The 57,671-nt window shown below is 45.6% G+C and carries 38 protein-coding genes and 1 pseudogene (2 of these 39 running past the window's edge); 27 read left to right on the top strand and 12 right to left on the bottom strand.

Annotation, left to right across the window (positions count from 1 at the left end; genetic code table 11):
- From HQN90_RS15475 to dgoD, 12 genes are all read left to right on the top strand, one after another.
- Positions 1–751, top strand: the 3' portion of a protein-coding gene (locus HQN90_RS15475) for an ABC transporter permease (RefSeq protein ID WP_173220175.1). Its footprint begins 206 nt before the window's first position; the window shows 751 of its 957 coding nt (coding positions 207–957); its start codon lies beyond the left edge, outside the window; it ends in the stop codon at positions 749–751.
- A gap of 13 nt (positions 752–764) precedes the next feature.
- A complete protein-coding gene (locus HQN90_RS15470) occupies positions 765–1,658 on the top strand; it encodes a carbohydrate ABC transporter permease (protein ID WP_173220173.1) in 894 nt (297 codons plus the stop codon).
- Between the two features lie 24 nt (positions 1,659–1,682).
- The gene (locus HQN90_RS15465) at positions 1,683–3,695 is read left to right on the top strand and encodes an alpha-L-arabinofuranosidase C-terminal domain-containing protein (protein WP_173220171.1); all 2,013 of its coding nucleotides are present in this window, start codon (positions 1,683–1,685) and stop codon (positions 3,693–3,695) included.
- A gap of 128 nt (positions 3,696–3,823) precedes the next feature.
- On the top strand, positions 3,824–6,079 hold the full coding sequence (locus HQN90_RS15460; protein WP_246362444.1) for a family 43 glycosylhydrolase: 2,256 nt from the start codon (positions 3,824–3,826) through the stop codon (positions 6,077–6,079).
- 331 nt (positions 6,080–6,410) lie between these two features.
- Positions 6,411–9,422, top strand: a complete 3,012-nt coding sequence (locus HQN90_RS15455) for a glycoside hydrolase family 2 TIM barrel-domain containing protein (protein WP_173220167.1) — start codon at positions 6,411–6,413, stop codon at positions 9,420–9,422.
- Between the two features lie 157 nt (positions 9,423–9,579).
- Entirely contained in the window at positions 9,580–11,250 is a 1,671-nt protein-coding gene (locus tag HQN90_RS15450) for a cache domain-containing sensor histidine kinase (protein WP_173220165.1), read from the top strand.
- Positions 11,232–12,419: a response regulator transcription factor gene (locus HQN90_RS15445; RefSeq protein ID WP_173220163.1), complete on the top strand. Its 1,188-nt coding sequence runs from the start codon at positions 11,232–11,234 to the stop codon at positions 12,417–12,419. The genes HQN90_RS15450 and HQN90_RS15445 overlap by 19 nt, the downstream gene beginning before the upstream one ends.
- A gap of 154 nt (positions 12,420–12,573) precedes the next feature.
- On the top strand, positions 12,574–13,911 hold the full coding sequence (locus HQN90_RS15440; protein ID WP_173220161.1) for an ABC transporter substrate-binding protein: 1,338 nt from the start codon (positions 12,574–12,576) through the stop codon (positions 13,909–13,911).
- A 100-nt stretch (positions 13,912–14,011) separates the two neighbouring features.
- Positions 14,012–14,893: a carbohydrate ABC transporter permease gene (locus HQN90_RS15435; protein WP_173220159.1), complete on the top strand. Its 882-nt coding sequence runs from the start codon at positions 14,012–14,014 to the stop codon at positions 14,891–14,893.
- A gap of 20 nt (positions 14,894–14,913) precedes the next feature.
- The gene (locus HQN90_RS15430) at positions 14,914–15,786 is read left to right on the top strand and encodes a carbohydrate ABC transporter permease (protein ID WP_246362442.1); all 873 of its coding nucleotides are present in this window, start codon (positions 14,914–14,916) and stop codon (positions 15,784–15,786) included.
- A 25-nt stretch (positions 15,787–15,811) separates the two neighbouring features.
- Positions 15,812–16,438: a bifunctional 4-hydroxy-2-oxoglutarate aldolase/2-dehydro-3-deoxy-phosphogluconate aldolase gene (locus tag HQN90_RS15425; protein ID WP_173220157.1), complete on the top strand. Its 627-nt coding sequence runs from the start codon at positions 15,812–15,814 to the stop codon at positions 16,436–16,438.
- A 16-nt stretch (positions 16,439–16,454) separates the two neighbouring features.
- Positions 16,455–17,603 (top strand): galactonate dehydratase, encoded by a 1,149-nt coding sequence (dgoD, locus tag HQN90_RS15420; protein WP_173220155.1) that lies wholly within the window; start codon positions 16,455–16,457, stop codon positions 17,601–17,603.
- A gap of 685 nt (positions 17,604–18,288) precedes the next feature.
- Here the strand turns inward: dgoD and map are convergent.
- The 4 genes from map to HQN90_RS15400 all read right to left on the bottom strand — a co-directional run bounded on the left by map (position 18,289) and on the right by HQN90_RS15400 (position 22,795).
- Positions 18,289–19,035, bottom strand: a complete 747-nt coding sequence (gene map / locus HQN90_RS15415; RefSeq protein ID WP_173220153.1) for a type I methionyl aminopeptidase — start codon at positions 19,033–19,035, stop codon at positions 18,289–18,291.
- 7 nt (positions 19,036–19,042) lie between these two features.
- Complete coding sequence (locus tag HQN90_RS15410; RefSeq protein WP_173220151.1) at positions 19,043–19,627, bottom strand: TetR/AcrR family transcriptional regulator; 585 nt, start codon at positions 19,625–19,627, stop codon at positions 19,043–19,045.
- A gap of 803 nt (positions 19,628–20,430) precedes the next feature.
- Positions 20,431–21,813, bottom strand: a complete 1,383-nt coding sequence (locus tag HQN90_RS15405; protein ID WP_173220149.1) for an MFS transporter — start codon at positions 21,811–21,813, stop codon at positions 20,431–20,433.
- Positions 21,814–22,261: 448 nt separating this feature from the next.
- Positions 22,262–22,795, bottom strand: a complete 534-nt coding sequence (locus HQN90_RS15400; RefSeq protein WP_079419877.1) for a YbhB/YbcL family Raf kinase inhibitor-like protein — start codon at positions 22,793–22,795, stop codon at positions 22,262–22,264.
- A gap of 179 nt (positions 22,796–22,974) precedes the next feature.
- On the opposite strand from HQN90_RS15400, the gene HQN90_RS15395 reads away from it, so the two are divergent.
- From HQN90_RS15395 to HQN90_RS15370, 6 genes and pseudogenes are all read left to right on the top strand, one after another.
- Entirely contained in the window at positions 22,975–23,640 is a 666-nt protein-coding gene (locus HQN90_RS15395) for a GntR family transcriptional regulator (RefSeq protein ID WP_173220147.1), read from the top strand.
- A gap of 511 nt (positions 23,641–24,151) precedes the next feature.
- A pseudogene (locus tag HQN90_RS15390) lies at positions 24,152–24,493 on the top strand (hypothetical protein).
- 331 nt (positions 24,494–24,824) lie between these two features.
- Positions 24,825–25,748 (top strand): NAD(P)/FAD-dependent oxidoreductase, encoded by a 924-nt coding sequence (locus HQN90_RS15385; RefSeq protein WP_173220145.1) that lies wholly within the window; start codon positions 24,825–24,827, stop codon positions 25,746–25,748.
- Positions 25,749–25,775: 27 nt separating this feature from the next.
- Complete coding sequence (locus HQN90_RS15380) at positions 25,776–26,015, top strand: glutaredoxin family protein (RefSeq protein ID WP_079421278.1); 240 nt, start codon at positions 25,776–25,778, stop codon at positions 26,013–26,015.
- A 53-nt stretch (positions 26,016–26,068) separates the two neighbouring features.
- A complete protein-coding gene (locus HQN90_RS15375; protein WP_173220142.1) occupies positions 26,069–26,635 on the top strand; it encodes a peroxiredoxin in 567 nt (188 codons plus the stop codon).
- A gap of 139 nt (positions 26,636–26,774) precedes the next feature.
- The gene (locus HQN90_RS15370) at positions 26,775–27,041 is read left to right on the top strand and encodes a hypothetical protein (RefSeq protein ID WP_079421276.1); all 267 of its coding nucleotides are present in this window, start codon (positions 26,775–26,777) and stop codon (positions 27,039–27,041) included.
- Between the two features lie 79 nt (positions 27,042–27,120).
- On the opposite strand, the gene HQN90_RS15365 is transcribed toward HQN90_RS15370, so the two are convergent.
- Positions 27,121–28,200, bottom strand: a complete 1,080-nt coding sequence (locus HQN90_RS15365) for a LacI family DNA-binding transcriptional regulator (RefSeq protein WP_338042329.1) — start codon at positions 28,198–28,200, stop codon at positions 27,121–27,123.
- Between the two features lie 198 nt (positions 28,201–28,398).
- Between HQN90_RS15365 and HQN90_RS15360 the strand changes: the two genes are divergently transcribed.
- Positions 28,399–31,527: a beta-galactosidase gene (locus HQN90_RS15360; protein ID WP_173220138.1), complete on the top strand. Its 3,129-nt coding sequence runs from the start codon at positions 28,399–28,401 to the stop codon at positions 31,525–31,527.
- An 86-nt stretch (positions 31,528–31,613) separates the two neighbouring features.
- On the opposite strand, the gene HQN90_RS15355 is transcribed toward HQN90_RS15360, so the two are convergent.
- The 5 genes from HQN90_RS15355 to HQN90_RS15335 form a co-directional block, all read right to left on the bottom strand.
- On the bottom strand, positions 31,614–31,853 hold the full coding sequence (locus tag HQN90_RS15355; RefSeq protein ID WP_275942585.1) for an AbrB/MazE/SpoVT family DNA-binding domain-containing protein: 240 nt from the start codon (positions 31,851–31,853) through the stop codon (positions 31,614–31,616).
- Positions 31,854–32,051: 198 nt separating this feature from the next.
- A complete protein-coding gene (locus HQN90_RS15350) occupies positions 32,052–32,357 on the bottom strand; it encodes a hypothetical protein (RefSeq protein WP_173220134.1) in 306 nt (101 codons plus the stop codon).
- A 69-nt stretch (positions 32,358–32,426) separates the two neighbouring features.
- Positions 32,427–33,290: a transglutaminase family protein gene (locus HQN90_RS15345; RefSeq protein WP_338042328.1), complete on the bottom strand. Its 864-nt coding sequence runs from the start codon at positions 33,288–33,290 to the stop codon at positions 32,427–32,429.
- On the bottom strand, positions 33,287–34,246 hold the full coding sequence (locus HQN90_RS15340; protein WP_246362438.1) for an alpha-E domain-containing protein: 960 nt from the start codon (positions 34,244–34,246) through the stop codon (positions 33,287–33,289). Before HQN90_RS15340 ends, HQN90_RS15345 begins: the two co-directional genes overlap by 4 nt.
- Before the next feature lie 24 nt (positions 34,247–34,270).
- Positions 34,271–35,728: a circularly permuted type 2 ATP-grasp protein gene (locus tag HQN90_RS15335; protein WP_173220131.1), complete on the bottom strand. Its 1,458-nt coding sequence runs from the start codon at positions 35,726–35,728 to the stop codon at positions 34,271–34,273.
- A gap of 348 nt (positions 35,729–36,076) precedes the next feature.
- On the opposite strand from HQN90_RS15335, the gene HQN90_RS15330 reads away from it, so the two are divergent.
- The 8 genes from HQN90_RS15330 (at position 36,077) to HQN90_RS15295 (ending at position 53,872) form a co-directional block, all read left to right on the top strand.
- Entirely contained in the window at positions 36,077–38,287 is a 2,211-nt protein-coding gene (locus HQN90_RS15330; protein WP_173220128.1) for a methyl-accepting chemotaxis protein, read from the top strand.
- 97 nt (positions 38,288–38,384) lie between these two features.
- Positions 38,385–38,915 (top strand): hemerythrin domain-containing protein, encoded by a 531-nt coding sequence (locus HQN90_RS15325; protein ID WP_173220126.1) that lies wholly within the window; start codon positions 38,385–38,387, stop codon positions 38,913–38,915.
- 239 nt (positions 38,916–39,154) lie between these two features.
- A complete protein-coding gene (locus HQN90_RS15320) occupies positions 39,155–41,503 on the top strand; it encodes an AraC family transcriptional regulator (RefSeq protein WP_173220123.1) in 2,349 nt (782 codons plus the stop codon).
- A gap of 222 nt (positions 41,504–41,725) precedes the next feature.
- The gene (locus HQN90_RS15315) at positions 41,726–42,646 is read left to right on the top strand and encodes an ABC transporter permease (protein WP_338042327.1); all 921 of its coding nucleotides are present in this window, start codon (positions 41,726–41,728) and stop codon (positions 42,644–42,646) included.
- Between the two features lie 19 nt (positions 42,647–42,665).
- Positions 42,666–43,553, top strand: a complete 888-nt coding sequence (locus HQN90_RS15310; protein ID WP_173220117.1) for a carbohydrate ABC transporter permease — start codon at positions 42,666–42,668, stop codon at positions 43,551–43,553.
- Between the two features lie 56 nt (positions 43,554–43,609).
- The gene (locus HQN90_RS15305) at positions 43,610–45,157 is read left to right on the top strand and encodes an ABC transporter substrate-binding protein (protein ID WP_173220114.1); all 1,548 of its coding nucleotides are present in this window, start codon (positions 43,610–43,612) and stop codon (positions 45,155–45,157) included.
- A gap of 398 nt (positions 45,158–45,555) precedes the next feature.
- Positions 45,556–49,578, top strand: a complete 4,023-nt coding sequence (locus HQN90_RS15300) for a discoidin domain-containing protein (protein WP_173220111.1) — start codon at positions 45,556–45,558, stop codon at positions 49,576–49,578.
- 277 nt (positions 49,579–49,855) lie between these two features.
- Positions 49,856–53,872: a discoidin domain-containing protein gene (locus tag HQN90_RS15295; RefSeq protein ID WP_173220108.1), complete on the top strand. Its 4,017-nt coding sequence runs from the start codon at positions 49,856–49,858 to the stop codon at positions 53,870–53,872.
- Between the two features lie 103 nt (positions 53,873–53,975).
- On the opposite strand, the gene trhO is transcribed toward HQN90_RS15295, so the two are convergent.
- Together trhO and HQN90_RS15285 are read right to left on the bottom strand one after the other, a co-directional pair.
- Complete coding sequence (trhO, locus tag HQN90_RS15290) at positions 53,976–54,887, bottom strand: oxygen-dependent tRNA uridine(34) hydroxylase TrhO (protein ID WP_173220105.1); 912 nt, start codon at positions 54,885–54,887, stop codon at positions 53,976–53,978.
- An 81-nt stretch (positions 54,888–54,968) separates the two neighbouring features.
- A protein-coding gene (locus HQN90_RS15285) for a response regulator (protein ID WP_173220101.1) crosses the window boundary here: on the bottom strand, positions 54,969–57,671 show its 3' portion. The gene runs 1,044 nt beyond the window's last position; 2,703 of the gene's 3,747 nt are visible here — the last part of the coding sequence; its start codon lies off the right edge, out of view — the gene reads right to left on this strand; its stop codon occupies positions 54,969–54,971.

The raw sequence follows: 57,671 nt of genomic DNA, 5'->3' as shown, positions 1-57,671 counted from the left end.
CGCGTGGGTTGGTTTGGATCATTTCAAGCGCTTTATAGAATCTTATTATTTCTGGAGACTGCTGTGGAACACGATTTCGATTAACTTGTTCTCTCTATTGTTTGCTTTTCCTATTCCCATTCTACTGGCTTTAATCATTACCGAAATTCGCAACAAAGCCTTCAGCAAGATCGTGCAAAATATTACGTACATCCCTCATTTTATTTCTATCGTTGTTATGGTAGGGATGCTGCAGTTGTTTTTATCTCCGCAAGGAGGTCCCGTTAATTCGATCCTTGCAGCATTTGGCGCAGCGCCGGTACGATTTCTCGATTCAGCGGGCTGGTTTAAGTCCATCTTTATCGGGTCCAACATATGGCAAAATATGGGGTGGCAATCGATTATTTATATTGCGGCCCTTAGCGGTGTCAATCCACAGCTGTATGAAGCGGCCAAAATGGATGGAGCAAGCCGGTTACGGCGCATTTGGCATGTATCGATTCCAGGCATTCTCCCAGTTATCGTCATCTTGCTTATTCTCGATGTAGGACATTTCATGAATGTCGGTTTTGAGAAAATTTTGCTCATGCAAAATAATTTGAATTTGGAATCCAGCGATGTCATTTCTACCTTCGTTTACTCGGCAGGTATTTTAAAAGGGGAGTACAGCTATACAGCTGCGATAGGTCTGTTTAACTCTATCATTAACCTTGCGCTGCTGCTGCTCGTGAATCGCTTTGCTCGTAAAAAGGCCGAGACAAGCTTATGGTAAGGAGGGTCGTGTGATGAAGGAACTAACACGCAAGAAAATGAAGTCGGATGAAAAGCTATTCGATGCCATCGTGGGCGCATTGGCTGTTCTAATTGTTGTAGTCGTGCTGTATCCGCTGCTCTTTATCGTCAGCGCATCCTTCAGTGACCCTGCACTGGTGCTGAATGGGGAAGTGATCTTGCTGCCTAAACAAATTACTTTAGAGGCATACAGGAATGTATTTCATAACAATCAGATATGGAACGGATATGGAAATACAATTGTGTATACGCTGATCGGAACGGCGATCAATCTGATCATGACGACTTTAGCCGCCTATCCGTTATCAAGACCAGATCTGCCTGGGCGGGGAGGCATCATGTTTTTTGTAACGCTTACGATGTTTTTCAGTGGCGGCCTCATTCCATCGTATCTCCTTGTTAAGAATTTAGGCATGGTGAACACCATGTGGGCGTTAGTAATTCCGGGTGCAATTGCCACCTATAACCTAATTGTGATGAGAACCTATTTTCAATCCAATATCCCATGGGAAATTCAGGAGGCCGCCCATATTGACGGGTGCTCCAACTGGAAGCTGCTCACGCATGTCATATTGCCTTTATCCAAACCGATATTGGCCGTCATGGTGTTATTTTACGCTGTAGGTCACTGGAATTCCTACTTCAATGCCTTAATTTATATACGCAATAAGGATTTATATCCATTACAGCTCGTGCTGCGTGAAGTGTTAATGGTTAGCCAAGCAGACGCAGTTGACAGCAATGTGGGACTAGAATCCAAAGTGCTGCTGGCTGAGAGTATCAAATATGTGGTGATTATTATTTCCAGCTTGCCGGTACTGCTGATGTATCCTTTTGTACAAAAGCATTTTGTGAAGGGCGTTATGATTGGTTCATTAAAAGGATAAAGAATGGAAGGAAGCGTTGTGTTCATGCAAGCAAGAGCTAAGATCCAGGTGAATAAGAATCAAGTCGGTAATGACAGAATTAATCCTTATCTATTCGGGCATTTTGTGGAAGATATCCGTGATCATATGGATGCTATGTTGGCCTATCCGCTTACGGATATGGATTTTGAAAGTATGGACGGGACATATAGGGGGCTTTCCGGAAGCTGGCGTCCTTATACGAATGGGAAAAGTACAATATATGGTCTCGAGCCCGCTGCTACTCGTCATTCTGGACATAGTCAGCTGGTACGAATTTATAGCGACGACGAGGCGTACGCAGGCATAAGTCAAGCGATTGCTGTCAAACAGGATCGGGATGGCTATTCTTTGGTTCTGTATGCAAGAGCCTCTGTCGAAATTAAGATCGTTGCAGCAGAGATTGTGGATAGGAAGAGTGGAGAAGTACTTGGTTCCACTCGAATCAATATAGGAAGCCATAACTGGAAGCACTATGAATCTCGTCTTACGGTATTGCGGGATTGCGAGCATGCGGAATTCCGATTATATGTACCATCGGATCATGAGCGCTGGCGGGATCATGTATCCACGGGAATGCTTTGGCTGGATCATATTTCGCTGCTTCCTTCTGACAGTGCAGGCAATGTTCGCAAGGAAGTTATGGATATGACCAGGGACCTGAATGCCGGCATGATGCGGCTTGCAGGGAATTATATCAGTGCCTATCATTGGCAGCAGGCTATTGGCCCTGTATATGAGCGCCCCAGCGTCATCAATGAAGCATGGGGTGGATGGACGAATAAGTATTTTGGCACGGATGAGTTTATTGCGTTTTGCCGTGATTTGAATGTAGAGCCTCTTATTTGTGTAAACGATGGTTCAGGCACACCGGAAGAAGCGGCTGAGTGGGTTGAATATTGTAATGGCGGTTTGGATACGCCTATGGGAAAACTGCGGGCCGCTAATGGGCACGTCGAGCCGTATGGCGTGAAGTACTGGGAGATCGGCAACGAAGTTTGGGGAGCATGGCAGGTCGGGCATTGCAGCGCTGAGCAATTCGCAGAACGCTACATACGATTTGCCCAATCCATGAAGGCACGCGATCCCGAGATTAGGCTGCTCGCTTGCGGAGATGACAAAATGGATTGGAACAAGACTCTGCTGGATCGAGCCGCAGAGCACATTGATTATTTAACTTTGCATTTATATCACGGTTACAATCGATTTGGGATGAATGATCGTACGCCAAAAGAAGAACGTTATAAAGCGATGGTCTCTTATCCGGAATGGACGAGGGAAACCGTAAGGCAATTGAGAGAAATATTCAGTTCTACTAACCGTTATGCCCATCTGAAATTGGCAATCACGGAATACAATACGATGTACTATCCGAATACCATGCGCAAGGGGCTTCCCAATGAACATACCCTTGAAGCAGCAGCTGTCATTGCAGCCAATTTGAATGAGTTTATCCGAAATAGCGACTTGATCGAGATAGGCAGCTTTTCCGACTTAGTCAATGGCTGGCTTGGCGGCTGCATCCGAGTAGGGGATTTCTATGCGGATCAGTTTCGCGGTAAGTCCTCAGGCAGAAGCGAAAACTCTTTAATCGTTTATGGCACTCCATCCTATTATGTCATGAAAATGTATGCAAACAGAGACTTGGGCTATGTTGTTCAGAGTCATACCGAATGCGGCAGCTTTAAAGTGAATAGCCTTATGTCTACAGAGCCAAAACTGGATGACCTGCCGAATTTGGACGTCGTGGCTTGTACCAATGTTAGTGGAGATAAGCTGACGATCTTCATAGTGAATCGAGGCTTCGAAGACACCTTAACGGAAGTGCAGCTGGATGGCTTTGCCGAGTCAGGCAAAGCCCATCTATTGGAAATAACAGCGGATCATTATGAATGCATAAATAGTGCGCAAAACCCGAATTCTGTGGTCTGCGAAGGTCATGAATTATCATTTTCCAAATCTCAAGTGACCTGTCAGCTGAGGGCGTCATCCGTCTACGTATTGGAAATCACTCGCTAACAGGAGTAAAGGATAACTGGATGCTGCAAATTAAGAAGACATGGATATTTATGTTGGCTGCGTGTGTTCTTCTTTCAGTGATTTTGGCGATAAAGCCGCAGCTTTGGGGAAAGAAAGGGGCGGACAGGATGGAGATAGCCTTGCGTCAGACCTACCAGAATCCGTTCGTATTGGACCAGGAATGGGAGGATTATGGCATCGGGGATCCTTACATTCTTCGCTTTGACGGCAAATATTATCTCTACTGCAGCACGAAGGATCGCAGAGTCGGGGTCAAGGCATGGAGCTCTGACGATCTTGTGAATTGGCGCTACGAAGGTTTGGTAACAGAGGAAGCTGTCAGTGAGGGAGCTTACGCGCCGGAGGTCGTCTATTGGAACGGATCGTTCTATATGTACACTTCTCCGGCGGGTAAAGGACATTACGTCCTGCAAAGCGACAAGCCGACAGGACCGTTCCTAAAGAAGACAGACAATCTCGGTTTCACGATCGATGGCTCTGTTTTCATCGACGATGATGAGAAATGGTATTTCACCCATGCCAAATTCGGCGGCATTATGGCAAGCCTGATGTCTGATCCGTATACAATCGAAACGGACAAACAGTTGAACGCCTCGCTTGGACATTGGACAGAAGGTTCGATGATCATCAAGCGAAATGGACGTTATTTCATAACTTACACGGGCAATCACATATTTAGCAAAGGTTATCGTGTCAATTACGGGGTAAATCATGACTCTCCGATAGGAACTTATACAATTCCCGAGAACAACCCGATCCTGATTTCCACTGCGGATGATTTCAACGGTCTTGGCCACAGTGCGACGGTCATGGGTCCTGATCTGGATTCGTATTATATCGTCTACCACAACCTGATCGGACGTTCTGCCGAAGGCCCTCCCGTTCGAAAACTGAACCTGGATCGCCTCGTATTCAATGGTGACAAGATGTCCGTTCTCGGGCCGACGCACGGGACACCGCAGGAAGCGCCCGGGATGCCGGTTTTCTGGGATGCGCCAGGCGCTGCGCCATCCGGTGACAAGTGGGAGAGAACGAGTCAAACTGGGGGCGTCGAGACTCTGTTGGCACGAACGGGCACGGGCAGCCGATATACAGCTGAATACAACTTCAAATTGAATGATGTGCAAAGTGTTGGTTCGATTTCTTCACTGGATGCCATATTCGCATACGAGAATTCGGCTAATTACCGCACAGCCCGTGTGAATGAAGCGACGATGGAACTCTCACTGATCGATCGCGTGAACGGCGTCGAAACGGTTGTTGCGACGAAGCCGCTGCCGAAGGGGACCGATCTGACGAAGCTCCATACGATCCGCATCGAGTCGGGCAGCTCCGATACGATGCTCTATTGGGACGGGCTGCTCAAGGTAGAGCAACCCGCAATGGCCGGGAGGGCTGGCCGCATCGGATATGGTTGGCGGCAAGGGGTGAATCCGGAACTGCACTACACGGCCTTTGCGAATGAAGCGAACGGCAGCAGCGATATGAAAGTGATGAAACCGCTGCCCGGCGCGTTGGAAGCCGTTCATGGCGTTCGTGACGGAAACCCAGGCATTCGATCTGGCATAACGCCTGATGGCAGTGATGCTGTATTCTTGTCGAGCAAGGACGAAGGCCTCTCCTTCCCGATAAATGTTCGTGAGGATGGCAGCTATCTGCTCTCGGTTAACGCAGCCAAAACGTCGGCGGGATCAACGTTGGTGATTGAATCAAACGGCACGACTAAGGAGATTAAGCTTGACGCTTCTTTATTTGCGGGCGATACGGAGTGGACGAAAGTACCGCTGGGTGAGTTCGAGATGAAGAAAGGACCGCAATGGCTGTCACTGCGCCGGGCGAAGGGCGAAATCACGCTTAGGTATGTGGAAGCGAGTCTGACGGTTCCCGTGAAGGCGGAGTCGGTCATCAAGCCGACGGCCGTTGGTATTGTCAATCGATTCGGCGGTGATGCCGGTTGGACGGATTACACCGTAAGCTTCGATGTTACCCAGAAAGAAGCAACGGCGGATGAGGCAGGAGTCCTGCTGCGGACGACGAACGAGTCTGAATTCAAGGATCAGGTGAAAGATGCTTTCATGGGCTACACGCTGGCGTTTCATAACGACAGGGTCATTTTGAGGCGGGTAAGTTACGAAAATTCAGCGGATACGGCATCGGGCTACCTTGCGTTTAAGCCTGGTCAAACCCGCAGAATTACCGTAAAGCTGAAAGGAGCATCAATTGCTGTCTTCTCCGGTGATAACAACGAGCCTATCTTGAAGTGGACGGACCCGAATGCGTTTCTTTATGGCCGCGTAGGCTTGCGAGGCGCGTCGACGGCTTGGACGATCTCAGCGCTGACGGTAACTGACAAGAGTTACTAGTGTGAGCCCGGCACCACCGAAGGATAAGGATTTTGCTTTGGACCGCATGCGAGCGTATTGCTCGGTGCGGTTTATTTTTTATCATATAGAAAAGTGAAAGACCTCGATAGAGTCTCCATCGGAACGATTGGATTGTCACATCTTCAAACAAAAGAACGAATAAATCAAACAAAAGAACGATAATGGGCATTTGAATCAGATAGGCCTGCGTATTTCGAAAAAGAATGCACCATTTTCAAACATATGTCTGTGCGAAAATAGGCGCATTCCATCTAAGATGAGAGAGTAGGTTGTAATCGTTTACTAAACACAGGTGAGGGGTCATACGAAAGTGATAAACATTGAGAAATATTGGGAAAACTTAGATGTTCTGCATATCAATAGAATAGCTCCGCGAGCCTATTATATCCCTTATGCGGATGAGACAAGCGCATGCAATCACAAGAGAGGAAAATCCCCGTATTATCAGACTTTGAACGGACTTTGGAAGTTTCAGTATGTACGCAGCGTGAAAGAAGTGCAGGATGGTTTCTACGATGCCGATGCCGATGTGAACGGCTGGGATGACATGATCGTGCCATCCTGTTGGCAGGTGAACGGGTATGACCAGAATCACTACACGAATGTAAACTATCCATTCCCATGTGATCCGCCTTTTGTACCGAATGAGAATCCGGCAGGATTGTATGTCAGGGACTTTCAAATTTCCGAGCAGTGGGCGGACAAAGAGAAATATATGGTTTTCGAAGGTGTCAACTCCTGTATGTATCTATGGGTGAATGGCGCGTTCGTCGGATACAGTCAAGGCAGCCGAGTCCCTGCAGAGTTCGATATCTCACCATATCTGAAGGCTGGCAAGAATCGGATGGCGGTCATGGTGTTGAAATGGTGTGACGGGACGTACCTGGAGGATCAGGATCTGTGGAGATTTTCCGGAATTTTCAGGGATGTCTACCTGCTTGCGCGCAGCAAGAACCATATCCGGGACGTGTTCAACCGCCAGGAGTTGTCGGAAGATATGCGCCAAGCCACCATTCGCTGTGAGATTACAACAACGGGCGCTTTACCCGTCAGAGTCGAATTAAAAGATGCCGCAGACCAGATCATTCAAGAAGGAAACTCACTCATTGATCGAAGCGGAACCATCGAACTTCAAATAGACGAGCCCAAGCTGTGGAATGCAGAGCAGCCTTATTTGTACCAGCTATATGTTTACGCTGGCGACGAAGTGCTGCTGTTTCAAGTCGGTTTTAGAAAAATAGAGATTAAAGATGGTGTCTTCTTAATCAACGGCATGCCGGTCAAATTAAAAGGAGTCAATCGTCATGACTCGCATCCGGAGCTAGGGCAAACGATTCCGATGAATCATATGATCAAGGATTTAATCTTAATGAAGAACCATAATATTAACACAGTTCGTACGTCCCATTATCCAAACGATCCTCGTTTTTTAAATCTGTGTAACGAGTATGGGTTCTATGTCATCGATGAGGCAGATTTGGAATGTCATGGCGTGTTCCACGCAGGAGATTACCATATGCTGACCAAGAATCCGGCTTGGCAGCGAGCTTTCGTCGATCGGGCGGAGCGAATGGTGGAGAGGGACAAGAACCATCCTTCCATCGTGATGTGGTCAATGGGCAACGAGTCCGGTTATGACGTAAACCATATTGCCATGGCAGCATGGACGAAAGCCAGAGATCGTTCCAGACCGGTTCATTATGAGGGCATCGATCCTCGGCATAAGGGCAGCGCCGATACGGAAGTGATCGATGTGGAAGGACGTATGTATTCTTCCCCTGCTTATATTGATGCTTACGCGAGTGACGAGAACAGTACCAAACCGATGTTTTTATGCGAATACAGTCATGCGATGGGGAATGGTCCAGGTGATCTGAAAGATTACTGGGATGTCATCTATAAGCATCCGAAGCTCATGGGCGGCTGTGTCTGGGAATGGTCGGATCATGGCATCAAGACGCGTACCCAGGACGGCACGCCATTCTTTGCTTATGGCGGCGATTTCGGCGATCAACCCAATGACGGCAACTTCTGCATCGATGGGCTCGTGGACCCCGACCGCAAACCGCATACAGGCCTTTTGGAACTGAAAAAAGTGATTGCGCCAATTCGGGTAGAGGCTGCGGACCTGCGTAATGGAGTCATCACAGTGACGAATCTGTATGACTTTCAGGATCTTACCCATATCGTTATGACTTGGAAAGTGGAGAAGGATGGACGAACCACTGAACAGGGAGAGATGAACGAGGTCAATGCTGCTCCTCATCAGACGCAAACCGTAACAATTCCTTATAAGCTGCCAGAGTCGTCAGCAAGCAGATATTTCCTTACCGTAAGCTTCAAACTGCGCCGGGATACCCAGTGTGCTGCAGTAGGACACGAGATTACGTTCGAACAGTTCGAGCTGCCGGTTGTTGTGGAGAAGCTGCCACGAATCGAGACGAGTGCCACAATTGAGCTGCAGCAGCAAGATCACAGCCTAATTGTAGAAGGATTTGATTTCTGCCATGTTTTTGACCTGCATGACGGTACCTTCACGCGGATAACCAAGCATGGCGTGAATATGATTGAGGCTCCTCCGAAGTTCACGATTTGGCGGGCGCCAACCGATAACGACCGCAAAATCAAACGTTTGTGGCTTGAAGACAATTATGATCGTGCGGTTATGCATGTGTACAAGGCGGAGATCAGCAAGCAATCGCAGGCGGATGTGGAGATTACGGTTGATTTCTCACTAGGCGGTTATATTAAGATTCCTCTTCTTCATGGTACAGCCATCTGGAGAATCGACGGTACAGGAGCAATTGACCTGCGCGTGAACGTGAACGTCAGAGAAGGACTTACGTTCCTTCCCCGCTTTGGCTTGCAGCTCACGATGCCTGGCGGAACGGAAGAGGTGGAATATTTTGGACTGGGGCCGCATGAAAGCTACATCGATAAACGCCACAGCGTAAGAAAAGGCAAATATCTGCTGCGTGTGGATGATATGTTCGAGAATTATATTATGCCGCAAGAGAATGGGGCCAGATACGGCACCGAATGGGCGATTGTGTCCAATGAGCAGGGGATGGGCATGCGCTTTACAAGCAATGGCGAATTCAGCTTTAACGCGTCACATTATAGCCCAGAGGACTTAACGCTTGCTGCGCATGATGTTGAGCTGGTGAAACGGAAGGAAACGATCGTTCATCTCGATTACAAGATGAGTGGTGTCGGATCGAATTCGTGTGGTCCGGAGCTTCTGGAGCGATATCGATTGGACGAGAGAGAATTCCAGTTCGAGCTGCACATCATGCCAATTTTTAAAGAAGACGAATCATAATTCCTATAAAATACGTATGGAAGTGTCCCCAAAGTTGCTGACCTAGGGGACACTTGTTTGTCTATTCTCCTTGTTGGATACCATAAACACGATTTAATGTGATAAAATAGAGGTACTCGATGATTATTCTTACTCCATGTTGAAGAAGGCTGATAGGATGAAATCCAAATATTTTCCGTTGAATAAGAGCGTGAACACCAAACTGCTTGTTTTTTTCTTGATAGTAGCGATCCTGCCATTACTTACGCTCTGTTATTTTTCAACCAATAAGTCGTCCGAGATTGTGAATAAACAGTTTGGCAATTATGGACTTTATGCGGTAGACCAGCTCAAGCTTCATCTGGATGCCAGTTTAAAGCAAATGGATAATATTTCAGGAAATATATTAACGTACCTGATCTCCTCATCGATCGTCATTGATGATCATGAACCGGCTACGTATAGTGAGTATATAGAAGAAAAGGGATTAAAGCGGTATATGTCCTCTTTTGAGAACACCAATATATTAAGTGTGAATGTGGTAACGCCGAATGGAAGATTCATGGGCAACGATGGCATCGTAACGGAGCGGCTGCTGAACTCTGACTTTTGGCAGCAAGCGTCGCTGCAATCAGGTAAGCGCATTCTTATTCATCATCCAGATTATTATTCTTCTGCGCCTGCTGGTGATGTCATCAGTTTAATACTACCTATTAAGGATCATTATGGGTTGCCTGCACGAAGTAAAATGCTGATCGATATGAAAGCGGATTCAATCATGAGTCTACTAAAGGCATTTGAAGACGACACGAAAAGCCATTTGCAAGTCCGCAATTTGGATGGGGGGATCGTGCTGCAAACATCCGCTTCTTATGTCTCGCATGCGAATGACATCGTATGGTCGAAGCCGTTGGAATCGGAGAATTGGGTGGTGGAAGCCAGCATTCCATATCCTGTATTCTTCGAATCTTCCCGTATTATCTTGAAATATTCGTTATTTATTGCTGTGATGAGTCTGGTTCTTGGCCTTGTGATGGCCGGCTTCTTCTCTTTCCAGATTACGAAACCGATCAAGAAGATGGCGCAATCTATGCGCAGGTTCGGACAAGGCGAGCTTTCGATTCAGACACCGATCTATGCTTCGGACGAATTAGGTTATCTGAGCGAGACATTCAATCGGATGACGGGCCAAATTAGGGATTTAATCGATGAGATCAGCACGACGGAGAAGCTCAAAAGCGAAGCCGAATTAAAAGCGCTTCACTATCAGATTAATCCGCATTTATTATTCAATACCTTAAACAGTATTCAGTGGAAGGCTCGGCTTGCCGGTCAGACAGACATTCTCAAAATGCTGGAGCATCTGGTGGCGGTGCTGGAAGGCAGCTTTAACGTGAAGCAAGTGTTGGTGCCCCTGCATACGGAGCTTGAGATCATTCATCATTATTTGCAGATGCAGCGATACCGCTATGGGGATGTGTTTACGTATTCCTTACAGATCGAGCCTGATCTTGAGCAGCGCCTCGTTCCGCGTATGGTGCTGCAGCCATTGTTTGAGAACATCTTTTTCCACGGATTTATAGATGGTCAAGGTCATATCGCATTTACGATTAGTTCCAAGGATAATCACATTCATGCAGAGATTGTCGATGACGGCCTTGGCATTCGAGCGGAACATATGGCATTCCTTTCTACAGGTCAAGTCATTCCAGGGAAAACGGGTGGATTGGGGATGAGAAATGTGGATGAACGGTTTAAGCATCATTTTGGCGAACCCTATGGATTAGTTATCCATTCGGAAAGAAATAAAGGAACAAAGGTGAAGTTAAAATGGCCGAAAACACTGTAAACGAACCTTACATTAAAGTGCTCATTGTCGATGACGAACAATTGGTCCGCAAAGGACTGCGCCTGACAACAGATTGGCCCAAGCATCATATGATCGTCGTTGATGACGCGCCCAATGGAAGTATAGGCTGGGACAAGTTTCTGGAACACCGGCCGCATGTGGTTATTACGGACATTGTGATGCCAGAGATGAGCGGCATTGAACTCGCCCAGAAGGTGAGAGCGGAAGCGCCAGATACCAAGATTTTATTCCTGAGCTGCCATAAAGATTTTGAATATGCCAAACAAGGGATACAGATTGGCATTACGGATTACATCGTGAAAACAAGTCTGGATGAACAGAAGTTGGATGAGTGTTTGGATCGTCTGCACCAAGAAATTGCCAAACAGTTGTCTAAACCAACGGGTGCAACCCCTGATGAGCCTTCTGTAGAGCTTAGTGAATTGGATGAATGGCTTATTGATAAGAAACAGATGGCCAGAAATCAGTTCATGCACCGATTGGAGAAGGAATGGAATTGGATGACAGAAGGTGGTTACATGATCCATATCTTTCAAGGCGGGAATTCGCCTTTGAATCGGTCTGATGTATTAAGCGAATTATTCTTTACCATTGCAGAACAAGAGGAAATGCTGCTGCTGCAAAGCGAGGGTAGTTATTTCTTGTTCTGCCGCAGTCAAGGTCTTCAGGCTTGCAGTGAGGAGCTGCTGAGAAGTAAAATCAACAACCGCTCCATCTGTTGGAGGCAGGCAGGACCCATCACGAGCCCCGATCAGTGGATGTCATCCGTACATCGATTGCATCGTCTGAAGCATATTGAACAGGAGTTCGAACTGGTTAATGACGCGCATAAGGAGGATATTCTGAGCGCGATTGACTATATCGACCAGCACCTGTATCTGGATCTCCGGGCGGCCGATATTGCCAGCAAAATTGGCGTAAGCCGCAGTTATTTTAGCACGATTTTTAAGGAAGCGACGGGGTCCAGCATCATTTCATTTATTTCCGACCGGAAATTGGAAAGGGCCAAAGCATTGCTGCGGAGCACCTCGTTCCGGGCAGATGAAATTGCGGAGAAAGTCGGCATTAATGACGCCAAATATTTTTCCAAATGGTTTAAAAAGAGCGCTTCCTTGACGCCTGGCCAGTATCGGCTTCAAACAAAATGACGAGAAAACCAGACAAAAATGCACCTGTCCCTGAAGGGGGGCAGGCATTTTTTCGTTTTCGATAAAGATTACACTTTTTCCAAACATTCGTCGGTATGAAACCCTTTTCATCTGCTTTAACATAAGGATATAAACATACAGGGAGGCATTCTTCATGAAAAGAAAAAGTTGGTCACTCTTATTGGCAAGCTGCTTGTCTATAAGCTTAGTAGGGACAGCTTGTTCCAATTCTTCATCCACAGCAAATACAGCGGGCGGTGCTGCAAGTCCAGCAAGTTCTGACAAAAAAGTTAAGCTGGTGGTATGGATCTGGGAGTCGGCTAAAGTTGGTTTGGACGCAAACATGGAAGCGTTCCAAAAAGAGAATCCGAATATTGAAGTGGAATATCAAATCATGAAATCCACTGATTTATATCAGAAGTATTTGATTTCTTCGAACACGCAAGACGCAGTGCCAGATATCGTAGGTCTGGAATCTACCAATATGGCGCAGATGGTGCAGATTGATTCGCTCCTGGATATTACCAAACGTGTTGAACCGTATAAGGATAAAATGAACGCCTACAAATGGGAAGATGCGACCAAAGACAATAAAGTATACGCCATGCCTTGGGATAGCGGTCCTGTTGTGATGTTCTACCGCAATGATATTTTCGCCAAAGCGGGCTTACCGACGGATCCGAAGGAAGTCGCTCAGAAAATCCAATCATGGGACGATTACTACCAAGCGGCTAAGCAAATTAAGGAGAAAACCGGTGTTCTTATGTTCGGCGACTCCAAGACGAATTCCAGCAACCGTGTGTTTGAATCGATGATGTGGCAGCGTGGTGTCTGGTATTTTGATAAAGAAGGTAATGTATCGGTGGAAAAACCGGAAGTCAAAGAGATTACCGATTATTTGGTCAAAATGCAGAAGGAAGGTCTCGTCTACGATGCGCGCGCTAATACCGATCCTTGGGGGAACGCGATCAAGGAAGGCAAGGTGGCGACTGTAGTAGGCGGTTCCTGGCACGATGCGATTATAGAAGGGCAATATGCGCCTGATGATAAAGGCAAATGGTCCGTAACGACAATGCCAAAATGGTCCAAAGATGATAAGTATACAGGCGCGAATCAAGGCGGATCAAACTTAGCGATCAATAAAAATTCCAAGCATCCGGAAGAAGCGTGGAAATTCATTGAATTTATGTTAGGTAAAGATACGTCGCAAATTACTATGATGAAAAAAGCAGGTCTATTCCCATCTTTAACGACCACTTACAGTGATGCAGCGTTTAATGAACCATCCGCTTATTTTAACAACCAACCTATCCGTCAGGTGTATGCGGAGTCCTTAAAACAAACCTATCCGCTTGCTTATACATCGGATTTCCCGATGGCCAATAAACGGATGACGGACGTATGGGCGCAAATTTTCTTGAATAATGTGTCAACGGATCAAGCACTGAAAGCAATGGCAGACGAGCTTCGTCAGAAAACTAAAAGGAAATAAATCACTTTCGGCATCCTGCCCGATCAACGTATGCTTTGCTGCAGCCGTTTATCGGAGCGATGCCTCCTTTTTTCTTTTTACCCTTTAAGGAGGTACATTCATGAGAAGTCCAGGCTGGAAATTGCAGCTTCGTTTAGCTCCCTATTTTTACATTTCGCCCTACTTTTTACTTTTCTTAGTATTTTCGCTGTACCCGATTATTTATTCGTTCTATCTTAGCTTTACCGATTGGAATGGCTCCAAGGAAAAGAGTTTTATCGGCTTTGAGAACTATACAATTTTACTAAACGACCATACCTTCTGGCTTTCCCTATGGAATAGTGTTGTTATTTTCCTGCTCTATGTGCCGATCATGCTGTTCTTAGCTTTGATTTTTGCTAGTTTACTCAATGCCAATTGGATGGTAGGCAAGGGCTTTTTCAGGATGGCTCTGTTTGTTCCCAATTTTGTGTCCGTTGTTGCTGTGTCCTTTGTATTCGTGCTGTTGTTCAATACACAGGATGGGCTGATCAATACGCTGCTGTCGAATATGCACTGGACAAGTAAACCGATCCCTTGGCTGGAATCACCTTGGTGGGCTCGAATATCTGTCGCGATGATGGTGCTGTATCGTTGGCTCGGCTACAATATGCTGCTGGTGTTAACTGGTCTGCAAAGCATTCCTAAGGACTTGTATGAGGCTGCCTATGTGGATGGAGCGACCAAAATAAAAAGCTTTTTCCTGATTACGGTACCGCTTGTGAAGCAGATTTTACTTTTTTGCACGGTATTATCAACGATTGGGACCTTTTCCTTGTTTACAGAACCGTTCATTCTGACCAAAGGCGGTCCGCTTAATTCAACATTAACGCCTGTTCTAATGTTATTTAATGAAAGCTTCCAGAATTTTAATTTCGGCTATGCCTCTTCGATTGCGGTATGCTTTTTTATTCTGATGATGGTCATTTCTTTGATCCAGATGCGTTTGTTTGATGAAAAATAAGACATAAGGAGGGAACACTTTTGCAAAATACGGTCAGTCTTAACCGGCCGGTTAGGCCCAAATCAAGCCAGGGAAAGACACGATGGACAGCCATCATCATGTTTATTCTGATGGTCTTGGTCTCGTTTCTCATGATCTTTCCGCTGCTGTGGCTGTTCGGTTCATCCGTTAAGTCCATTAGCGAAATATTCACCAATCCACCGACCTGGCTTCCACATATATGGCAATGGAGAAATTTCACCGAACTTTTTGTCAACAGAGGCTTTGGTAGAGTAGCCTGGAACAGCCTGCTGCTTTCCAGTGTTTTTACGGTAGCAACCCTATTCCTATGCGGTTTGGGGGGATTCGCTTTTGCGAAATATCAATTCAGAGGCAAACAAGTGTTATTTGTTTTTGTGCTGGCTTCCCTGATGATTCCTCATGAGGCGACGATGGTACCGCTATTTGTCATTTATAAAAATTTTCACTTGATCGATAACCTCTGGGGAGTTATCCTTCCCGATTTGGCCAATGCGTTCGGTATCTTCTTTATGCGTCAATACTGCAGGTCTATTCCTGATGAGATGATGGAAGCAGCGCGCATTGACGGATGCTCCGAATTTACCTTGTTCCGTAAAGTCGTTTTGCCTAATTTGCGATCCGCTTTTGCGGCGCTGGGCATCATTTTATTCGTCAAACAATGGAATAACTTTATGTGGCCTGTTGTCATTCTAAGATCCAAAGAAAATATGACCCTCGCTGTCGCTCTGAAGGCGCTGGAGGACAGCAACAATACACCCTACCATTTGATTATGGCTGGCTCGGTGATCAGTGTGCTGCCTCTTTTAATCATTGTGCTTATTTTTCAAAAGCAATTAATTTCCGGCTTGACCGAAGGGGCTGTCAAAGGATAACAGCAACGGGAAGGAGCAGAATCGCATGACCATCTTGTCACAGATTCTTGAACACAAAATTATCAGCATCGTGCGGGGAACGGAACTGCAGCATATGCTGCCCGTCGCACTGGCGCTGCATGCTGGAGGCATCCGGCTGATCGAAGTCACAATGAACACGCCAGGTGCTCTGGAGGCCATTCGTCTGCTGCGCGCCGAATTCGGCGATGATATGGCGATTGGAGCAGGGACCGTACTCGATCCAGAGTCGGCACGAGCGGCGCTGCTTGCCGGAGCCTCGTTCCTCCTCTCGCCATCGCTTAACGTGGAAACGATACGGTTGACCAAACGTTATGGTGCAGTCAGTATTCCCGGCGCTTATACGCCTACGGAAATCGTGACGGCTTATGAATACGGTGCTGACATCGTGAAAATTTTCCCGGCTGACGCCATTTCGCCGTCATTTATTAAGAGTCTGCGAGGGCCCCTGCCGCAAATTCCGTTAATGCCAACGGGCGGCATCGATCTGGATAATATTCGCTCTTTTGTGGACGCTGGCGCTGCTGCCATCGGGATTGGCAGTTCGCTTGTCCCTGCCAAGTGGGATATCACTACCGATTCTTTAGAACAATTAACACATAAAGCAGCCCAATTCGTCAGGGCGACCCAATAGAGAGGAGCTATGATTTATGAAAATTACCGGCTATGAACTATTCAAAGTACCTCCGAGGTGGCTATTCCTCAAATTGGAAACCGATGAAGGCCTTGTAGGCTGGGGGGAGCCTGTGATTGAAGGCAAGGCAGCCACGGTGGAAACGGCTGTTCATGAAATGATGACTTATATCATTGGTAAAGATGCGCTTCGTATCGAAGATCATTGGCAAACGATGTATCGCGCAGGCTTCTATCGCGGGGGTCCGATTCTGATGAGCGCGATTGCCGGCATCGATCAGGCGTTGTGGGATCTTAAAGGCAAATATTATAATGCCCCTGTCTATCAATTATTAGGCGGAGCTTGCCGCGATTCGATCCGTGTCTATTCCTGGATTGGCGGAGACCGTCCCAGTGATGTTGGTCAAGCGGCTAAATCCATTGTTGACGCAGGTTTCACGGCGGTCAAAATGAATGGGACAGAGGAACTCCAGTATATTGATTCCTATGAGAAGATCGATCAAGTTTTGGAACGTGTTGCTGCTATTCGCGAATCTGTCGGCAAATATGTGGGTATTGGCGTTGATTTTCATGGTCGCGTCCATAAACCGATGGCGAAGATTCTCGCTAAGGAGCTTGAACCTTTCAAATTGATGTTTATCGAGGAGCCAGTCTTAGCTGAAAATAACGAGGCATTACGCGAAATTGCCCGGCATACGTCTATCCCTATCGCAACTGGCGAGAGAATGTTCTCCCGTTGGGATTTCAAGTCGCTGTTGGCGGATGGGTATGTGGATATTATCCAACCTGATCTGTCACATGCCGGGGGGATTACAGAGTGTAAGAAAATTGCCTCGATGGCGGAGGCCTATGATGTTGCTCTGGCACCGCATTGTCCGCTTGGACCTATTGCGCTTGCGGCATGTCTTCAGGTAGACGCAACAGCGCATAATGCGTTCATCCAGGAACAAAGTCTGGGCATTCACTACAATCAAGGCAGTGATTTGCTAGATTATATCGTTGATGGTTCTGTATTTGCGTACAAGGATGGCTTCGTCCAAATTCCTCAAGGGCCTGGTTTGGGTATTGAAGTGAACGAAGCGCATGTCAGGAAGATGGTGGCTGTTGGGCATCAATGGCAGAACCCTGTATGGCGGCATAAAGATGGGAGTATCGCCGAGTGGTAGGGGAATTCACACTTTGAGTTTGAGTTGAACCCACATAGTCTTTCGAATCAATGGAAACTTATTTTATAATTAGTTGGCCTAAAAAGAGGTTATCCCACATTAGGAATAACCTCTTTAGTTTCATTCTTATTTAATTCTATAAAACTCAGACAAAATAAATATGTTCTTCAATGTCTGCATATATTAGGGGGATTTTCTTGTCGCAAATGTGTATAAATTCATGATGGAAGGTAAAGACTAAACTAACGGAGAAGTATGACAAGTTCTGCTATAAGCGCCAACCAGCGTGAAAAAGCAGAAGATTACAATGAGTAATCTTAACTTTACAACGGAGGATGGGAATGATGGAACCAAGTATCCCGAAACCATCCCGCCAATACTCCTGCGCGCGTCATGTTTAACAGAACATGAGGTGTGGAGATCAGGTAGATTCGGCAGAACGAAGGCTAGAGCCATTCGAATAGAAAAGGTATGCCAATGGATATGCCGCGCGGCTGAAAAACTGGATATGGTGAGAATGTTCAAACAGACGTTCAAACAGACTGAACTGACGAACTTCCGAATGTACAGGTCTAAAGTTAGAGCATGTGGAAACATATGCACCTGCGACCGAATAAAGAAAGATGCTATGCCGAATACGAAAAAATGAGAGGTCGACCATTTCGTTGGTCGACCTCTCATTTTTCTATTGCGCAGTCAAAATTTGTGGACCTTCAGCCGTGATGGCGATCGTATGCTCATATTGGGCGGCGAGCTTGTTGTCCATCGTCCGTGCAGTCCAGCCGTCCGGATCGATTGTCATGAAGTAGGTGCCTTCGGTGATCATGGGCTCAATCGTGAACACCATACCTTCCTTGATACGGGGGCCTTTTCCAGGCTTGCCGACATGCATATAAGTCGGCTCCTCGTGCAGGTCGCGGCCGATGCCATGGGCGAGAAGGTCGCGCACGACGCCGAAACCGTGTGATTCCGCATGCCGCTGAATCGCGCTCGTCACGTCGCCTAGTCGATTGCCGGGCTGCGCCTGCTCGATGCCCAGGTCAAGACATTCCTTCGTGACACGCATCAACTTCTCGGCCGTCGGCGAGATCTGTCCGACCGCATAACTCCAGGCCGAATCGCCGAGCCAGCCATCGAGCTCAGCGACAGTGTCGATCGTCACGATATCGCCTTCCTCAAGTGGCTTATTGCTAGGGAAGCCATGTGCGATCACATCGTTGGCGGAGGCACAGGTCGCATATTGATAGCCCTTATAACCTTTCTGGTATGGCTTTGCGCCGTGCTTCAACATAATTTCCTCGAATATGCGCTCAATCTCGTTGGTGGTAATACCCGGTTTGATAAGCGGGGCGATTGTACGATGGCATTCAGCCACCACTTGGCATGCCTTGCGGATAGCGTTAATTTCATGCTTGCTTTTTAAAATGACCATGTTCGTATCAGGACTCCTTCGTAATAGCTTGCATAGCGAGTCGGGCGATTCGATCGACGTCCAGGTCGGAATTAACCGCATAGTAGTGCAGCCCACAGCAACCGACTAGCACGGCGAGCATATGGTCGACGCTGTCGTCTTCGCACTGGGCGATCGATTGGAGTGGAACATACAGCCGTTCCATAAATTTTCTTTTGGCGTGGTGTCGATCCTTTTCTGGCAAGCCTGCATAATGTTCAGCCGCCATTTTGTAGACGAGATATGCGCGGGCGTCCGACTGCCACAGCCGGAGCAGCGCTTTACAATACGTCAACAACTGCGGGTCATCCGGGGGGCTGCCGCTGATGTTCGCCCATTGTGCGATAACTTGCTCGCATCGTTCGAAGCCGCTTTCTAACACATCTTGTATTAATAAATGCCGATTGGGGTAATAATGGTACACTGTGCCGTAACCAAGCCCTGCCTCGCGGGCGACGTCGCGAATATCAAAGCTGCCGCCCGTGCGAAAATAGGAGAGCGCGGTGACGTCCAGGATCTGTTCTCTGCGCTGTATGCGTATGAGTTCATTTTGTTCTTTGGTACGGGGGCACATAGCGGGTTAACCTCCTTATATAGACCTGCAAATTTGTCAATATATAAATAGTAACGCATGGGGTGGAGAAATGCAAAAGATTTGTTGGTGTTCGATAAAACGAAGTACTGAACAATAAAGAACTAGACCGTAATCATAAAGTTGTAGACTGGGCGCTGGCGTTAACCTAACGGATAACGATTGTTGAACAAACCTAAAGAGGCTGCCGTGTGCAGCCTTTTGTGCAAACGGGCGGGATAACGAAACCTAACTTACACAATTAACATCTAAACAAGAGTGGGACTAAATGAAAGGAGTGTTCGTTTGGTCAATTTTGGAATAATTATAGTATTGTTTATAGGTACTGGGTTATTATTCGTCATACGTTCGAAATCGTCACAAAGGAGTTTAAGTTTGCGTTGGGTAGGTTATGCACTTATTTTAATGGCACTATTTCTTGTTGTTATTAGAATACTATTCAATCTCAATGAAGCATCACATTATCAATAAATATCAACATCTCAAGGTTAAGGGGCGGTGAACGAGAACTCCAAGTTCTTGTCCCGAGTCAGAGGACAAGAACTTGTTCAGATGACTGATCAAAAACGATCTAAAGAGGTTCGCGTAATAAGTATGATTCTCATGAACAGCATTAAACCTGAGAGTTATATATTCTCAGCTAGAAGAAGGTCTCTTATTAACTTTAAATGAACTGGCATGCAGATTTTTTTGATTAAGCAGGCTGGCTTTTGATTTTTGATGTTATCTAACCCGATCTGACCTAGCATTTCTATATTACCTTTACTAAGTAACTGGTTCACTATTCATCTTTCGTCCTTAGCCATTTTACCTGTACGCCCAAATTGGGCATAATATAATGCAGCTACGACAACGATAAGAATGGGAAGTATCAGGAAAATATTGCTATATACGAAAGTCGCACTGTTTTGTGGTATCGGATTTAAGTGAATGGTGGATGTGCCCAGATCTAGTATCTTGCCGATAATAGCTGTTGATGTAGCCGTAGCAATAAAAGTGACCATCGAGAATAATCCCATCCCTACGCCAATATTCTCTTTTGAGAGTGTACGTGAAACAGTGTTTGACATTGCAATTTGCATGAACGATTGACCAAGAATACCGAAAATGAGAAAGATCGCAATAAATACTGGCGACATACCAACGACGGAAGACAAAGAGATGAAACCGATAATAAGAAGTGCAGCTGCAGTAAACACAAGGAAACGATCTCCCTTTTCATCTGCTAATTTACCGCCTCGTCGACCCCAAAGCGCGGCCATTAAAGACGACGGCAACATAACTATTCCGATGAAAACCGGTGACAAGTGGTTTACAGAAGAAAGTAGCTGAGGTGTAATGAATGGAAAAGCAAAGCCAATCCCGATCATGACGAAAGTAATAATTAGACCGAATGAAAACGGTTTGTTTCGAAATATGGTTGGGTTTATGAATGGGTTTGGAGTATAGCGTATACGTAGTACGAAAAAAATGAAAGTAAGAGTTCCCCCTAAGGCAAGCCAAACACTTCCGCTTGTTAGAGCCAGTAACAAAATGGCTACGGTACCAGCCAGAAGTACTCCGCCAATATAATCCATTTTTCTGGTAACTCCCTTTTCATCATCTAAATATTTCCGATACATCGGCAACGTAAGTAATGATAAAAGCGAGATTACAAATAGTACCCGCCAGTTCCATGTACTGCTTACCACACCAGCGATGATCGGACCAATGGCCAAACCAAGTGAAAATCCGATTGCAACGGTACCCAATGCACGACCGCGCCTTTCAGATGTAAAGTAACGAACTGGTACAATCATAGAAATCGCCGGAATGACCGATGCACCAGCTGCCTGTACAATTCGCCCCACAATGACCATCCAATATTCACTAGCCACTAAACCGATGACAGACCCAAATGCAAAAAGTAGTAGACCAAACGTCAACAAATTCTTCAAGCTGTATCTGTCTGTCAATTTACCGTAAGTTACCGAGCCAATTGCATACACAATCATATAGCCTGTGATGATCCAACTCGCTTGCGATGAAGAAATTTGAAATTGTTTACTGATATTAGGGAGTACAATATTAAACATGGTTGCATTCATGACGGATATTATGAGTGTAAAGACAAGTAAACCAAGTAATAACTCTCCTTTATTTTTTTGAACGCTATGATTGGTTTGCATTGGAATGCCTCATTTCTATAAGATAAAACGTATTGATGAAATAAAGAGCCTGTATTCCATTGATGATTAAATGTTTCACCTGATTAAGCCGACAAGGTAATGTTTTAAATACTTCGCTGGCAGAGATGCTCAACGCTAATTTACTGAAAAGTCCTCAATTATGAGGACTTTTCAGTTTTTCTGGATATATTTTAAATTTTACTTTGTTTTTAATCTTGCTCCCACAGCTGCAAATGATGGTATGCTTCAAAATTATAATTGGCTGCTGGCAATTGGGGCATACATGATGTGGCTGATCGTTCAGCTTCACCACTTCCTCCGTACTTGACTCCGCATTGCATGGAGTACTGTGCTTTTCAAACCTTGTTGTGTACAAAAAAAAGCTCAAATACGCATAAGATACTCGGAATTTCTCATATGATTCTCTCCTATGCTTCAACATCTTGGGTTACTTGATTTCCCCTGTTGCCATGAGAACTGCTCTGCCCAGCGTATGACTCAACATGGTGAATCCAAGGAGAGCTGGCGTGGAATTAGGGGCGACACTGATATTTTCGACGTCCAGCGCATGAACAACAAAATAATATCGATGAGGACCGTGTCCCGCTGGAGGCGCTGCGCCGATAAAGCGATCGAGTCTCAAATCATTCGGTAGTTGCAGGGAGCCTTGAGGCAAACCGCTGGAATACTCATCGCCTGCGCCTGTGGGTAGCTCGGTAACGCTGGCAGGGATATTGATAACTGCCCAGTGCCACAACCCCGATCCAGTTGGGGCGTCCGGATCATATGCAGTTACGACAAAACTCTTTGTCCCGTCGGGTGCACCCGACCACTTCAAATGGGGCGAGAGATCTTTACTTCCCTCTAGTGTTGACATCTCCGAATAATGCTGGGCCGGTAGAGGATGTCCCTCCACAATGTCATTACTCTCCAACTGAAAGACTGCTACTTCTGGCAATTTGGAAAATGGATTGTTGTTCATTATAAATTACCTCCTTTTATTTTCATTTTCGATAATACATTAAATAATCGATTCTGTAAATGATAATCGATTTAATCATTTGTTATCGAATTTAATGTTTGTTTTTTATTGATATCGGTGTAAACTATCTAAATACAATTACGTATAATTATAATGTGCATGAAGGAAGGTGCTGCTTCATGGCCAAAAGAAATGGTTCGTCCACCTTAAGCGAGAATGTGAAGAAGAAACTACAATCCGATATTTTGACTGGACAATATGAACCAGGCGCTCCATTAAAAGTTTTGGAATTAGCTAAAGGTTTCGAAGTCTCAGTTGCCGTTGTTCGCGAAGCGTTGACGCGATTGGCGACTCAGGGTCTGGTACAGCAAAATCCTAACCACGGATTTTCAGTAAAGACGGCGTCGGAAGAAGAACTGAACAACATCATACAAGCGAGGTTAATCAATGAATCCGAAGCTTTACGCCTATCCATCGCCTATGGTGATCTCACATGGGAATCTATTGTAATTGCCGTGCATCACAAGCTATCGCAAACGACTGAGTACAAGGAAGTGAATGAAAAGCTTGTCGTCCGCGAAGAATGGTCTGAGATTCATCGTCAATTTCATTACGAGCTTATTGCTGCATGCCCTAATCCAGTTCTCTTAGATATCTGCAGCAACCTTTGGGATTTGAGCGAATTTTATCGGCATTGTTCACCCCAGCAACAGCAAGTTCGCGATGGACTCGCTGAACATAAGGCATTAACAGATGCCGTTCTTAGCCGCGATGGTGAACGTGCTACACAGCTCTTTAGAGCACACATCCAACTAACCTCTGAGGTCTTATTTGACAACCAATAAGTTGTTTATAAGATTCAAAAGTTTACGTCGAAACTTATCTTTTAACTGGGGAATTGGATAGGGACGGGGATACTTACTCAGGTGGGCTCCTCTTCGAGTTAAGTGCCTGTCAATACTCCTGTGCGCGTTATGTTTAACAGAACATGAGGTGTGGAGATCAGGTAGATTCGGCAGAACGAAGGCTGGAGCCATTCGAATAGAAAAGGTATGCCAATGGATATGCCGCGCGGCTGAAAAACTGGATATGGTGAGAATGTTCAAACAGACGTTCAAACAGACTGAACTGACGAACTTCCGAATGTACAGGTCTAAAGTTAGAGCATGTGGAAACATATGCACCATCAAACGATGGGGTGAGCGGCGTAAAGTAAGAAATTTTCCTATGAAATACGCTATGCCGAACAATGGCGGCATTGGTCTCACAGGCTTAGAGGAAGCACCTAAGTCCAGAAAGAATAGCTAGGATGTAAGGGACTTGGAAAGCAAGGGACGTTGCAACAAGGGCTGTTACCTGAAACGTAAGTTCGAATCATTAAAATCTTTGCAATCTACAATCAAAAAACTCGAGAACGCCTTATCCCAGATGACTCAAAGTGGCGCAAATACTACCTTAGTAAAGAAACGACTTAATGCTGTTTACATTGGCTTAGCTATTTTAGAGAATTTATGGAATCAAAAACCTCATCTATACAAACATGAAGATTTAGTAGAAGCTCACAATGTTCTTTGGGTTTAACCCCCCTCAGTTGAGAACAGTTACATTAAGTCGAAGCCTGGTAGTCCACAAAGAACGCTCTTAGAAAGAAGACTTAAGGCGTTGGTGCTAGTTGTTCAAGCGATCGACGAGCTATAGTCCAAATAACACGGAATCGAAGCCAAAGGAGAATCGTAAGTTGGATTGCGACTCTGCTAGTAGGGGTAATACCAGCATAGCTGTCACCACCCGCAAACGTATGGATAAAAGTGTAAAGAACTCTCCAAATTTGGAGGGTTCTTTTTTGCGGAGTGAGATATAGTACCAGTGGCGCCTGTTTGTTTAACTATCGTTCTCCTCCGTTAATTTTTCTTATTTATAATTATTCTTAAAAAGGATTGACTTTCATTTATATTTAATTATAATAATTATTATGTGAGATGGATTATCAATGGACAAGCAATTAACATGATGAAGGGAGTGAAACGCTATGTATGATGTCATCATTATAGGAGCCGGACCGGCGGGAGCCTCATCGGCCATTTATACAGCAAGAGGTAACTTGAAAACGTTAGTTATCGACAAAGCACCGAACACGGGAGCATTAGCGATCACTCACAAAATTGCCAATTATCCCGGCGTCATAGGCGATCTATCGGGCAAAGATCTGCTCGATACGATGCGTGATCAAGCCAAAGGCTTTGGCGCGGAGTTCATTCAGACGACGATTACGGCTGTGGATGTAGAGGACGAAACCAAAGTTGTCTTTACCGCGGATGGCATTTATGAAGGCAAGTCCATTATTATTGCAACAGGTTCTAAAGGACGCAATCGCATGCTGCCAGGTGAAGAAAACCTGTTAGGGCGCGGGGTAAGCACATGCGCCACTTGTGATGGAGCCTTTTTTGAAGGCAAAACGGTGGCGGTCATCGGTGATTCGGAGGAAGCTTTGGAAGAAGCGCAGGCGCTGAGCAAATTTACAGATAAAATCTATTTCGTTGTACCGCGTCCAGAGCTGCAAGGCGTACATCATGTTCCAGAACTGAAGGGGACATCCATTTTATATAAAGCAAAGCCGCTGGAAGTGTTAGGCGAGAAGCAAGTGGAGGGACTTCGAATCCGCACGAGCGCTGGATCGGAGGAGGTGCTGAAAGTCGATGGCGTGTTCGTCTTCCTCTCCGGCAGCAAGCCAGGCACCGATTTCTTGCAGGATCAAGTGCCTCTGGACGAGGATGGTTTTATGATTCTGGACAGCTCCATGCAATCCTCCGTTGCCGGAGTATTCGGAGCAGGCGAAGTCAGACGCACACCGGTGAAACAAGCTGTTGTGGCGGCTGCTGACGGAGCGATCGCGGCGATGGCCGTCGATAAATTTATTAACAAACGGGCGCAATTAATCCCGCAATACAAATAAACTCACACCCTAAGGAGATGTATATCGATGTCTAATGTCATTGTTTATTCCAGTACGAATTGCCCTTATTGCCAACAGTTGAAAAAGTATTTGAACGATCAGCAGGTTGCTTTTGAAGAAAGAAATATCGATCTGAACGATCAATTTGGACAAGAGCTGCATGACTTAGGCTTGATGTCCTTGCCTGTAACCGTCATTGGCGAGCATAAAATCCTAGGCCTAAACGTGACTAAGCTTAAAAAAGCACTGGCCGAAATCGCAAGCTAACGCAAGTTCATCTCAGCTAACCCAATAAATAGATAGAAAGAGGAGATCATACGATGACACAATTAACTTTACAACCGACACAACCATTTGCGAAATTAGGGCTGCCGGCTCCTTCCTTTTCACTCTTGTCGACCAAAAACATGGAGACTTTGGATGAGAAAATCACGCTGGAGGATTACCGCGGCAAATGGCTTATTTTCTTCTTCTGGCCATTTGACTTCACATTCGTTTGCCCAACTGAAATTACAGCTTTCAGTGACAATTACACGCAGTTTGCTGAACTGGATTGCGAAATTGTAGGTGCTTCCGTTGACAGTATTCATACGCACAGAGCTTGGACACAAACTCCGCGGGAGCAAAATGGGATCGGACCTGTGAATTTCCCATTGGTCAGTGACTTTTCCAAAGAGACAGCACGCAGTTATGGTGTTCTGGACGAAGAAACGGGTGCTGCACACCGTGGACTGTTCATTATCGATCCAGAAGGCGTACTTCGCTACCAAGTCATAACGGATATGAATGTCGGACGTTCCGTGGATGAAACGTTGCGAGTGCTTCAAGCGCTGCAAGCTGGCGGACTTTGTCCAGTGAACTGGAAACCGGGAGATAAAACATTGTAATAGGTTATGAACGAAGGGGCTGCCGCCAAAGATCTAACCGATCTTAGGGGCAGCTTTTTCCATATGTATTCGAAGCCGGATTTGAAGTATAATAGGAGAACTGGTTAGGAGTATAGGTGAAGACAGAAAGGTTAGATACATGATGCAGTCCATATCGGACAAATTATTTATGGGGTCGCTAATTCTTCTGATGATTTCAGTGGTCGTTAGCGGAATTGGCTTTCAATTCATCAATTGGCGCTCACAAGTGAATGATGAGCTTGACTCGGAAACGAAGGACAGCAGCTCGCGAAAGAAAGCGGTTATTGATCGGCAGGACAAAAGCCTGTCACGGGTACTGCGCTCTTATTTATTTTGGATTGCTATAGTGGGTATACTTGTTTCCATTGTTCTTTCTCGGTTATAGCCGATTGCACATTCGCAAGGCGTATAGAGGCTCTTTGAAGAGCTGATCTATACGCCTTATTTGCGTTTGATGAGGCTATTTAACCTGAATCTCGGGCAATGAAGCGTGATGACAAAATGATTTTCTCCGATTGCCTCCCAGGGTGATTCCTGCGATAAAGCAGGGTTTCAACGGCGCGAATGCCTAAGGATTCTTTGGCTAGTTCAAATGTGCTTAGCGGCGGTTGTGCGTAGGCAGCGGCTTCAATGTTGTCGAAAGCGATAATTTTGATTTGACTCGGTATGTCGATTCCTTTGCTTCCTAGGATAGGGATCAGATCGAGTGCTAGTTGATCGTTGGCACAAATGATTCCTTCAGGCATGCTGTCCGGGGTCAACGCAGCTACTTTCCGTTCTAGATAGGAGATTAACTGCGGCTGGCCATAAGGCACCTGCCATCTCTTTAAGGAATAAGTTTCCTCAGGACCGGCAATGTTTTCGATGGCTAGACGGCATCCCCACCAACGCTCCTTAAAGCTGACAGCGAAAGAGTCGTCGCCAACGAATACAAGTCGCTTCAAGCCCGCCGCAAGCAGCCGCTGACAAGCCATTTTACCAGCTTCTAAATTATTGTTCAGGACACAATCAACATCGACCAGAGGTTCAAAATGATCAATTAAAACTAGCGGAATACCGGTCTGTTTCAGCGAAATGACGGATAGGGATGGAAACGTACCAGCAAGCAAGTGGCCCGCGCAGTAGGCGGGATCCAAGTAGGAAGGGATTTGCAAAGAATCCGTGTGTCCCTTAAGGACAGGTACGATCAGATGCTCATACCCGAGTTCGCTGCTGGCTGTTGCAATGCCTGCGAGAACTTTGCCCCAGAAGGGGTTGTCCTGCTGATACATAGCTTGAATCCAGACCAATATGTAAGGGCTGACTTCTTTGGAAATAGCAGCTTGATCCTTTTCTGCTGAATCTGTCAGGGAGCTTTCTTTGCTTATCCTATGAGTCTTCCCCTGAATAAGGTAGCCCATAGCCCTTGCAGTCTCTTGAATACGCAACCGATTCTCGATGCTTACGCCCGATTTGCCGGATAACGCTTGGGATACGGTATATTTGGACAAGCCGAGCCGGTCGGCAATTTGCTGCATAGATACATGTTTGCTCAAACGAGACACCCTCTTATCAGGAATGGGAAAAACATAACAAAACTAACAAATTACATTTTTATATATAAAGTGAATGTTGTCAATGATGGTTGGAGTTTTTTATTGAAAATGAGTTGACCTAGAGAGAGAAATTGATTACATTATGATCACAACAAATATTGTTAGCCTAACAAAAATAACAAAATAATTCCGTGTTGGAGGATGAATATGAATAATTCGATCATATTTTATGATCCGTCGTTTCCTTATGAAGGGATTCGCCCGAGCAACAGTCATCTAGAGGCGTTAGCACAGTTTGGCCGCATCGCAGCAGCGGATGAATTAGAAGAAGCGCTGGCCCAAGGCGCAGCGAATTTGGTTCATCTCCACGGACGTTATTTCCCTAAAAAGGCATGGCAAGCCATCTTGAAGCATGTAAGAGCGGGCAAGGGGCTTATTCATGTGGGGAGTGCGCCTTTCCGAAATCCCGTTTATGCAGGTGCATCTGACTGGGAATTAGAGGCGGAACAAACAGCGTACCATCAGCAGCTTCAAATCCATGAAGTTCTGCCTGTTGATCCGTCACCAATTGCTCGTTATGCAGCACATTCAGAGCTTGCCTTGCTTGCTGGCAAAGAAGCACTGCTGACTGTTCAGCCTACGGTTGGTCTTGTTCTTCATGTAACACGTGCCGATGATCACCCAGGTCAAGTAGGTTCCAGCGGTCCCATGGATGCTCATCTGATCCCGCTTCTTAAAGGGATTTCACGTGAAGAACGAGAGATTGCGGCACCTATCGTACTTTTGGAAAATACGAAGGGGGATTTCGCAGGCGGTCGCTGGATTTTTGCAAATCTGGTTACTGATGATACGTTCTGGACACAGGGGGGGACAACGTTGCTGAAAGAACTGTCTGCCTTCACAGCCAGAGGTGTGACTGAAATCTGGTTCAAACCGAACTATGCGTGCTATGACCCAGGTGATCGCGCAGCGCTGACTGTGCAATTGCAAACTCTCGCCAATCGCTTCGGGGACAACTCTGAGAATACAGGTTGGACATTCACTGTTGAAGTGAAGAAAGACGGACATTCCGTGCCTGTGTGGACAACTGAATTCCAAATGAAAGCGTCTCGGGAGCTAACATATCATAAGGTGAATGTTCCGGTTGATATCGAAGCCGGCTATTACACGGCTGTTTGTACGGCTGTTGCGAATACAGGCGAAACGCGTATTTTTAACCAAGGCTACTGGGGCTATGATGCGCAACTGCTTCGTGAGGGCACACCGCTGTCTTGTGACCGCGACTATTTTAAGAAAGATGGACGTCCGCTGCCGATTGTAGGAATGACTTATATGACGAGCGATGTGGCGCGCAAATTCTTATTCATGCCAAACGTATCCGTATGGGATCGAGATATTGCGCAAATGGTTAAAGCGGGGATTAATTTGCTGCGCACGGGAATTTGGTCGGCTTGGCGTCAAGTTATGTTTGTGGATGGGCATCCTTATGAGGAAGTTCTGCGTTCCATTGATGCTTTCATTTTGACTTGCAAAAGACATAACATTGAAGTAACGTTCAACTTCTTTGCTTTCACACCAGAACTATGGGAAGGGGTTAACCCTTATCTGGATCCGCGCAGCGTTGAAGCACAAAAACGATTCATCTCTTCGATCGTTTCCAGGCATCAAAACACGACGAACGTGCACTGGGATCTGATCAACGAACCGTCCATGTTTAACCCGAACAAGCCTTTTGCCGGTCCCCAGTCAGCGCATGACCGCTTCGAACAGGACGCTTTTGTGAACTGGCTCGAGACTCGGCATCGTGATATCCGCAAGCTGCAAGAGCGTTGGAATATGACAACGGAAGAACTGCCGGATTTTGCAAGTGTGCGTTTACCGGACGTTGCTGATATGAATATGAACACAACCGAGACGCTGGAGAAAAAAGGATCTCCGTGGCTGGATTACACGCTGTTTACGATGGATATGCACAATCGCTGGGCGCATGAATTAATTGCCACAATTCGCAGTATTAATCCGGCGCATTTGGCGACAGTAGGACAAGATGAAGGCTTGGGAGCTCAGCGCCCTTCTCCATTTTTCTATGCAGATGCGGTTGATTATACGACGGTTCATACATGGTGGTTAATGGATCAACTGGTTTGGGACGGTATTTTCTCCAAAGCACCGGATAAGCCAAGTTTGATTCAAGAAACAGGGATCATGTATGTAGAAACGGCAGATGGCCGCGCAAAACGCTCCGAACACGAGCTGCGCAATATTCTTGAGCGTAAATATGCCTATTCGTTTGCAACGGGTGGAGCGGGAGCCGTTCAATGGATTTGGAATATCAACTTCTACATGAACAATATCAATGAATCCCATATCGGGGCGCTTCGGGCAGATGGAACGGAGAAGCCGGAAGCAGATGTCTCTTATGACTTTGGTTCGTTCATGGGCAGCATTCGTGACTTGTTCGTGGATCGAAAGCTGGAGGAAGTCGTAGCTGTATTCCCTTACTCCAATGATTTCTCTACGCGGAAATTAGCTGGCGATGCCACATCCAAACTCACGCGAACACTGGCTTACTCGATGAATGTGCCTTTCCGCGGACTTGGCGAGTATCATTTGGACGCATTGGCTCAAGCTCATCCTAAGCTGATCATCGTACCAAGTGCGCATAATTTCAGCGATGCTGCATTAGAAAAGCTTGCAGCACATGTGCGTTCCAATGGAGGCACTCTATTATTTACAGGGCCACTTGGGCTAAATGAATATTGGACACCCGTGGCGCGATTGACCGAGGTTGTCGGCGACACCGTGTTAAGCAACGTTCTGCGTGAGGAAGCTATGGTGCTGAACGGAAAGGTACATCCGGTTTCCTTCGGTGGCGATCGTATTGCGCAGCTGAATAAAGAGGTGGCTTTGTCGAGTGGAACAGGAAACAGCGGTACATGGAATTCCCAACATGGGGTCGTTGAGACCTATGAGCTGGGCAAAGGAAAACTAATCTGGTGTCCGCTTCCGGTTGAACTGAATGAACGAAGTGAAAGCGTCGAGGCGTTGTATCATTTCGCATTGGCAGAGGCTGGTGTGCAAGCTGAGCTCACTTGGGTTAAAGGCGGGCAGCTGCCTGGTGTTTATGGGCGGAAGCTCAGCTTTGCGGAAGGCTCCTTGTTTATCTTCGTATCGGAGTTTAGCGTAGATACCGAGATTGAGGTGAAAGATCCTGTTACGGGTCGGAGCTATGTTTTCGAGCTGGAAGCAGAGCGTACAGTCATGTTCGCGGCAGATACGGAAGGGAAATTGCTGGCAGTCTATCGCCAAGATCAAGTTCATATCGAAGTGAAATAGAATGGACAAAAGGCACTGAGTCGCCTAGCTGATAACGTTCAGCTGCGCGGCATAGTGCCTTTTTTAGAGAGGGGGGGCTTTAGGAGCTAAACGATTTCATCAACGCAGGTACCGCAGACCAGCTTTCCTTTGAAATAAGTCATATTTTCGAAGTTACCGCAGAATACGCAGGCAGGCATGTACTTTTTAAGTGTTATTCGTTCCGGATCCACATAAACCTCAATGGCATCGCCAATGTCAATATGAAGTGTGCGTCGGAGTTCAATCGGCAAAACAATGCGTCCCAACTCATCTACTTTTCTAACGATACCTGTTGATTTCATCAGAAAACCTCCCTGTTTATCTTCTTTTTTTCTAGCATGTAGGTTAATGTAGTTATTCCACATTTACACTTGAATTCCTTTTATTTACTGAGCCTTTTTTGAAATTTTTCGTCACAAAAAGACGGATTTCACACTGTTCATCCGTGTGTGAGATCCGTCTTTTTGTGATTTGGCTGAAAAGTCTGTCCCGCGAGGTTGTTTTTATTTCTCTAGTTGTTGATCTTTGGCGATTTGCTCTTGCAGCGCAGCACGCTTAGCTGTCAATTGTTTAACTAAAGCAGCTTGAGAAAGGTCAATGCGTTTGATTTCTTCTTTCATTTTGTTCATTCTGGACATTTTGCTGTTTAAATCGCTAGCCGAATTGCTTAGTTTGATATCTCTTTGCAGTTGATTCATTTTGGAGATTACTTTTTCTTTCTTCTTCTGTTCGTCGATGCTTTTCTGTTGATCCTCTGCAATCTCTTTTTTTAATCGATTTATGATGGATGAAGTGAAGCTTATGGACATTGGAACACCTCTTAGTTGTAAACTGTCTTCGGAATCATTCTACACTAAATATGGGGGCTAAGCGAGGAATTATCCGATCAGTTTAACATCCACAATAACTTCCAAATCCTGTTGACCAGCTCCGCGATAAACACCTTTGACAGGAACGATATCATTGTAGTCGCGGCCATGTCCCAATTTAATGTAACGCCAGTTGACTTCGCAGTTATTGGTAGGATCAAAGCCAAACCAACCGGAGCCTGGTATCAAGCACTCCACCCAAGCGTGGGAGGCTTGCGTGAAATCCGCGCTGCCACCCTGCAGGTCTCCTACGAAGTGATAGCCGCTCACATACCGGGTGGGAATACCTTTGTCACGGCAAATCGCAATCATGAAATGAGAGTAGTCTTGGCAAACGCCACGTTTGAATTGCAGCATTTCACTTACAGTGGTCTGAACGGATGTTGCCGAAATATCATACGTGAAATCCCGATTGATCGTTGTGTAAATATTACGCATCAGCTCATAGAGGCTGACGCCTTGATCGGGAATGGCGTCTGAATAGGATTTGATCTCAGGCGTCAGTCCTGTATAGCTTGTAGGCAGCAGGTATTCGGCGTATTCATTTTGGAAAGTATCGCTAAACCGCATCGCCTTCTCCTCATAAGGAGAAGCGATGTCCGAAGGGATATTGTCGTTGTCGTGCGTGACAACCGTAGACATCATTTTGATCGTCAGCTCACGATGAATAGGATTGACCGTAAAAGCATGCACGCGATTATGGAAGAAATCCGAGTAGGTGAAGAAAGCAGAAACTGGTTCGGTGGTAATGCTGTGGTGATAGCAGGCTTGCCGATTGTCAGTCAGCGGGGTTAACCGTACTTCATTGACACTGTCCTGCGCCGTTTCGGTGTAAGAATAGCGTGTGATATGCGTAATCTCCAGCTTCATCATGCGATAACCTCCTCCCGGGAGGGAAAAAAGACTTTCGACATCCGAATGCCCATGAGGTTGCAGGATTCACGGAGTGCTTGCAGCGTCATTTCCAATTTACCGGATAAAATATCGTCCTCATCCATGCAAGCGAGGTTTGCTTGGACTTTCCCTGCCAGCTTAGCTAGCTTGTGAACGGTATTGCCGAGATCCGGGTCATCTAATTGAATCCCTTTTAAGGAGCGTTCTAACGCTTGAAAGGAGAAGCTGATGGAACGTGGGAAGGTATCGTTAAGCATAAGAAACTTAATGATGCTGCTGAGGGTAACGGTATCGGCATACTCTCTGCGATAGGATTCATACCCGCTGACTGATTTCAAAACGGAAAGCATAAGCGGATAGGACGAAAGCTCTTCTCTCGCATAATCCTGGCATAAGGATTGAAGCAAGCGCAGCAGATTCTCGGCTCTTTCCAGATAGCGGCCGGCTTCTACGAAATACCATTCATTTTGGCGAGGCATGACCGAGGTAGCAGCCCCTTGAAACATCGACAGTGTATCACGAATAAAACGATAGAAAAGATGTGGAGAGTCGGCCGTGATGTCACGCACTTCTTTTTCTTTGAGCCACAAATACAAGCCGTTCATAATGTCCCATAGCTCTGCAGGCATTTTCTCGCGAATATTCCGGAGATTAGCGCGGGCATGATTCGTACAAGCGAGCAAAGAATTGGCATTGATTTTATCTAAAGTTATATATTGCAGGACATGCTGCTCGGTGAAGCTGCCGTACTGTTCTATGAACGCTGCGCGATCACCGATCGTATCAATAAGTCGGCTCCAGGATTGGCCGTTCGTGCTCTCCCGCTCCTCGCGGATATGATAATAGACATCGATTAACCTCGCATGATTCTCTGTTCGTTCTGCATACCTGCCAATCCAGAATAAAGCTTCCGCTGTTCGTCCCATCATGACCATATTCCTCTGGCCTCCAATCTTTCTTTAGGAATGAGTGACCCAAGTATCCTTGCAGCCTCCGCCTTGCGAGGAGTTGACGACGAGTGAACCTTCTTTCAGAGCGACACGCGTGAGCCCGCCGGGTATGACTTGAATGTTGTCTCCGGCAATGACGAAGGCTCGAAGATCAATATGTCTAGCTGCCATTTGACCGTCCATCATTACCGGGGCTCGAGATAATTGGATGGTGGGCTGAGCGATATACCGGTCAGGATCTGCGAGGATTTTAAGTCTAAAATCAGCAATTTCATGTTCAGTGGCCGACGGCCCGATAAGCATCCCATACCCGCCAGAGAGCGAGGTCTCTTTGACGACCATTTCGTCCAGGTGCTGCAGCACATGCTCCCGTTCCTCCGGTCTGGATAAAATGTAAGTAGGTACGTTCTTCAGAATAGGTTCTTCATTTAAATAGTAACGAACCATATCCGGCACGTAGGCATAAATGGCTTTATCGTCAGCCACGCCAGTTCCCGGGGCATTGACAATGTTGATGTTGCCAGCGCGATAAGCGTTCATAATACCGGCGACACCCAGCATGGAACTGGGGTCGAAAGCAAGAGGATCCAGGAAATCATCATCAATTCTGCGATACAAAACATCAATTTGGCGAAGTCCTTTGATGCCGCGAATATAGACCTTATGGTCAATGACAACGAGATCGTGTCCTTCTACAAGCTGAATGCCCATTTGCTGCGCCAAGAACGTATGTTCGAAGTAAGCAGAATTGTAACAGCCAGGTGTAAGCAAACCAATAACTGGATCGGATTTGCCGGAAGGGCTCAGTCTGCGCAGGGCGGATAGAAAGACATTTAAGCTATGTTCAATATCTTGAATCGAATGACTGAAAACAAGCTCCGGGAACAAGTGAGTCATGATTGAACGGCTTTTATACAAATAGGAGAAGCCAGATGGCGAGCGCAGGTTATCTTCCAGTACAAAATATTCACCATGCTCATCACGGATTAAATCGATGCCTGAGACAGTGACGTACACATCGTTCGGTATAGACAGCCGCATCATCTCGGGGCGGAAATAGCAATTGGACATGACCATTTTTCTTGGAATAATGCCTTCTTTCAGGATGTTCTGATCATGATAAATATCTTTGAGAAATAGATTCAGCGCCTTAACGCGTTGTTGCAGCCCTTTTTCCAACTTCAGCCATTCGTCTCGAGGAATAATGCGTGGGATAGGATCGAAAGGAATCGTGCGTTCCAGAGGTTCTGCTTGGTCGGGGCTATACAGGGTGAACGTAATACCTTCTTCCATCATGCGCTTCATGGTGGCCGATTGGCGCTTGTTTAAACTCCCCGCCTTCATGGACATGAATTGCCGGAAAACCGTTTGATAATGTGATCTTACCGAATAAGCATTCATAAACATTTCATCAAAAAACGGGCGCGGATCATAAGGGGTGGTGACCAGATTCTCAGGTTTAGACATCGCAGCTTCCTGGTTTCTTGAACGATGCATCGGAAGCTATCTATTGACGCGGGCCCGAAGCAGAAACCAGGCCTCCTTTCTGATCTGAATTCATTTTGATGTGAGAAAATATAACGCTAAAGATTGAAAAGAAACGGTTATTTCTTTCATTGTAGATTTTTCAGAAAATTATGTCAATATACCTGACACATAAATAAAACGACAAGAAATGCCGTGATTTTCGGATTGGATAATTATTTTGCGAAACATCACTTTTTGTCTTGCTTTACGTCGAAATCAGCTATAGAATGTCGATTAAGAAATGTTAAATAAAGTCACTTGAAATGTGACTATCGGAGGGGATTTGGGATGTTTGAATGGCTTGGAATTCGCAAAGGACTGCCATTGTGGTGGTCATATCGTCTGAATCGCGGTATCAAGGAGGATGTAGCCCATATATTTGAGGGCATTGCTCACACGAGAACGGACATTTTAAGAAGCTGGGTAACGTCCTATTGGGCTAATTTGGATCGTTTGTTGGAACAATTAACGGAATTGCTGGCAACTTCGTCAGAGAATCTGTCACAGGATGAGACGCATATTGAACGATTGCTATTCGCGGCTCAAAAGAGTGGTGCAGATTTATCAGAAATTTTTATTTTAAATGAAACAGCGACGGTAATCCATTCGACTTACCCTACACATAAAGGGAAGAAATATGACGCAGGAAGTGTACTTCACAAAGGATTAGAGGAAGCGCGTAAAGGTAATAAATGCTTATTCGGACCGTACTCGGACCCGTTGACCTTGCAAATTGGTCCCAGCACCTCCCCATTTCATGATGAAATGACGCTGACTTTTATCGTTCCCATGATGGAGAACGGGATTTGGAAGGGAGCTCTTTGCGGGCGTGTACCTAATGACGTGCTTGGGGACTTGATCCAGCGAGAGTCGGGACATGTGTATCCGGATTCTGGCGATAATTATTTGTTCATGGCTAAACCTGTTTTGAATACGCATATTGCCCCTGGCACTGCATTGTCCCGAAGCCGGTTTGAAGATCTTACATTTACACATGGTGACAATCTCAAGGATGGCGTACGCACGGATTATGGCATAGTTGGTGTGAAACAGCATACGGAGCTTGAGCTTATCTTTACGGATCCGGCTACTGGACAACTTCATCCGGGGGTTGCAGGAACGATTGCTAAGGGAAATAATCTATTCGTGGAGTTCCCTGGTTATTCCGATTATCGACATATTTCTGTCATTGGCAAGGGAGTCACCTTCCAGCTGCCGCATTGCCCGGATGTATGGGGGATGATGTGCGAAGGAGATCTGGAGGAAGTGTACCGGATTCGCAGTATCGATTGGAAATTGTTCAGCTTGCAGCTTCGCTATATGATCGGTTTTATCCTCCTTTCGGCCGCAGGCTTCTGGCTGTTGAATGGTCATGTTTCCAATGTGATCGGGGCAGCATGTCTGGCTGGGGGCAGTTTATTGTATGGCCTTATCGGGGCAAATCTGTTCAGACACATAGGGAGCAATCCGATTGTTAAGCAGCTCTCGCAGATTAATAAATTCATTCGACTAAATGCTGAAGGCAGCGGCGACCTGACGCAGCGTCTCAAGGTGCAGGAGTTCGCCGGCGATGAAACGCAGGAATTAGCCAAATGGATCAATAATATGATTGATTCGCTCGAAGGCATTATGCTGCAAGTCAAACAAGCGGCAGCCGAAGTTCAGGTAAGCCAAGAACGAATGAATGAATCGACAGGTTCGACGGAACAATCGACAGGACGTATGAGCACTCAGATTCATAATATGATCCGCTCCCTGCGCGGTCAGCTGAAGGATATTGATATCGCCAAGGATGTCACTCAAAATATGAGCGGCACCCTGCGTGAACTAGAAGAAAAGGCTTCAGGGCAAATTGCTGTGGCGCAAGACGAAGTGGGTCGTATCGGGGATAAAATGAATCATATTTCGGCCAAGGTGGCAGAAACGAATCGGGCGATTCAAACATTTTTGCAAACGACGCAGGAAATTCCGAAGCTGCTTCAGGTGATTGAGGAAATCTCCGCGCAGACGAATCTGCTTTCGCTGAATGCTTCGATCGAAGCAGCCAGAGTGGGAGAACACGGCAAAGGTTTTGCCGTCGTGGCTGGGGAGATTCGCAAGTTGGCTGATCTTACGAAAAAGTCGACGACAGAGATCAATGAGACGATTGAACAAATTGAACGCCACGCCAATGAAGCTTTCATTTCGATGGAAGAAGGCACGCAGGTTGTGCTGGAAGGGACGCAAATCGTTGCGGCGGCTTCAGAAATTCTTAGCAGCGCCAACGCCCACGATACGATGAAGACGCAAGTAGTGGAGGAAGTAGTGGCGCTGATGGAGAAGGTCGCAGGCGTGAGCAAGGAAAACCGCCAAATCTCTGCTGAGGTGGAGCGCACGGTTCAGGAGCTTCTGCAGGATATGCTTCACGTGCGTCAAACGACGGGGGATGTTGGGGCGATTACCGAATCGCTGCTGCAGCTTGTCAATCAGTTCCATTTGACAGAAAGTCGAGTACGTTAAAGGCTTATCCTGTGTAAATCCTTCGCATGTTAACGGCCCCCTCCTGCATACAATGATAATGCGGAAGTGGGGTAGTTTAATTGAAGGAGGATGTCTAATGATCGACCGTTTGAGCATTCGAACGAATAGGGAGACGACTTTGGATCCCAGCTACTTTCCAATGCTCGTGGAGCGCCTTAAAGAAGAGCATTTGCAGATGCGCGAGCAGCTCACCGAAATCCGTACAATGGCAGCTTCCTTATACTCCCTAGTGGATTGCTCCATAGGAATGTGTAAGCTGATTGAACTCCAGGATCGGATTCTCTACCTTGTGGAGGAGCTGGAGCAGCATTCGGAATGGGAGGAGCAGGATTTATTTCCTCAACTGCAAGCGTACTTGAATGGAGCGATGGCTCTCTCCTTCTCTCGTTCCATCACGGTTTTAGAGCAGGATCATGACTTGGCCAAAAGAGTCGTGCAGGCATTCGTTGATGGTGTGAATGCGATGAAAGTACCGATAGATATGGAGTTTCTGCATCTGATGGCATCTGAACTAATGACAGCCTGTCTCATCTTGCTTAAACATTTCACGTTGGAGGAAGAGCTGGTCTACCCGCTCATCGATCCAATCGTAGAACAATTGTCTTAGTACATACCAAGAAGGCCTTCCCATAAGTCCAAATCTTATTAGCAGGATATCTGACCTCTATGTTGAGGAAAGGTATCCTGTTTTCCTATGAAATTTAGTGACATTGGAGATATAACTTGATATTTTTTTTTATTTTGATGAGAATTATCGGAATATTAAAATAGTGTTGGTTTATAAATCTATGAATGCTAAAATTTAACTGATTTCATATTGGGGATTGAATGTAGGGGGGATGAAGATTGAAAATAGCGAAAAAGTTGGGTTCAAAAAAATATTTAGCCCGCATCTACTTATGGTTCGCTTCGTTAATTTTACTAGTGACTGCTATTTTATCGAGTGTCGTTTACTATAACGTCCAGGAAAAGGTTCTTGAGAGCGAATACAAGAATAGCCAAAAGCTTCTTGCTCAGACCAAATACAATATGGAAAATTTAAATAATATGGCTCGTAATCTAATTTTGTCGACTTACAACAATAACGATGTTAGGTCATTAATGTATTTGAATGATAACGAGACTTTCGATTATATGAATATTATAAACAAGCTGAAAAGCTCCGTTGTTTGGAGCAATTCGTTCGTCCACTCGGTATACATTTATAACAATAACAAGCAGATAAATTACTCCACATTCGGCGAATTTGTTCATCATGACACAGAGTGGGAGAAACTTTTGCAATTGCATGGGGGGGCTTTACCACCGCTCAAGCCGATTTTCCGGGAAATGAATGTGAGTCTCGACTCACAGCATGTTCAAAAAGAAAATGTACTTACATATGTAATGTATGAACTGACCGACGAGATGGGCCGTATGGATGGAGCCGTCATTATTAATATCAAATTAGAGTGGTTGTTCGATAATATCCAAACGATAAACAATGTTGAAGCGGAGCAGCTTAGTAAAATGTTCATTCTCAGTGACAAGCGCGATTTCATTGAAGTGAGTCAGGAATCGTCTGAGGAAGGAACTAAGCTGGAAGCTTTATTAAAAGAAAAATATGAATCTTTGGGGGAAACAGGAAACTACTTCACGGTAAAATTGGACGGTACTAAGTATTTGGCTGCGTATATCGCGGTTGATCATACCGGGTGGGTTTTGTTTAAAACGGTTCCTTACGATGAAGCGTACGTTTATTTAAATAAACTAAGAACCAGCATTATTATCATAACCGTCATTGTTCTGCTTGTGTCGCTATTAGTTCTTTTGCAAGTATCGAGAGGGATCTACAAGCCTGTCGAACAATTGGTTTCCCAGCTTCGTTCGAACCATTTATTCGGCGAGCAAATTGGAGCTTCGAAGGATGAGTTTATTTTCTTACAGGACGTTTACAGGAATTCCGCAAATCAACTGGGACAGTTCCAACTAGAGAGAGTCTCCAATCAACAACATAGAAAAAACCGCTTTTTAAGCAAGTGGGTATTAAACAGCCTATCGGTTTCCCAAGACGAATTTGAATTATTCAGCAAAGAGTACAAGCTTCCTTTCCGGCAGGAGCAAAACTTTATGATCTGTGTACTTAAATTTGATGATTATAAGAGCCTGACTGAAAAAAAGCTGGAAGAGAAAGAGATCTTGGTTTTCGCGATAATGAACATCGCTTTGGAATCTGTAAGCAAGGTATGTCTGGCAGAAGCAGTTGACTTGCGCGACGATCATGTTGCATTGATTCTACAGGCGGATATGCCGGTAGATATGTTGAAGGAGTCCATTTTACTGCAAATTCAGGAGTGCCAGATCTATTTGCGGCAGCGCTATAATCTGTCGATTACAGCATCGCTAAGTGTCAGTGTCATAGACCATACCTACTTAACAACGGCATATCAACAGGCGCTCTATGTATCCATGTATCGGTTCTTCTCCGGTAAAATGTCGTTGTTGACACAAGATTACATCACACAATTGGGCCAGATTCCCTCGATGGACCGGGTCTTGGAGCTTGAAAATCAACTGCTCGAACAAGTGCGCAATGCTAACTATCGAGGGGCAACCGATAAACTGGCTGTTCTGTTGGACGAAGTGAAAAAGTTGGAATACAGTGACATGATGTTGTCCTTGCTGCATACTGTGAACCAATTTAAGTATCTCGTTTATGAATTGAATAAGACCCGTCAAACACCTGTCAAAGTAAATGCTATTTTGATGAGCAAAGAACTGCTGGAAATAGAAACGATTACCGAATTTCAGATTAAATTAATGGAAGTGATTTATGAAGTTACGAGTAATAATGAGGCACAAAGTCAACAAGTCTCTGATGAAACGACCAAAGCGATCCGTATCGAGCAATTGATCAGCGAACGATATGCAGACATGAATCTGGGGGCTGCAGAGATCGCTCTGATCGTAGGAGTATCCGCCTCCAAGATCGGTAAGCTTTTCAAGTCATATAAACAAATGTCTATTCCTGATTATATCAACCGTGTTCGCTTGGAGAAGGCTGTTGAATGGATGGAAAATTCGCAATTGACGATACAAGATATTATTCATAAAGTCGGTTTTGAAAATGAAAGCTATTTTTATAAAGTGTTTAAAGCCAAATTTGGCACAACTCCCCGTGAGTTTATTGCTAAACGAGCTAAGGAACGAATGTGAGGAGCAAGACCGTTTACGTAAGTGTAGGCCACCCAGACCTTGCTGCGTAGCGGTTTTTTTGTATATCGATAAAAAAATGCAGTCATGGTAAGGGGGAAATCGAAAAAGTACGGTCGCCGAAACAGTTGGAAATAAAATGAGCAGTATACGGTTCCTTAACCTATGCTTTACGTTTGGGGTGTCAATCAAGCCGAGAGATTAATTTACCGAAGGAGTGGAACTGTGATTGCACTAAAGAAAGAGCTAACCTATTTGAGAAAAAACAAAAGCTTGTTTCTCATCTCACTTCCGGCACTGTTGTTTGTTTTTGTTTTCTCATACTTGCCGATGTTTGGGGCTGTGCTGGCGTTCAAGGATTTTAACTATGCTAAGGGGATTTGGGGAAGTGATTGGGCGGGTCTGGACAACTTTAGATTTTTCTTCACATCCCAGGATGCACTCAGAGTAACGCGCAATACGCTGGTGCTGAACGCTTTATTCATTATTATCGGACTGGCGGCCTCGGTCTTATTCGGAATTTTGTTAGCTGAGCTTGGAAGAAAAGCAGTGAGAGTTTTTCAAACCGTACTCTTTTTCCCTTATTTTTTATCCTGGGTAGTCGTGGGTTATCTCACGTACATCCTTCTCAATCCTACTTACGGTGCCGTCAATAAACTGCTGGAATGGCTGAATATATCGCCGGTTGATTGGTACTCTGATCCTAAGTACTGGCCAGTTATCCTGGTGCTCACGTATCTATGGAAAAATGTTGGCTATACGGCAATTATTTTCTATACCGGCTTGATGTCAATTGATCCAAGTTATTATGAGGCAGCTGCCATCGATGGTGCATCCAGGTTTCAACAGATCTTGCGTGTTTCGTATCCGCTAATTGTGCCCCTGGTACTGCTGCTTTTCATGCTGAATGTGGGCAAGATCTTCTTTTCCGATTTTGGCTTGTTTTATTTTGTTCCCCGCAACGCAGGAGCCTTATATGCCACTACTGATGTTATCGATACCTACGTATATCGTTCTCTGAGAGTCGTAGGAGATATTGGCATGGCATCGGCTGCGGGACTATATCAATCGTTTGTCGGGCTTGTGCTTGTCCTTATAACGAATCGAATCGTCAAAAAAATCGACAGCGAGAGCGCGTTGTTTTAGCCTGAAGGGGGAGATAGCTATGCCGATTCGAAGTCGAGCGCAGCAATGGTTTCAAGGTTTAAATCATTTGTTTTTCATATTAACTTCAATTGTGACTGTAATTCCGCTTATCTATGTGCTGTCCGTGTCCTTAACCTCCGATTCAGATATCGCTCATTATGGTTACAGCCTCATTCCTGAGCATATCACAGGCAAGGCATATACTTACCTGCTGCAAACTCCAAAACAGTTAATCAATGCTTATGTCATTACGATTATTGTTACGGTTGTGGGTACCATTTTGAGCCTCGTTCTAACAACCACTGTTGCTTACGTCATGACACGCAGAGATTACCGATACCACCGCATTACGACGTTTTATGTTTTCTTTACAATGCTTTTTAATGGCGGTCTTGTGCCTACCTACATGGTTATGACCAAGATTCTGCATTTACAGGATACGATATTTGCGTTATTCCTGCCCTATGGTGTAAGCGCATGGTTTGCCATGCTCATGCGTGGGTTCCTGATGGGTATGCCGTTCGAGGTCGTTGAATCGGCAAAAATAGATGGGGCAAGCGAGTTGCGAATATTCGCTGGCATCATAGTGCCGTTGTCCAAACCAGCATTGGCTACGGTTGGGTTATTTTACGCACTGGGCTATTGGAATGATTGGTGGTTGGCGATGCTTTATATTTCGGATGCCAATCTCATTCCCCTGCAGTATCTATTGCAAAGTATCATGTCCAATCTGGAACATTTGACCAGTCATATGCAGGCGGGACTAAATATTAATTTGGATCAAATTCCAGGCGAATCTGCACGCATGGCTATTGCTGTCCTGGCAATAGGACCGATGATGTTCGTGTTTCCTTTCTTTCAGAAATACATTGTTAGAGGTCTGACACTAGGTGCAGTCAAAGGTTAGGTTGTTACACTCATTTGGGTGTTCAATAATATAGAAAAAATTAGGGAGGCAAAGAAATGAAAACAAGAAAGTTGAAATCGACCCCGCTTGTATTAGCTACACTTCTGTTAGGTTCGGTCATGGTCGCAGGTTGCGGTAAAGCGGTGGACACCCCTTCATCTCCTTCACCAGCTGCCAAAGAAACAATGGCTACAGGAACAGAGACTAAGAAACTTGACGCGGTGACGCTCAAATGGTATCTGCCTCAGGGAGCTTTCCCGGATTCTAAGGCAGTATTCGCAGAGATGAGTAAAATTACAAAAGAAAAGATTAATGCAGATCTTGATATTCAATTCGTAGATTGGGGGAATTATGATCAAAAAATGCAAGCGGTGCTTGCATCAGGCGAAAATGTAGATCTGATGTACACATCGAATTGGACGAATGATTATGTGTCTGCAGTGAACAAAGGCGCTTATCTAGATGTCACGGATCTGCTCAAGAAGTATGGTACGAACATTTTGAAACAGGTACCTGAAAAAGCATGGGAAGCCCCTAAAATTAACGGCAAATTGTATGGCATTATTAATACGCAGGTTCTGGCGAGAACACCAGGCATGCTTATCAATAAAACGTACGCGGATAAATACGGCTTTGATCCGTCGAAAGCCAAAAAGATTGAAGATTTGACGCCATTCTTGGAAAAAGTAGCCGCTGGCGAGAAAGACAAATATGCATTTCGCGTGAAAGGCAACGACGATCAACTTAGTTATATTGGGACTGCGCTTGGCATTGAGTACTTCGCTGACACGAATCCAGGCGTGTTTCTGATCAATGACAACGATACGAAGATCGTCAATCTCTTTGAGACAAAGGAGTATGTGAACTTCCTGAAGCTAATGCATGAGTGGTATCAAAAAGGCATTATCCGCAAAGATGCGCCGACAATTACGGATCTTGACGCGGATGAGAAGGCAGGAAAGTATATAACAAGAACAGCCGTTTTGAACCCTGATGTACCAGCTAACCAAGCTGATCGTTACGGCAATGGGAAGCCGGAAAACGTCCTAACCACACAATTTTCTGCCCCTTATATGAGTACTGGTTCCATTATTGGCACTTTGACAGCTATTCCGCGAACGTCAAAAAATCCGGAACGGGCTATGATGTTTTATGATTTGATGTATTCCGATGCTAAGCTATTTAATCTTATGAACTATGGCATTGAAGATAAGCACTACAAAAAAACAGGTGAAGATTTGATTGAAATTATCCCGAACAGTGGTTACAATGTCGCTTCGGGTTGGGAATACGGCAATATGTTTAACTCTTATCGTACGAGCCCATTACAACCCAAATGGTTCCCGGTAGGTCCGGATATGAACAATTCTGCAGTCTTGTCCAAAGTGCTGGGCTTCAGCTTTGACCCTTCCAAGGTGAAAAGCGAGCTGGCGCAATGCGCCTCCGCTATTAGCGAATTTAAAGCGGGGCTGATTACCGGAGCGCTTGATCCTGATACTACGTTGCCGAAATTAAATGAAAAGCTGAAAAAAGCAGGCATGGATAAGCTGTTGGCTGAAATGCAAACGCAAATTGATGCGTGGAAAGTAGCAAATAAAAAGTAAGTTTTAAGAAGTGGCGGGGGTAGTATTACCTTCGTCATTTCTTAATTTAAGAATTGAAAATTACCACATTTATACTATTATTCAAATGCTTGTTTTTATCTTGATGGTTTTCAATAAAAAGTACAGAATATCGACGGTTTCAGATAAAAAATGAGCAGTATACGTGCGCTAGATTACTTGATTATATTGAATTTGTAAACGCTGATTGCTTGGGAAATAAGAATTGGAGGTGAGTGCATGTTAGCAGTTAGCAGACCCCCGTGGAGGAGTGATAATGCATCTATTGTAAAAGTAATTATAGGCTAGCTACTACAATGCACTAAAGGTTAGTGCTTCTTTCTGCAGGTTGTGTATGGGCTAGAAGTCGACTTCAGCAGACCCAAAACAGGAGGTTTTTTATGTTCAACAGTCATCGTATTGCGAAACTCGCTTTCAGGAAAACAGTTGCTGGTCTATTGGCGGCAAGCGTGTTCGTTTCTCTTCAAACAAATTTCGTCTTAGCAGCGCCAAACGAGCAATCATTGACCAAATTGCCGGGTGTTGTTGTAACAGCGAGCAGCGAGTTTAATGGCATGAAAGCAATTAGAACGATAGACGGAAACGTTTCTGGAGATGCCTATACCTGGACATCCAATCATAATGTAAGTCCGCATTGGCTGAAGATTCAGCTTCCATCCGACAAAACGATATCCAAATATGTCCTTCACCACAATGGGGTTTTTGGAAATAAGAGTTTAAATGGTTGGAGCTTCAACGTAAGTGTAAGCACGGACAATGTCAACTGGACTCAGGTGGATCAGGTGGAGGGCAACATCTACGATGTCACGCAGCGTACGTTGGCAGCGCCTGTTACGGCCCGTTATTTTAAAGTGGAATATGTCACCCCGGAGCAACCACTAGGACAATCTGCGGGTAGTATGGAAGCTCGTCTGGCCGAAGTTGAGCTGTTTAGCGGCAGCGATGCTGTGAGCAATTTATACAACAGGAATCCGGTCATTACGTTAAATGATCGAACACTCGGCTACACAGGCGATCCAGTCAATTGGTACACAAACGGAGCAACCACTCCAATTGCGTACAAGAGCGAAAATGCCGATTACACACAAATTCCGTTTACCTATATGTACAAGCGGCATGGCGTGACCGAAGCTTTCACAGAAGCACCTCCCTCCCAAATCGGACAGTATGAGGTCAAGGCTAAATTTGCTGGGAATGACACGTATAACAGCGCTGAGAGCAATGTTGCCCTCCTTTCTATCACCAAAGCAGCCATTCAACTCTCCCTTGATAGTCAATCCTTTACGTATACAGGAAGAAATGTTCCGATGGTAGGGACCGTGGTATATCCCATCAAGGTTCCTTATATTTACAAATACAAAGCGCTTACACCGGGTGCGACATGGAGAAATTCAGCTCCAACTGATGTAGGAACCTATATGGTCAAAGCGGTATTTGCGGGAAGTGATGTAGCTTTGCCTGCTGAGAGCAATGAAACGACGCTGACGATCCTTCCGGCCTCTGCGCAAACCAATTGGTCGGAACTGAGTACGCTCCTTTCAGGACTGACGGAAAAACAAACTGTTGAAGATAACAGCATTAACATTAAAGGCGGTAAGTATTTGGCTGCGAGCATGCTAATGGGCAATGGAACGTTCGGCGTTATCTCCGATGCCAAGAAAAATCAACAAAGTTATTTCCTTTCCAGCGGGGATGCTTTCGGAAGTTCAAAACTTGTGAATGCTCAGTTGACTTTTGCAAACGGAGATCCCATTGTGCCAGTTCCATCACCTCCGTCTCAAAATTTGTTTACATTTAATTCTTCAAGCTCTTCGCCTAGTGAACCACCAGAGGAAATCTATAACCGAGCGGTAGGCAATGCATTTGATTCGAATGAGCGTACGGAATGGCTTTCTACGACACAAAAAGTGTCGCAAACAACCGGAGTGCCCCGTCCTCTGGAGAAGTGGGTCAGTGTTCAAGGAAGCCAGCCGTTTACTTTCAACAAGATCGAAATCAAACATCATAGTCTGCTTTTTCCTGATGAGGCGAAGTACAATCTCTATAATTATGATATTCAAACTTCCAATAATGGAACAGCTTGGACCACGATTAAAAGTGTCACTGGCAGTGTATATTCGTCTGTCTATTCGAATACGTTTGATTTTGCTTCGCCGATTACCGCCAAATACTTGAGGGTGTACACAACGACACCTGTGAATCCGCTATATGAAACGCTGCATTTCCCCAAAGATATGACTTCCGCGCGCATTACAGATATTAATTTGTATAACAACGGCACCAATGTGATTAATCCGCCCAAAGTGAATGACGGAAGCTTCTCACACGAACGCGATATGTTGAATGCCGAAATCCGCAGCAAAATGAAGTATAACAGCAATTTGGTCAGCTACCAGACCTGGACGGCAGACGACCAGAATGCGATGTTTACGAATGTTACGTTGGACAGCTCATCTACCGGTCCACAAAAAGTGAATATCCAATTGACGAGTCCGGTACTTGCCGGAGTGACCAATACAGCGGGAACCGACGGCAATGCCATATGGTTGACCAGACACGACGAATCGGGATTTGTTTTCCGGGGAGCAACAGCAACCAAAGTGATCCAGGGCAACTATCAGATGGGAGCGAACAACACCATTGTCTTGACCCTAAATCCCGGCGAGACGGCGAAAATCGCTACCGTGTTGTATACGCACAGCGGACTGAAACAACCTGAAGGAACCAACACGATCTTCGTCACCAAAGATATCACGACCGTGAAAAATATCGCTGTACAGAAGTTAAATGCCGTAACGGAAGCATCGATCAATACAGCCCGTTCCTTTCACCTGAACTGGTGGAAAAGTTATTGGTTGAAGTCGTATGTGAAATTAGCCGACTCGGTCATCCAAAATTACTATTTCACTAGTCTTTATATTCTGGGCAGTGGGATTCGTCAAACGCCTGATTGGGCCGAGCAGCCGAATGTGGTCGGAGGTTTGACCGGCCTGTTCGTGACGAATGATAATGCAGCAGCCGACGGCAATGCCGTGTTGAACTATAACTATGAAGCACCGTTCTATGGTGTGCATTCCAGTAATCGGACGGATATGCTTCAGCCTTATTACGCAGATGTTGTGAATGGTTTAAGTTATTGGCAGCATGAAACGGCTGACAGAGGATATCAAGGCGTTCAGACCGGCAGACAACATAGACAATTAAGGGCTTTCTACGGAATGATGGATCCTGTGCCGGTTGCAAATGAAAAAAATCCCCGACTGTCCAGCGACCAAAAAACAAATGTCCTTCTCTATACGCGGGCATTGCTGTGGGATTGGCAGTACAACAGAAATGATGAAGATTTGAGACGATTTATTTATCCTTCCATTAAACAGACCATACAGTTCTACGTTGATTTTGTGGTCAAAAAAGAAGATGGTAAATACTGGGTTGAATATAGTGCGAATAACGAAGGGGGTTGGAACGTTAATGCCTCCATGGACATGGGCTACATCCGAACAACATTCAGAGATTATATGGAAATGGCGCAGCGCTTAAATGTCGATGCGGATCTGGTCGCCAAATGTCAGGAGATCCTTGCCAATTTGGCACCGATTCCGACAAGTACGAACAACCCGACGACCGTTAGCAAATTAGCCGGGCTTGGCTTTAGTAACAACAAGGAGATTTTTGTGGGAGGCGTTGAGAGCTATAACGCGATTCAAGATAGAGTATATGATTTGCCGTGGGCATCTTACATCTCGAGCAACAACCAGCCTGTTGTCCTGGAAGGCTCCGTTCATCCGAGTGAACTGATCCATATCGGTTCGGACCCTGCCATGCTTCAGATTGCCAAGGATACCTTCGAGTACGGCGACTATTTAAATCCGCATACGAATGGCGGCGCAGCCAATGGTTTTCCTAAATCGTACACGATTGCCGCAAGATTAGGATATAAAGCGGATCAGTTAACCGATATACTCCATAGAAACCTGAGCATGAATATCTATAGCAATAATTTCTACGAAGGCGAAAATTTTGAAGCTACCGGTACGCTGGAGAGTGTCAACAGCATGCTGCTTCAGAATGAATTGACCGATATGGAAGGCGGAACCTTCGAAATGCGCCTATTCCCGGCGTGGAGCAAAAACTACGATGCCAAATTCGTCACCTTGCGCGCGAAAAACGCATTCCGGGTTTCGAGCGAATTGAAAAACGGGAAAGTGCTGTCAGCCGAAATTATCAGCGAAGCGGGTAAACCAGTCACTTTAGTATCTCCGTGGGCGAACGGTATCGTTGTCAAAGACAACAACGGTAATACGGTCCCTGCAACGCAAGGCACGACGAGACATACCAATGAGGTTGCATATACATTCAACACCGTTGTCAATGGCACATACACGATTACAGAAAAACCATAATCGTGTAATGAATATGTAAGGAAAAGACGCTTCCATCCTACTTCTATTTTTGGTTTGGAGGCGTTTTTGCCCAAGATTCGGATTTGCAAAAAAGGCAAGATGAGATTCATCAGAAGGCTGGAAGGAGGTGAGGTTAGGTATCCAGGATACGAAGATGAAAATGGTCGTATCGAATGAAGTTTGGCTGTTGTGTTGATGTTTATTGCTTCTTTGGCGTTGACGGGCTGAGGCGCTTTCAAGCGAACCTCGGCGGCACCTTAATAAAGGAGGCTATTCTGTGATCAAAACAAATCGATTCGTCCAACTGGCCGTAAGGAAATTGATTGCCTGTGGAGTAGCAGCATGCTTGCTCTCATCTCTTCAAACAAATTTCGTATTTGCGTCGCCGAATGAGCAATCATTGACCAGGTTGCCGGGTGTTGTGGTAACGGCGAGCAGTGAGTGGAATGGCATGAAGGCCGTCAGAACGATAGATGGGAGCGTCTCGGGCGCTATCTCTACCTGGACTTCTAACCATAATGTTAGGCCGCATTGGCTGAAAGTTCAGTTTCCCTCAGATAAGACGATCTCCAAATATGTGCTTCACCACAATGGGGTAATTGGAGACAAGGGCTTAAATCCTCTAAGCTTCAAAGTGAGCGTAAGTACGGACGATGTCAACTGGACTCAAGTGGATCAGGTGGATAAAAACATCTATGATGTCACGCAGCGTACACTTGCAGCGCCTGTTACCGCCCGTTATTTTAAAGTAGAATATGGCACCCCGGAGCAATCTTTAGGACAAGCAGCAGGCGGTATGGAAGCTCGTCTGGCTGAAATTGAGCTCTTCAGCAGCAGCGATGCCGTGAGTACATTGTATAACAGGGATCCAGTCATAACCTTGAATAATCGGACAGTCGGTTACACGGGCGATCCAATCAACTGGTATACGGATGGCGCAACCGCTCCAATCGCTTACAAGGGAGGCGCTGACTATACCCAAGTTCCCTATTCGTATCTGTATAAAAAGCATGGCGTGACAGAAGCTTTTACGACAACTGCCCCATCCCAAATCGGCCAATATGACGTAAAGGCTACTTTTGCAGGGAATGAGACGTATAACAGCGCGGTGAGCAATGTCGCCCTTCTCACGATAACCAAAGCAACCGTCAACCTTTCTCTGGAGAGCAAGTCCTACACGTATACAGGAGTGAATGTTCCGATGACAGGGGCTGTTTCGTATCCAATACAGGTGCCCTATATTTACAAATATAAAGCGCTTACGCTGGGTGCAACATGGAGAAGTGCTCCTCCGATAGACATCGGTACGTATATGGTTAAGGCTGATTTTGCCGGAAATAGTGTGGCTCTCCCTTCTGAAAGCAATGAAACGACGATGAGTATCGTTCCAGCATCAGCGGAAGTCAATTGGCCTGAATTGAATACACTCTTGTCCGGACTTACGGCTATACAATCGACTCAAGTGGACACGGGTATTAACAACAAATATATGAATTCGGGCATGCTGATGGGCAATGGAACCTTCGGTGTCGTCTCCGATGCCTTGAAAAATCAGCAAAGCTATTTCCTTGCCAGCGGCAATGCCTGGGCTGGTAAAAAAATCATGAATGCCAGATTAACATTTGCAAATGGTGACCCCATTGTTCCAGTGCCTCCGAGTCCAAAACCTCCATTTACATTCGACTCCTCTAATTCCTCTGGAGATAATGAGGCGAATCCGCAAAATTATAGTCCCTCCTATGCCTTTGATTCGAATGAGGGCACGGAGTGGATATCTTTTACGCAAAAAGTTTCCCAAACAACCGGATTGCCGCGTCCTTTGCCAAAATGGGTCAGTGTTCAAGGAAGAGATCCATTTACATTCAACAAGATCGTAATCAAGCATCATAGTGTACTTTTTCCAGATGAAACGAAGTATAACCTCTATGACTATGATATCCAAACATCAAATAATGGGACCAGTTGGACGACGATAAAGAGCGTGACCGGCAGTGTGTATGCGTCTGTTTATAGCAATACGTTTGATTTTGCTGCGCCTATCACCGCCAAATACTTAAGGGTGTACACAACGACACCTGTAGACCCCCAATATGCAACGCTGCATTTCCCCAATGATATGACCTCCGCGCGTATTACGGATATTGATTTGTATAATAACGGCGCCAATGTAATCAATCCTCCTAAGACGAATAACGGACGATTCTCGCACGAACGCGATATTTTGAATGCCGAAATCCGCAGCAAAATGGAGTATAACAGTAATTTGGTCAGTTACAAGACTTGGGTCGCGGATGACCAGAACACCATGTTTACGAATGTGACCTTGGATAGCACTGCTGCGGGTCCGCAAAAAGTCAAAATTCAATTGACGAGCCCGGAAACTAGCGGCGTCACGAATGCTGGCGGAACCGACGGAAATGCGATTTGGCTGACGCGAGATAATGAAAGCGGATTTGTTTTCCGGGGAGCAACGGCAACCAAAGTGATCGCGGGTAACTATCAGATGGGAGCGGGCAACACCATTGTGTTAACGCTGAATCCGGGAGAGACGGCGAAAATTGCTACCGTGTTGTATACGCACAGTGGATTGAAAGGGCCGCAAGGAACTGGTTCTATCCTCGTTACCAAAGATATAACGACTGTGAAAAATACCGCTGTACAGAAATTAAATGCTATAACGGAAGCATCGATTGATACAGCTCGTGCTTATCATCTGAATTGGTGGAAAAATTATTGGTTGAAATCGTATGTGAAATTAGCCGACCCGGTCATACAAAATTACTACTACACAACGCTTTATATACTGGGCTCCGCCATTCGTCAAACGCCGGATTGGGCCGAGCAGCCGAATGTAGTAGGTGGTTTGAACGGTTTATTCAATACGAATGATAATTCAGCAGCCGATGGTCATGCCGTTTTGAACTATAACTATGAAGCGCCATTCTACGGGGTACATTCCAGTAACCGCACAGATATGCTTCAGCCCTATTACGCGGATCTCGTGAATTCTTTAAGTTTTGAGCAAAAAAGAACGGCGGATAGGGGGTATCAGGGTGCTCAAGCCGACAGGCATACGCTGCCAATAATGGCCTACTACGGAATGTTGGATCCTGCCCCGATTGCAAGCGAAAAGATCCCTCAATTGTCAAGTGACCAAAAGACAAACGTCGCTTTGTTCACCCGTGCCTTAGAATGGGATTGGCTGTACAACAGGGATGAAGAAGATCTGAAGAGGTTTATTTATCCCGCTATCAAAAAAGTGGTGCAATTTTACTGTGATTTTGTAGTCAAGAAAGAGGACGGTAAATACTGGGTATATAATAGCGCAAATAATGAAGGAGGATGGAACGTCAATGCTTCCATGGATATGGGTTATATCCGATCAACATTCAGAGATTATATGGAAATGGCGCAGCGATTAAATGTAGATGCGGATTTGGTTGCTAAATGCCAGGAGGTACTTGCCAATCTGGCTCCGATTCCGACAAGCACGAACAACCCGACTACCGTAAGTCAATTGGCCGCACTTGGTTTTAACCACAACAAAGAGATTTTTGTTGGCGGCGTTGAGAGCAGCAACCCCATTCAAGTGAAATACTACGATTTACCGTGGGCAGCTCAGATCTCGAATAACAACCAGCCTGTTGTCATGGAAGGTTCCGTTCATCCGAGTGAATTGATCAACATAGGGTCAGATCCTGCGCTTCTTCAAATTGCCAAGGATACCTTCGATTATGGCGATTATTTTAATCCCCATTTCAATGGCGGGACACTCAATGGATTCTCCAAATCGTATACCATTGCCGCGAGATTAGGAGTTGATGCGGATAAATTAACCAATGCACTCCATAGAACGCTGAACATGATCTACAATAGCAAGAAGTTCTACGACAGCGGAGCCTCTTATGAAAATAGCGGTGCGCTTGAAAGTGTTAACAGCATGCTGCTGCAGAACGAATTAAATGACATTTCTGGAGGAACGTTCGAGATGCGTCTATTCCCGGCATGGAGTAAAAACGTTGATGCCAAATTTGTTACCTTGCGTGCGAAAAATGCATTCCGTGTTTCTAGTGAACTGAAAAACGGAAAGGTGCTGTCAGCCGAAATCATCAGTGACGCTGGTAAATCAGTGACCTTGGTATCACCTTGGGCGAATGGCATCGTTGTCAAAGACAAAAACGGCAATACGGTCCCTGCAACGCAAGGCACTACGAGACATACCAATGAGGTTGCCTACACGTTCAACACCGTTGTCAATGGCGTGTATACGATTACCGAAGCAATTGCGAACTAGCGCGTATTAAAATTGCCGCTATCTGGCTCTTCTAGCCAGATAGCGGCAATTTGTTATATGCGGATGGTTATTTAATTATGAAAGACTCTCGCTCAGAAAGCCATTAAGCCTCAAGCGAGCTAAGCGTCTTCTCCTCGCATTCCTTGGAGCAGAAGCTGTTATGCTCCTCTTCACAAGCTTCGCAGCAGATGTGCTTCAAATGGCAGAGATCGTTGGCACAGTTAATGTAGCGGTCTTCCGCTGTTCCACAGTGGTAGCACTTGCCAACTACAATATCTTCCTCAGTCCGGTTGATCGGGACTGAAATTCGCTCGTCGAAGACGTAGCATTTGCCATCGAAAAGTCGGCCTTGCACTTCTTCGTCTTTCCCATAGGTGACAATACCGCCATCGAGTTGGTAGACGTCTTTGAAGCCTTCCTGAATAAGGAATCCAGATAGCTTCTCGCAGCGGATACCGCCTGTGCAGTAAGTCAGAATCGGTTTATCCTTGAAGTCTTGCAGGTTATTGCGAATCCACTCAGGAAATTCTCTGGTCGTCTCGACCTCTGGCCGAATAGCGCCGCGGAAATGCCCGATATCGAATTCATAGTGATTGCGCCCATCAAGTACGATAACATCTTCCTGCTTCAGCTTTTCATAAAATTCCTTAGGCTTCAGATGAGTACCTGTCAATGTGTTGGGGTTCACATCTTCTTCCAAACGGAAGGTGACGAGCTCTTTCTTGGGGCGGACGAACAGCTTTTTGAAAGCATGCCCATCATTCTCATCTATCTTGTAGACCATATCTTGAAACAAAGGGATTTGCCGCATCATGGCCATGTAAGCATCCGTTTGTTCAACTGTACCGGATAAAGTTCCGTTAATACCCTCAGGAGCAAACAAAATACGCCCTTTGACGCCGAGCTTTTTACAATAAGCCAAATGTTCACGGGCTAATGCTTCGTGATCCATAACGGTAACGAATTTATAATACAACAAAATGCGGTAAGGAGCGCTTTCACTTTGTACTGTCATGATTAACCACCTATACGTATAAATTGCATGCTCTGACAAAAGAAAAGCATATGCATATAGTGACATAAATCAGCACATTTTTCAATCGACCAGCAGATTTTGGATGATAGGCAAAACCTCTTCCATGGCAATTGCCAACGATTGCAGCTGATTCTCAATTTGCTGGGCTTGAATATCATCCGGTTCATTCGTTTGTTTGAGCATTTCCTCAAGCAGAGTAGCCGCGGCGAATACGCGAGCGGCAGATAGATTGCTGGACGAACCGCGCAAAGCATGTAGAAGTCCTATCGCTTCCTCATCATTGCCGAGATGAATGGCATAGGTTAAATCTTCGATGACCGAAGCAGTTTGAGCTACAAATTTGCGCAGCATCCCCTTATATATCTCCGTATTTCCACCAACCCGGGCCAATGCCTCTTCTGTATGAAGAATAGGTGCAGCCATCCTCCGGCTTTGTTCTAGAGACGCTTCAACGACAGCAAATAATCGATCGGGAATGATCGGTTTAGTGATAATGGCATTCATGCCTGCACGGATACAATCCAGCCGTTTCTCTAAGGTTGAATCCGCCGTGACCGCAATAATCGGGATCTGTCTCCACTTCGGTTGGAGTCGAATTCGTTTCGTTGTTTCAATGCCATCGAAACCGGGCATGTGAATGTCCATTAAAATCAAGTCAAAAGAGCTGTTTTCTAAATCTTGCAGGGCTTCGTAGCCCCCAGTGGCTACTTGAACATTACAATTCATATTCTCCAGCAATGTTCTGGCAACGGTTTGATTGATTTCATTATCTTCAACGAGCAGAACACGGGGTGTTGAGGCGAGCGCTTCCGTTGATATTGGGATCTCCTGCGAACTTGGGTCGGAAGCCGTCAGATTGCCCGCAAGTGTCAGCAGTGTCTGATAAAGCACACTTCTTGAAATCGGTTTAACCAATATCGCATGAGGAACGGCTTGCGCGGGAAGCTGCTCCAAGGCATCACGTCCAGGCAAGGTTGTATAAATAATGGTTTTGATTTGTTGGCGATTGCAGGCAGCCAGCATATCTAGCCACACGTCCTCCCCATACATGTCAACAGCTTCCATGTCCAGAAGAAGCAAATCGATGGGAATGACCTCGATAGCTCTCCGGGCTTCCTTCCAAGCATAAACCCCTGCCACTTCCGTGCACATCGCTTGCAGCGTTTGAACGAGGACGCGATTCAGGTCAGGATGATCTTCAACGACAAAAGCACGGAGCGGGAGCAGTACCTGTGTCTTCGCAGGCTCTGGGCAGAATGCAAAAGGAAGGCTGATTCGGAACTGGCTGCCTACGACTTGTTGGCTGGATACGGCAATCGTGCCGCCCATATTCTCAATGATATTTTTGGAGATGACCAGCCCAAGCCCCGTCCCGCCGAATTTACGGCTTGTCACATCGTCTGCTTGGACAAAAGGCTGGAACAGCTTGCCAATCTGCTCTTCATTCATCCCTATGCCTGAATCTGTGATCGTGAAGCCGATTTGGACATCTTCTTCGTGGAGCTGTTCGACTTCAACTCGCAGAGTGACTGTTCCTTGATCGGTAAATTTAACGGCATTGGACGTAAGGTTGAGAAGTACTTGATACAGCCGAAGGGAATCTCCGATAAGCCCCAGTGGCACGTCGTCTTGGATGTCACATATGAAATCAACAGGCTTATGTCCCAGCAGCACGCTTAGCGTCTCGCACACACGGTCAATCGTTTCATCCAATTGAAACGAATGATGCACGATCGCCAGCTTGTCTACCTCCAGCTTGGAGAAGTCCAGGATGTCATTAATAATTTGGGAAAGGGCTAGGGAAGACCTCGTTATTTTACTCATATAGTCGCGCTGAAGCTTGGACATGGTCGTACGCTCCATTAAGTGCGATAAGCCGACGATGCCATTGAGCGGCGTGCGAATTTCGTGGCTCATGCGAGCGAGGAATATCCCTTTGGTCAGATTAGCTTCATCCGCTTCCTGCTTTGCTCGAATGAGCTCTTGTTTGGCTTGAATCCGATCTGTAATATCTCGTGTAATGGCCGAGTAGTAAAGCTCTCCCTTTTCGGCAGGGAAATGGGGCACAATGATAATGGAAACAAAAATTTGCCGCTGCTCCTTCGTCATGACCTCCGCTTCGCATTCCCAGAAGCCTTTTTGAATCGCGGTTGCCAACCCTTCATCGAAATCGATATTATTCATAATATCAATCAAGTCCCTGAAATGCTTATGCGCCGTATCCCCTTCTTCTAAGCCGATAGAGCTTCTGCCAGCCTGATTCATATAGAAGATATGTCCGTTTTGGTCAAAAGAGATAATGGCATCTCTCGCACTTTCTACGATAGTAAGCAGCCTCTCCTTGGTTTCATTGCTTTCTTTGATATCACTGATATCACGAGCGATAAAAACGTAGCCTTTCAGAGCACCACTCGGATGTGTAATGCTGCTGACACTTAATTGCACGAAAATTCGGCTGCCGTCTTTGTGGCGCCAGATCCATTCGATATCTTCCTTTAAATGGCGCAAGGTTCGGATCACAAGAGCGGTGCAGTCTGCCGGCACATGTTCTCCTAGTTCAGAGGAGTATTGAGCGGCTCTTTCGATCAGTTGATCTTGATCCAACCACAAGAGTGGAGTAGCTTTATGAACATCGGCCAAAGAATAGCCCAGGAGCTCTGTGGCTCTGCTGTTGATATGATTAATTGTAAATTGAGGGTCCGTGACAATCATGGCATAGTTATTGTGCTGAATAAAAGCTTCAAACGGCTCGAACAGCTCTCT

Origin of the sequence: Paenibacillus alba, from assembly GCF_013204855.1 — a bacterium.
Classification (GTDB): Bacteria; Bacillota; Bacilli; order Paenibacillales; family NBRC-103111; genus Paenibacillus_E; species Paenibacillus_E alba.
This window is presented reverse-complemented; position numbering and strand designations above follow the sequence as displayed.

Coding starts and splice junctions, on each gene's coding strand:
- HQN90_RS15410 (WP_173220151.1), bottom strand. CDS start 19,627: ATGTGCCCCCGTACCAAAGAACAAAATGAACTCATACGCATACAGCGC.
- HQN90_RS15380 (WP_079421278.1), top strand. CDS start 25,776: ATGTCTAATGTCATTGTTTATTCCAGTACGAATTGCCCTTATTGCCAA.
- HQN90_RS15425 (WP_173220157.1), top strand. CDS start 15,812: ATGACCATCTTGTCACAGATTCTTGAACACAAAATTATCAGCATCGTG.
- HQN90_RS15470 (WP_173220173.1), top strand. CDS start 765: ATGAAGGAACTAACACGCAAGAAAATGAAGTCGGATGAAAAGCTATTC.
- HQN90_RS15395 (WP_173220147.1), top strand. CDS start 22,975: ATGGCCAAAAGAAATGGTTCGTCCACCTTAAGCGAGAATGTGAAGAAG.
- HQN90_RS15370 (WP_079421276.1), top strand. CDS start 26,775: ATGATGCAGTCCATATCGGACAAATTATTTATGGGGTCGCTAATTCTT.
- trhO (WP_173220105.1), bottom strand. CDS start 54,887: ATGACAGTACAAAGTGAAAGCGCTCCTTACCGCATTTTGTTGTATTAT.
- HQN90_RS15465 (WP_173220171.1), top strand. CDS start 1,683: ATGCAAGCAAGAGCTAAGATCCAGGTGAATAAGAATCAAGTCGGTAAT.
- HQN90_RS15350 (WP_173220134.1), bottom strand. CDS start 32,357: ATGTCCATAAGCTTCACTTCATCCATCATAAATCGATTAAAAAAAGAG.
- HQN90_RS15340 (WP_246362438.1), bottom strand. CDS start 34,246: ATGGTCATGATGGGACGAACAGCGGAAGCTTTATTCTGGATTGGCAGG.
- HQN90_RS15450 (WP_173220165.1), top strand. CDS start 9,580: ATGAAATCCAAATATTTTCCGTTGAATAAGAGCGTGAACACCAAACTG.
- HQN90_RS15385 (WP_173220145.1), top strand. CDS start 24,825: ATGTATGATGTCATCATTATAGGAGCCGGACCGGCGGGAGCCTCATCG.
- HQN90_RS15400 (WP_079419877.1), bottom strand. CDS start 22,795: ATGAACAACAATCCATTTTCCAAATTGCCAGAAGTAGCAGTCTTTCAG.
- HQN90_RS15325 (WP_173220126.1), top strand. CDS start 38,385: ATGATCGACCGTTTGAGCATTCGAACGAATAGGGAGACGACTTTGGAT.
- map (WP_173220153.1), bottom strand. CDS start 19,035: ATGGTCATTTTAAAAAGCAAGCATGAAATTAACGCTATCCGCAAGGCA.
- HQN90_RS15405 (WP_173220149.1), bottom strand. CDS start 21,813: ATGCAAACCAATCATAGCGTTCAAAAAAATAAAGGAGAGTTATTACTT.
- HQN90_RS15335 (WP_173220131.1), bottom strand. CDS start 35,728: ATGTCTAAACCTGAGAATCTGGTCACCACCCCTTATGATCCGCGCCCG.
- HQN90_RS15300 (WP_173220111.1), top strand. CDS start 45,556: ATGTTCAACAGTCATCGTATTGCGAAACTCGCTTTCAGGAAAACAGTT.
- HQN90_RS15360 (WP_173220138.1), top strand. CDS start 28,399: ATGAATAATTCGATCATATTTTATGATCCGTCGTTTCCTTATGAAGGG.
- dgoD (WP_173220155.1), top strand. CDS start 16,455: ATGAAAATTACCGGCTATGAACTATTCAAAGTACCTCCGAGGTGGCTA.
- HQN90_RS15435 (WP_173220159.1), top strand. CDS start 14,012: ATGAGAAGTCCAGGCTGGAAATTGCAGCTTCGTTTAGCTCCCTATTTT.
- HQN90_RS15310 (WP_173220117.1), top strand. CDS start 42,666: ATGCCGATTCGAAGTCGAGCGCAGCAATGGTTTCAAGGTTTAAATCAT.
- HQN90_RS15460 (WP_246362444.1), top strand. CDS start 3,824: ATGGAGATAGCCTTGCGTCAGACCTACCAGAATCCGTTCGTATTGGAC.
- HQN90_RS15375 (WP_173220142.1), top strand. CDS start 26,069: ATGACACAATTAACTTTACAACCGACACAACCATTTGCGAAATTAGGG.
- HQN90_RS15440 (WP_173220161.1), top strand. CDS start 12,574: ATGAAAAGAAAAAGTTGGTCACTCTTATTGGCAAGCTGCTTGTCTATA.
- HQN90_RS15330 (WP_173220128.1), top strand. CDS start 36,077: ATGTTTGAATGGCTTGGAATTCGCAAAGGACTGCCATTGTGGTGGTCA.
- HQN90_RS15445 (WP_173220163.1), top strand. CDS start 11,232: ATGGCCGAAAACACTGTAAACGAACCTTACATTAAAGTGCTCATTGTC.
- HQN90_RS15305 (WP_173220114.1), top strand. CDS start 43,610: ATGAAAACAAGAAAGTTGAAATCGACCCCGCTTGTATTAGCTACACTT.
- HQN90_RS15345 (WP_338042328.1), bottom strand. CDS start 33,290: ATGATGAAGCTGGAGATTACGCATATCACACGCTATTCTTACACCGAA.